Raw genomic sequence first — 57,671 nt, 5'->3', positions numbered from 1 at the left:
GTTTTGCAATCTGGCCGCAAGGGGCCTGCTTCTGGGGAAACCCGGTCCGTCGTCGTTTTCCTGCATGGCTATGGCGCCAATGGTGCGGACCTGCTGGGTCTGGCCGATCCCTTGAGCGATCACCTGCCCGATACGCTTTTTGTTGCGCCCGATGCGCCGGAATCGATCCCGGGGATGCCCAATGGATACCAATGGTTCCCGATTCCGTGGATCGATGGGTCTTCCGAAGAGGAATCCGAACGCGGCATGACCCGCGCGGCGGAAGACCTGAACGCGTTTCTCGACGCGCTTATGGTCGATGAGGATGTCCTGCCGGAACAGGTCGTTCTGTTCGGCTTTTCGCAAGGCACCATGATGTCGCTGCATGTGGCCCCGCGCCGCGAAGATGCGGTGGCAGGGATCGTCGCGTTTTCGGGTCGTTTGCTGCGCCCTGAATTGCTGGCCGATGAGGTCCAAAGCCGCCCGCCGGTCCTGCTGGTCCACGGCGACGCCGACGATGTGGTTCCACCGCAATCCTTGCCCGAGGCGGCAGAGGCGCTGCAAGAGGCCGGATGGCAGGATGTCTATGCCCATATCATGAAGGGCACCGGACACGGAATTGCCCCGGACGGTCTGAGCGTGGCGCTGGCCTTCATGCGCGACAAGCTCAGTCTGTGACATTCCGCATCGTGCCGCCCCGGCATTGCCGGATCGGAAGCTGTGGATAACCGTCATATGCCTGTCATCCGGGCAGGTTAGGGAACCTGCGACATGTTGTGGTGACGTAGAGGCTTGTCAGTCCACCGCCACGATATATAGTCAGCACATGAGCCGGGGCTTGGGGGTCCGACTGGCCTCCCCGCGACCCGGGTCCACAAAGGGCAGACAGGGCGGGAGACGAGTCACTATGCAAGCGGTGCAAAGCGGAAACACCCAAGGCAATTTCCGAACAGATTTCACGCGGAATCCCGCGTCTCTGAAGCAGAACCCGGCGCTGGTTTTGAACGCCGATTATCGCCCCTTGTCCTATTATCCGCTCTCGCTATGGCCGTGGCAGGAGGCTGTGAAGGCGGCCTGGCTGGAGAGGGTGGATATCGTCGCCGAATATGATGAGATCGTCAGAAGTCCGAGTATGTCGATCCGAATACCGTCGGTCGTCGTTCTGAAAGACTATGTAAAACCTCAAAAGCGCGTGGCCTTCACGCGCTTTAATTTATTTCTGAGGGACGAATTTCGCTGCCAGTACTGCGGGTCAAAGGGGGATCTGACCTTTGACCATGTGGTGCCGCGTGCGGCGGGCGGTGTCACCAGTTGGCAGAATGTCGTGGCGGCGTGTAGCCCCTGCAACTTGCGCAAAGGCTCCAAGCCGTTGCATCAGACCGGGCTGTCGCTGCGCAAACCCCCACGCCAGCCGGGCGCGGAGGAGTTGCGTAACATGGGCCGGAAATTCCCGCCCAATCACCTGCATGAAAGCTGGATGGACTTCCTTTACTGGGACGCCGAACTGGAAGCCTGACGCGCCTTGCCCGTCAGGGCAGGGCAAGCCGTTGGTCGCCGCCGCCTTGGCGATGCAGGATCACGGCACCTTCTTCGATGGCGATGATCACATGGCGGTTCACCCGGTCGCCCAGTCCTGCATTGATGATCCGCCCACCCGGTTTGCGCAGCAAGGCCCGCGGGGCATCGCCGCCAGTCAGGGTTCCCAGCAAGGCCAGATCATGCAGCGGCAGGGCCGCTTTGCTGGTCGCGGCGGCGTTCGTGGCTTCGGGTAAGGGCGAGTCGGTGTCGGTGGTCATTCGAGCCTCCAAGGGGTTGGAAGCGCCGATTATCAATCCTGTTGATGCGTGCAAATCCCGTCTGAAACCGCGCGCGACAAGGCGCGCAGCAGACCGTTTGAGCGCAGCAAAACCCCGCCGATCACGGCGAAATTACTCGGCCGCAGTCTTGAGTTGGAAGCCCTGCGCTATCATATCCGCCGGCTCGACCGGGTATTCACCCGAGAAACACGCATCGCAATATTGCGGGCAACCGGCGTCGCGCCCTTTAGCTTCGCCCACCGCGCGGTAGAGCCCGTCCAGAGAGATGAATTTCAAGCTGTCCACGGACAGGTGCTGGCGCATTTCCTCTTCGGACATGGTCGCGGCGAGCAGTTTTTCCCGCTGCGGTGTGTCCACACCATAGAAACACGGCCACGCGGTCGGCGGCGAGGCGATACGGAAGTGAACCTCTTTCGCGCCTGCATCCAGGATCATTTCCTTGATCTTGCGCGAGGTCGTCCCGCGCACCACGGAATCGTCTACCAAGATCACCCGCTTGTCGCGGATCAGCGCCCGGTTCACATTAAGTTTGAGCCGTACACCCATGTTTCGGATGTGTTCTGTCGGTTCGATGAAGGTCCGGCCCATATACTGGTTGCGGATGATGCCCATTGCGTAGGGGATGCCGCTTTCCAGCGAAAAACCGATGGCTGCCGGGGTGCCGCTGTCAGGCACGGGGCAGACCAGATCCGCATCCACCGGGCTTTCCTTGGCCAGCTCGCGGCCAATCGCCTCGCGGGTTTCATAGACAGAGCGACCGCCCAGGATCGAATCCGGGCGGGAGAAATAGACATGTTCGAAGATGCAGAAGCGCGACGTCGCTTGGCGGAACGGACGGCGGCTTTCAATCTTGCCGTCTTCGGTGATGACGACCATCTCGCCCGGCTCGATCTCGCGCACGAATTCCGCGCCGATGATGTCCAGCGCGCAGGTTTCCGACGACAGCGCCCAGCCATCGCCGATCCGGCCCAGCACAAGCGGGCGCACGCCCAGCGGGTCACGCACGCCGATCAGCTTGGTGCGGGTCATCGCCACGACAGAGAACGCCCCTTCGACACGGCGCAGCGCGTCTTCCATCCGCTCGGGAATGCCCTTTTGCAGGGAGCGCGCCATCAGGTGAATGATGCATTCGCTGTCCGACGAGGATTGGAAAATCGACCCGCGTTCAATCAGTTCCCGGCGCAGCGCGTCAGCGTTCGTGATATTGCCATTATGCGCAATCGCCGCGCCGCCCATGGCGAATTCGCCAAAGAACGGCTGCACGTCGCGGATCGCGGTATTGCCTTTCGACCCGGTGGTCGAATAGCGTACATGCCCGATCGACAGCGCGCCGGGCAGGGTATCCATCACGTCCTGACTGGTGAAATTGTCGCGGACATAGCCCATGCGCCGGGCGGAATTGAATCCAAACTCAGGATGGTGCGAGACGATCCCGCCGGCTTCCTGGCCGCGATGTTGCAGCGCATGCAGGCCCAGAGCCACGAAATTCGCTGCATCGACAACGCCGTTGACGCCGAAGACACCGCATTCTTCGCGGAGCTTGTCGTCATCCGCATCGCGCACGGCATCAAAGTCAAAAGGGTGAGAAGGGGGGAAGACAGCATCAGTCACGGGGAAGGCAGCTCCGAATCCGGTGTGGGCCTGAATCGGGTTTACCAATTCACGCCCGCAGTGTCACTGTCACCGAACTAACACAATCGGAAATCAAGCCGCTTTTGTCAGGGGATAGGCACCTGCCTCAATCAGAGCGAGTACCGCGCGTGATTCCGCAAAGCTGAGAGTCTGGAAAAACGCATCCGTCATGGGGCGCGCATGGATCAGCAGGCCGGTCTGCGCCCAAAGCATTTCTTCTTCGGCAAAACCCAGTGTGCGGGTGGTCATCACGATGTCCTCGTCGCGCCGGATACCGCGATACCCTTCAAGCGCGCTCAGCGGCATCGAGACGTGATCGCTTTTGGCCTCCTGGAAGTCGAGCGGCGCTTCGATGGCGATCAGCGCATCTGCGGGCAGATAGATGTCAGAACAGTTGTCGAGCGCGCCAGCAGGCACCAGCATGGCCGATCGGGCGACGCGGTCCTCGCTGATCCACGAGATCGGGGCAAAACCGCCATCCAGCGTGGCAACCGCATCGCCGCGCGTCAGTTCCGCCACGGGCATCCAACCGGTCCGGGTTTCCAGCATGGTGGCGTCGCCAAGGCTGATCACCGCACCCTTAACGGCCAGGTTTGATTTAACTTCTGCGAATTCTTTTTGGTGACGTGCGAACATGTGAGGGCTCCGATTGACTGTCTCGCCGATGCGGCGGGTTGCGTTGAACTGAAGCCAGAAAGCCGCTGAATTCCGCCCAGATTTTGACACATTTACGGTCTTATTAAGTCTTTGTTTGCACTCTCGGAAAAGTTGAGCAGGGCAGGCGGAACTGGCACGAATTGAGCAACCGGGTTAACCGCTTGTTAACCCAGACGCCCTGTATTCCAAGGGAATCCGTGATGGGTGGGGATTTCGGGCCGACCGATTCCCACGACGATGCGACCGCTGGCGCGGCGATTCGGGGCTGGTTTGGACAGGGGAATCATGGCGCGATTAGGGCGCGCCGATGATCAATTGTGGCGCTGGATCACTCGCAGCTGGACAGCAGATCGCTGTATTTCAGCTGGAACCACTCCAGCAAACCTTCGGGATTTTGCTCGGCGATGCGGCCGGTGAACTGCTGGAACACAGCGGCGGAGCGGCTCTCGTCCACGATGGTGAATTCCTGGCCGATGATCACAGTGTCATAGACAAAGAAAGCAATCGCGATCAGCAGAATGCCGCGGATCACCCCAAAGAGAAAGCCGAGCCCCTGGTCGATCGTACCCAAGGCAGAGCGTTGGATGAGCGAGGAGAACAGCGGCGTGAACAGCGACACCACGATCAGCGCGACCACCATGACCGCAAAGAAGGCGAGCACCATGCCAAGCGTACAGTTTCCGGCGATGAATTCCCCGATGACAGGGGTTTCGCTCATCAGCGGTTCAACTTGCGGGGCGAACATGTACCCAAGGATCGCGGCGATGACCCATCCGGCAATCGCCATCAATTCACGGACAAGCCCGCGGCCATAGGCAAGCAGCGCCGACAACACGATGATCAGCGCGACGACCCCGTCGATGATGGTGAAACCTTCCATGCGTCCTGCCCTTTTACTTGCGCCTGCCGCGCTTATCCCGCGCCAAAGATATCGCCCACGAAGCCGGTCAGATCGGACATTTCGGTCAGGCTAAGGCCGGATACCGATGTCGATTTGCCGCCGCGCGGCGCGATGGCTGCGGTGAAACCAAGTTTTTGCGCCTCTTTCAACCTATTTTCGGTTTGCGGCGCCGGACGCAGCGCACCGGAAAGGCTGATCTCGCCAAAAACCACCGCCGCTTCGGGCAGGGCGGTGTCCTCGCGCGCCGACAAAAGCGCGGCGGCGACGGCCAGATCGGCGGCCGGTTCGCTGACCTTCATACCGCCTGCCACGTTGAGGTATACGTCCAGCCCAGTGAAGGGGATGCCGCAGCGCGCTTCCAGCACCGCAAGGATCATGGCCAGTCGCCCACCATCCCAACCGACCACCGTACGGCGTGGATTGGCCTGCGGCGTCGGGGCGACAAGGGCTTGAAACTCAACAAGAACCGGGCGCGTGCCTTCGATCCCGGCGAAGACGGCGCTGCCCGGCTGCGGGGTGCCCCGTTCGGACAGAAACAGGGCCGACGGGTTCACCACTTCGGCCAGGCCGCGCCCGGTCATTTCGAACACGCCGATCTCATCCGCGGGACCGAAGCGATTCTTCACCGCGCGCAGGATCCGGAACTGGTGGCCACGCTCGCCCTCGAAATACAGCACGGTATCGACCATGTGCTCGACCACGCGCGGCCCGGCAATCTGGCCTTCCTTGGTGACATGTCCGACAAGGATCACGCTGACCCCGCGCCGTTTCGCGAAAGAGGTCAGCTCATGCGCGGCGGCGCGGACCTGACTGACCGAACCGGGTGCGCTGTCGACACTGTCGGACCACATGGTCTGGATCGAATCGATGATCGCAAGCTGCGGCTTTTCCGTTTCGAGCGTGGTGAGAATATCGCGCAGGTTGGTCGCGGCGGCCAGTTGCACCGGCGCATCGGTCACGCCCAACCGGTTCGCACGCAGCCGCACTTGGGCGGAGGCTTCTTCGCCCGAAACGTATATTGTTTTCAATCCACTGCGCGCGAATGCGGCGGCGGCCTGCAAGAGCAGGGTGGATTTGCCGATGCCCGGATCGCCCCCCACCAGCGTGGCAGAAGCTTCGACCAGCCCGCCACCCAGAACCCGGTCGAGTTCGCCCATTGCCGATAGCGTGCGCGGCGGCGGTGCTTCTTGTGTCGTCAGGTCCGTCAGCGGGATCGTGGTACCGCGTTTGGCCCCAAGAGAGGCCTTGCCCGCCCGGTCGCTTAGCCCCTTATCTTCGGAAATCGTGTTCCACGCGCCGCAATTGTCGCAGCGCCCCGACCATTTGGAGAAACTCGCCGCGCAGGCGGAGCAGGAATATGTGGTCTTTGCAGCCATGTCAGAGCCCCCGTGCCTTGCGCAGCCGTTCAGTCTGCCAGCCGATCAGGATGGAGGTCAGGATCAGCGCGGTGAAGGCGTAAAGCCCCCAGGCGGTTTCGATGCGGCCCACACCGATCCCCTTGAAAACGGTGACATAGACCGCGATCAGAAACACATCCGCCATGGCCAGCTTGCCCAGAAGGTGCAGCGCTGGTTCCACGCGGGGCGAGAGCATGCGGAAATGCAGCAGCGCGAGGCCGATGGTCTTGAGATAGGGGGCAAAAAGCGCGAAGGCGGTGACGATCAGGGCCAGCGCCACTTCGGATTTCCAAAGCGATTGCAGGCCGGAAATGACAGAGATCTCGCTAAGCCCATAGAGCGGCAACAATCCCGCGCGCATCAGCGGGGCGAACCAGACAACAGGGTAGAGCACCAGAAGCGACAGGTTGAGGTATTTCAACGCGCTCAGCGGCATCTAGCGCACGGCCTCGATCGGGCCGTCGGCGGACCCGGTGATGAATTGGCGCAAATAGGGGTCGCCCGAAGCGTCCATCTCGGCCACGGGGCCGGTCCATTGGATCACGCCGTCATGCAGCATCGCAACGCTATCGGCGATGGCGCGGACGGACGACATATCATGGGTGATGGTCATTGCCGTCGCGCCCATTTCGACAACGATCTCGCGAATGAGGTCATTGATGACGCCCGACATGATCGGGTCGAGCCCGGTTGTCGGTTCATCGAAGAAGATGATCTCTGGATCGGCCGCGATGGCACGGGCAAGGCCCACGCGCTTTTGCATCCCGCCGGACAATTCCGCCGGGAAACGGTCTGCCACATCGGGTTTCAGCCCGACCCGGCGCAGCTTTTCGATGGCGATCTCGCGGGCTTCGGCGCGGGGGCGTTTGAGCGTTCCGCGCAGCAGGCGGAAGGCGACGTTTTCCCAGACATGCAGTGAATCGAACAGCGCCGCGCCTTGGAACAGCATTCCGAACCGGGCGAGGAACGCGTCGCGGTCGCCCTTGTCGTTGGGTTTGCCATCCACGGTGATCTGGCCGGAATCCGGTGTCACCAGCCCCAGCACGCATTTCAGCGCCACGGATTTGCCGGTGCCCGACCCGCCGATGATCACCATCGAACTGCCGCGCGGCACATGCAGGTTGACGCCGCGCAGGACGTGGTTGGAACCGAAGGACTTATGAACATTGTCGAGCGTGATCATATCGAGAAGAACACCCCCGTGAGCAGGAAGTTGGCGGCAAGGATCAGCACTGCGGCGGCCTCGACCGAGCTTTTGGTGGCGCGGCCCACGCCCTGTGCGCCGCGGCCCGAATTCACACCGAAATAGCAGCCCATCATGGTGGCAAGGAACCCGAAGACCGCGCCCTTGATCAGCGATGAAATAATGTCAAAGGGTTCAAGGAAGTCGACGGTGTTCTTGATGTAGTTCGCCGGGTTGAAGCCAAGCGTCCCGATGCCGACCGCGTAGCCTCCGAAGATGCCGATCACGTCGCCGATGCCGACCAGCAGCGGCACGGTGATCAGCCCGGCCAGCACCCGTGGCACCGCAAGGTATTTCATCGGATGGGTGGACAGTGTGACCAGTGCGTCGATCTGTTCGGTCACCTTCATCGTCGCGATTTCGGCCGCGATGGAGGATGTGACCCTTGCTGCGATCATCAGCCCGACCAGCACCGGGCCAAGTTCGCGCACCATGCCGATGGCGACGATCTGCGGCACCACGGCTTCGGCGTTGAAACGCGCGCCGCCCGCGTAGATCTGCAAGGCGAGCGCGCCGCCGGTGAAAATCGCGGTCAGCCCGACAACGGGAAGTGAAAGCCAGCCGATATTCAGCAGCGCCGTCGCGAATTCGCGGCCATAAAAGGGCGGGCGGAACACATGGCTAAGCGCTTGCAGCGCATAGATCGCGACGCGCCCGATCCCGGCAAGTAAAGACAGTACCGAAGCACCGATGGCGGCAAGAAATGTCATTCCGTGATCCTACGGCGGTAACGCCCGCCGAGCGAGGTGAGAATCTCGTATCCGATGGTTCCGGCCATGTCTGCAACCGTGTCCACCGATTGATGCCGGCCCAGAAGTTGCAGGCTGGCCGGATCGTCGGCGAGGTCGGTCACATCTGCGGTGATCAGGTCCATCGACACGCGCCCGACCACAGGCACCTCGCGGTCATCGGCATAGAGCCGCGCGTTTTCGCCCATCGCGCGGATCAGCCCGTCGGCATAGCCGGCAGAAACGGTTGCAATGCGCGAGGGACGCGTGGCGGTCCATGTGTTGGAATAGCCGACGGTTTCGCCCACCGCGACATCGCGCACCTGAATCACGGGGATGTCCAGCGTGACGACGGGCGAGGCGTCGATAAAGGGCAGGCCGCCGTAAAGACCGATACCGGGGCGGCACAGATCGAAGTGATAGGCGGGGCCCAGCAGCAGGCCGCCCGTCGCAGAGAGCGAGCGGCGCACGCCCAGACCATCGGTCATTTCGCGGAAGGCGTGCAGCTGCTTGGGGTTCATCTCGTGGGATGGCGTGTCGGCGCAGGCCAGATGCGACATCAGCAGGCGCGGCGACAAGGACAGGGCGATATCGCGCACCGCCGCCCATTCCACCGGTTCCATCCCAAGGCGGTTCATGCCGGTATCAAGCTGGATGCCGAAGGGATGGCCCGGCAATGCCTCAACATGCCTTAAAAGCTGATCCACGCTGTTCAAAAGCGGCGTCAGCCCATGGTCACGCAGCAGCGCTGTGTCGCCCTCCATATGCCCGGAAAACACAAAGATTTCAGGGCCGGGGCCAAGCGCGCCGCGCAGGATTTTGCCTTCTTCGGCGGCAGCCACGAAGAAGGTGCGTGCGCCTTCCTGCGCCAAGCGCCGCCCGACGACAGTCGCGCCAAGCCCGTAGCCATCCGCCTTTACGACAGCGCCGGTTTCGCCCGCGCTTCGCGCGTTCAGGTCGCGCCAGTTCCGTGCCAATGCGGAAAGATCGATCGTCAGATTGCCTGTAGCCATGGAACCGGGTTTTGACAGGTTAAAGGCGCGCGTCAAGGCCGCCCGCGCCAAAAGGCGGCCCCCTTCGTGATCGCGAAGGGGCGGGGGCGGGATCAGTAGTCCTGTTCGGGCAGGTAATCGGTGCGGGCCAGGTTGCCAAAGCGGGTAAACCGCCCCTCGAAGCTAAGGTCGACCGTGCCGATGGGGCCGTGACGTTGCTTGCCGATGATCACCTCGGCGCGGCCATGCAGGCGTTCCATCCGTTCCTGCCACGCAGCCATCGCTTCGAGGTTGTCGTCGGACGGTTTTTCCCGCTCGGCGTAATATTCTTCGCGGAACACGAACATGACCACGTCCGCATCCTGTTCGATCGATCCCGATTCCCGAAGGTCGGACAGTTGCGGGCGCTTGTCGTCCCGGCTTTCCACCTGACGCGACAGCTGCGAAAGCGCGACGACCGGGATATTGAGTTCCTTGGCAATCGCCTTGAGACCCATTGAGATTTCCGCGATCTCCTGCACCCGGTTATCGGCGGTGCCGCGTACCAGCTGCAGGTAGTCGACGAAAATCGCGTCCAGACCATGGGTCCGTTTCAGGCGGCGGCAGCGCGCGGCAAGCTGGGCGATCGGGATCGCCGGGGTGTCGTCGATGTAAAGCGGGCAGGCCTCAAGCGCCTTGGCCGCATCCACGAAACGCCGGAACTCGGCCTCTGTCATGTCGCCACGGCGAATTTGCTCGGACGGGACTTCGGACACTTCCGACAAGATCCGCGCGGCAAGCTGTTCGGCGCTCATCTCCAGCGAGAAGAAGCCGACGATGCCGCCATCCACCGTGCCTTCGGTGCCGTCGGGCTTGATGCCCTTCTTATACGCCTTGGCGATGTTGAACGCGACGTTGGTGGCAAGCGAGGTTTTCCCCATCGACGGACGTCCGGCAAGGATCAGAAGGTCAGAGCGGTGCAGACCGCCCAGCTTCTTGTCCATGTCGATCAGCCCGGTCGAGACCCCGGCCAACCCACCTTCGCGCTGATAAGCGGCGTTCGCCACATTGACCGCATCGGTCACGGCGCGCAGGAAGCTTTGGAAGCCGCCCTCGGTCTGGCCCTGTTCGGCAAGCTTATACAGCGCCTGTTCGGCCATAACGATCTGTTCTTTCGGCTCGGAGGCCACGTCCATATGCGAGGCGCGGTCGCTGATTTCCTTGCCCAGTTGCATCAGGTCGCGGCGCACGGCGAGGTCATAGATCATCTGCGCATATTCGCGCGCGGCAAAGGACGACACGGCGGAGCCCGCAAGACGCACCAGATACGCAGCGCCGCCCAGTTCTTTCAGGCCCTCGTCGTCTTCCATGAAGGTCTTGAGCGTCACCGGCGAGGCAAGCTGGTTCTTGGCGATCCGCGCCGCGGCCAGTTCGTAGATCCGCGCATGGACCGGGTCATAGAAATGCTCTGCCCGGATGATGGACGCGATCCTGTCAAATACATCGTTATTCGTCAGAATCGCGCCCAAGAGCTGCTGCTCAGCCTCGGTCGAATGGGGGACAACATCCCCGGCCTGCTCGGCGGCTTGCGTCGCCTGTAAAGACGTAATCTCGTTCACTGCTCATACCCCTAGACCGTGGCATTGCACGGGTCTTGTTCTTTATCGGATCAGCGCGGCGGTGCCCCCCGTGGCGGGTGTCATGCCACGGATCGGTGCGTGGTGAAATCGGGAAAAATCTGGGGGTTACTGTGTGGGTAACCCTGTCCAGTCCGAATATCACGCGCCGATCTGGTGCCGCCTTGAAGAATGGCTACCACATGTGGATGCGATTGTCATCGAATCGTTACCTGTACACAGGCCGTCCACAGACGGGTTTTCCACAGATTCGTGCGAATTGGCGGAATCGCTACAGCTTATTTCGGCGCATTTCGTTCCTGCCACCCGCGAGGGTCGTTCAGGAAGGCTTCGACACCCTCAAGGGTTGCGGCGGAGAAGGTGCCGGCGGCCTTCGCCTCTGCCAGAACATCCCACCATGTGCACAGGTAGTGCAGATCGATTCCATGCTCGCCCAGCGTCTTTTCCGTTTCCGGGAAGATCCCGTAATAGAAGATCACCGCTGTGTGGCCGCAGGTGGCGCCGGTGTCACGGATCGCATCCACGAAAGACAGTTTCGAGCCGCCATCGGTGGTCAGATCCTCCACCAGAAGCACGCGCTGACCCTCGGACATCGCCCCTTCGATACGCGCGTTGCGGCCATAGCCTTTGGGCTTTTTGCGCACATAGGTCATCGGCAACGCCATGCGTTCCGCCACCAGTGCGGCGAAGGGGATACCGGCGGTTTCACCGCCTGCGATATTGTCGAAGGCTTCGAAGCCGGCATTGCGCATGACGGTGATCGTCAGGAAATCCATCAGCGTGGCGCGGATGCGCGGGAAGGAGATCAGTTTGCGGCAGTCGATATAGGTCGGTGAGGGCAGGCCGGAGGCGAGGGTGAAGGGGTCTTCGGCATTCAGGTGGACGGCCTCGATTTCCAGCAGCATCCGGGCGGTGAGGCGGGCGATTTCGGCTTGGTCAGGATAGGTGCTTGGGATCATGTGTCTGGTCTTTGTGGCTGGGTGCGGGCTCCCTCCGGGGGGAGTATTTCGGGAACAATGAAGTCAGGCGACGTGCCAGAGTATTGGCCGTCCGGGGTCGAACACGGTGACGGGGCCTGCGCCGGTGGCGATCTGGTCCGGAATGTCGAGCGGATCGCCCTTGGTCAGGGTCAGGGACGTGTCATTGACGGGCAGACCGTAGAAGGCAGGTCCGTGCAGGGAGGTGAAGCCTTCGAGCTTGTCCAGCGCATCTGCGTCGTCGAAGGTTTGCGCCAGGCAAGACAGGGCGATGGGGGCGGTGAAGCACCCGGCGCATCCGCAGGCGTTTTCCTTGGTATGTGTGGCATGGGGCGCGCTGTCGGTGCCGAGGAAGAACCGCGTTTCGCCGGAGGTCGCGGCGTCGAGCAGGGCGGTCTTGTGGGTGCCGCGTTTCAGGATCGGCAGGCAGTAGTAATGCGGGCGGATGCCGCCGACCAGCATGTCGTTCCGGTCCAGCATCAGGTGTTGCACGGTGATCGTGGCGGCAAGGTCGTCGCCTTGGTCGCGGGCGTAGGCCACCGCGTCGGAGGTCGTGATATGTTCCATCACCACGCGCAGGCCGGGCGTCGCGCGCCGGATCGGGTCCAGAACCTGATCGATGAAGGCGGCTTCGCGGTCGAAGATGTCGATGTCGGGCCGGGTCACTTCGCCGTGTACGCAAAGCGGGATGCCGTGCTGTGCCATTGCTTCGAGCGTGTGCCGGACCTTGTCGAAATCGGCGACGCCGGAGGCGGAATTGGTCGTTGCCCCGGCGGGGTACAGTTTGACTGCCTTGACCAGACCGGAGGCGTGCGCGGCAACCACGTCTTGAGGATCGGTGTCTTCGGTCAGGTAGAGCGTCATCAGGGGATCGAACGTCATGCCGTCGGGCAGGGCGGCCATGATCCGGTCGCGATAGGCGGCGGCGTGGGCCCCTGTCACCACGGGCGGCACGAGGTTCGGCATGATGATGGCGCGGGCGAAATGGGCGGCGCTGTGTGGCAACACGCCTTTGAGCATGTCGCCATCGCGCAGATGCAGGTGCCAGTCGTCGGGCTGGCGGATCGTCAAGCTGGTCATGTCGCTTGCGCTAGCACGGCTGAGCGGCAGAGACTAGCCCTTCGCCTCTTCCAGTTCCTTCAGGCGGCGGGCAAATTTCGGCGCGCGCATGCGCTGCGTGACATTGCGGCACAGCCGTTCCGACAGCCCGTCACGCCCATCGCGGTCAAGCCGGGTCAGCAGGTTGCGCAGATAGGGCGGATAATCCCGGCGTTTGCGCATCAGCCGTCCAAAGCTGGCACGGGTCAGGCGACCGACACCGGCCTGGGCCAAGATCGGGTACAGCAGTTGCATTTCCATCAGGTGGGTTTGCACAATCGCGCCCATGTGACGCATCCGCAGCTTGGTGACGTTGGGGCGCGAAAAGAGCGCCGCGTGCATCGCGTCCAGTTCGACCTTGGGATCGTAGAGGATGAACGCCTCTTTCGCCGCATCCAGCATGTCTGGCGCGTATCCGTAGCGCGATGTGAAGTCGCGGCGGCGGTGTTCGGTAAAGCGATCGTCCCATTCGGCGATTTCCGGGTCGAGCGTGGCTTGCGGTTGGATGGCAACCACGGTCGAGCCGGGCGCGGCCACCGAAAAGGCTGCGGCGGCATATCCGCAGGGGCCCGCGCCATAGAACACGACCCGGTCATATTCATCGAAGAACCCGTCGTCGATCAGCGAATCGAAATAGGCGAAGACTTCGGGCGCGCGGAACCAGGTGTCGCCATTGCTGACCAGCGCCAGATGCGACCAGTCGGCCCCCTTGACCATTTCCCAGCCAAGCGGCTGCGCGTCTTCGTCCAGAGCGCGAATGCCCTGAATCGTTTCGAACGTGACAAGCAGCGTCGTGCCGTCCTCGATCAGGGCGGAGAAATGCTGCGTGCCCAGACGCTGAAAAGCGCCGTGCGTTTGGGTGATCTGCTCAAGTTGATCCAGCCATTCAGCCGTGTTCAACCCGGCCAGAGGTGCGTCGAACATGTTGGTGACGTCCTGCATTATGTTGCCCTCGAACACGGGAATAGCCGCAGTGATGCGGCGCTGATACCCAAAAAGCAATAGCAGCGATTTGCGGCGAAAATTTGGAAATAGTCGCTTAATCTTGGGTTTTATTGTTCTCGGATCGTGAACGGTTGGCGAAGCCGATCATGAATTTCGCCGCTTCTTTGGGCACGGGCCGGGCGGGGGCGGCCATCAGCAACCGTCCGAAGAGTGCGCGGAAGGGTTCTTGGAGCATCAGTTCCTCGAATCTCTGCTTGCGCCAGCGCACGGCGGTGTCGTGCAAAGCGGCCAGTTCCGGGTCCTGGCGCAGGTCGGCCAGCAGCGCATCTGTCGCGGGGGCATAGCGCTGAATGCTGGGGTCGTAATCGGTGTTCCAATTCCGCTCTGTCCAGTAGTCGAGGTCCAGCAGGTGATCGGAATGGACGGCCCTGCCACGGTCCGCCTTGACCACGTAACTTTCCATCGCGCCCAGCGGATAGTGATTGAGTTGCGCCAGCGCATAGTTGGATCGGCCGTAGGGCGAAAAAATGCGCCGGGTTTTGAACTGATCGGGCAGGGCGCGGCCTTCGCCATCGAACCAGCGGGCCTGTTCCAGCCGGTCCGGGTTCGGGTCGCGTGGACGGTGCACGCCGGGTTTGCGATACGTGCCGTCGTTCCGATAAAGCGTTTTGAACATGGCAGAGCGCCACGGCCAATGCATCACCACCGGGGCGCAGCGCGCAAAGCGGCGCGTCACCGGCATATCCTTGTAGCGCACATGGTCCGAACTGCCGAAAAGGCGCCATGTCAGCGTGATCGCCGTTGCCTCGGGCAGGGCGGCGAAAAGCGCGGTCAGCGTGCCATCGCCAGTGTGAATGTTGACGAACTCATCCACATCAAGCGGCAAGATCCAGTCGGCGGTTTTCACGATATCCTGCGAGGCGGCGGTCTTGAGGGCGGTGAACTGGATGCCGCGCTTGTCATGCGGGCCGTCATTACGCAGATGCGTCAGCTGGCCCATCGCCTCCAACCGATCCAGCATCAGGTCCGTGCCGTCTTGGCAATCGTTTGAAAAAACAAGAAAATCCGTGAATCCGACCGCACGGTGATGCGCCAGCCATTCCAGCAGGAAGGCAGCCTCGTTCCGGACGGTCAGGACCGCGAGACAGCGCACTCAACTCTCCATATCAAGGGCGAGGGCATAGGCGACACGTTCGGTCTGGGTCAGCTTCACGCGCAACGCCTGTTCGTAGAGTTCGCGGAATTCGTCCTTGCCGTGCAATTCGTCGGCCTTGGCGCGGTGCCATTTCAGCCCATCCTCGTGCAACTGGCGCAGGCGATCATCCTGCAAGAGGCGGTTGCGCTCCATCTCGACCCGCGGGACGTTGCGCTTGATGGTGATGTCGCGGTGATCGGACCAATCCATCCGGATCCAGTAGTTCAGCCCGATCGACCGATCCACATGCAGGGCACGCCCGCGCTGGCGTTTGATCAGGAAACTCTCGGCCGAGCGCAGCGCGTAGTGATTGAGCTGGATCAGGTCATAGCCGATGGTCTTCTTCGAATTGCGCCAACCCGATTTCGCGGCCTCGCGGGTCATGTCCTGACCCGATCCGTTGACCCATTTCACCCGCTCTTCCATGCCGCCGATCAGCTTGTTCGGCCGGTGGCAGGAGATTTTCTCGTAAGCGCCGATATTCTTGAACATCGTCTTGAAGCCCCAGACCGTGTGCGGCTTGGGGCAGAATTTCGGGGCGCAGGTGTCGAATTGGTCGATCACCAACTCGTCGCGCAGTTCCGTCACGCCGTTATGTCCGAAAAGCCGCCAGGTCATCGCGACATTGGTGGCATCCGGCACGCGCGCAAGGAAATCATCCAAGGTGCCATTGCCGTAGCGCACATTCATGAACTCATCCACGTCGATATGGATGATCCAATCGGCGTTGCGGATCACCGGTTCTTCCAGCGCGCGGTTGAGCGCGAATTGCTGCGGAGAGTTGCCGCGCCAGTCGTCATTCAGCCGGTGTTGCAGCACGCCCAGTTCCTGCAACCGATCCAGCAGTTCAGATGTCCCGTCCTCGCAGCCATTGGTGTAGATCAGGAAGTTGTCGACGCCGATGGCACGGTGATAGGCCACCCATTCAAGGATATAGGGCGCTTCGTTCTTCATGCAGCCGACGATGACATTGCCGCTGCTTCCCGGGGCAAGCTGGCGCGGGGCCATCGGCGGGTAGGCGGCGGCGAGGTCTTCTTCGTTCACCGCACCCAGACGGTTATGCGGCGCAAAGGGCGAACCTTTCAGTTTCTCGAAATTCTGCACGGCCAGCGGCGGCATGATCTGGCGCGCGCTTTCACTCAGATCATGGGCCTGCGGCGTGGCGGGCGCGGCGGCGCCTGACTTCGCGTCGCGTTCTTCGCGTGTGGCCTTGTCGATGCGCCACATGAAGGACAGCAGGTATTGCGAGGGGCGGAAACCGTATTCCGGGTCCGCCTCTGTCCACTGGGCCTTGGCGCGGCCACGTTTGAAAAGATCCGCGGTCAGCCCGGTATGCGCGGCGGCCAGCGCTCTGTTGTCCTTGGTAAAATTCTTGGAAACTGCGGACAGGCTGGCCGGGTCGATGGGCGCGCCATCAAGACTGATCTCTTGGATGAAAGACCGCCAGAGCTGGCGCGGCAGCACCCGCTTGCGGTCTTGCAACACGCGCAGGATCAACTCGTTCAACTGGCGGCCACGGGCCAGTGTCGCCGCCGATGCGGGCTGGGTCGGTTTCCCGGCTGCGGCTTTGCCAATCTGATCTGGCAGACGAAAGGCGTGGCGGATATCCTCCGTCACGGCATCGCTGGCAAATCGCGCTTCGTCATAGGCGCAAAGGTCGACCTTGCCCGCGCCGAACACGGCTTCCCAGTGCTGCACCAACCGGCGGTAATCGAGCCAGAAGGGTGCGGCTTGATTTTCAAGGAAAATACCCGCGTTCGGAGAAATCTCCGGCGCGAATTTGAGGGCGCTGTCCCACCAGTTCTCCCGCCCGGCGATCGACAATTCCTGATCCAGAGAGGCGGCGCGCCCTTCGTGAATTTGATCGGCGTAGATGCGGGTCAGCAGGCGGGCCTGTTCATCCACATGGGCAATGATGCGAATGTCCTCAGACAGGGGGGCCAAGAGGTCGCGCAAACGGGTCAATTCGGTGTCGGTCGCCAGCCAGCACAATTGCGACGCGGACAGGATCAGTTGATCGGGCTTGTGCGTGCTCACCTCGCTCATCAGCGCCGCTTGCAGCGATGCACGCAGGTCCGCCTGCTTCTCTGCCGGAATGAAGCCGCGATTATAGCGCAGCGGGTCCACATGGCCCGGATCGGTGACCGCCATCCAAAGCCGTGTGTGGTTCTTGTTGCCCGGCGCATTGGCATAACGGATGCCTTTCGCGGTGAGGTGATCGCGTTTCGCGGCCAGAACCGATTGCAGGCGGGCCGCGCCGCAATGTTCGACACCGATATGCAGGTCGATCCGCATCAGGACAACGCCTCCTTGCGTTTGTTGGCGCGGCCCCACCACGCGATGTCACATCCCAGATGCGACGCGAGCCGCGCCCGGGCGTCCGGGGCCGCGACATCCAGTTCGAGATAGGCCGCATCGCCCGCGAAAAGCGCATCCAGATGGGCATAATGCGCCTCGATCCATGTCTCGCGTTCCTTCGAGGTCTCGCCAAAGCCGGGGGGCAGGCCGGGGATCGCACCCGCAGGCAAACGGTCCAGCCCAAGGTCGGACCATGCCAGCATGGATTGCGAAACATCCCAAGCCGCGCGCCGCGTGGCGACGAATTTGAGACCGGGATGATGCACACGCAGGGCGTCGATCACGGCGAAATCCATTTGCGGCCATAGGCTTTTACCATCTCGCAGGCAGGACATTTCGGAAATCGCGTCAAAGCCGGGCAGTCGTGCAGCAGGATCGCCGGTGGCGAAATACCCCTCATAGATCAGATCGCCGACAAAGGCATCGTGCAGGGCACTCTCGGGGGTCTGGCGGCGGCGAATCCGGTGATCCGCCACCCGAAAGCCCGAGATTTTGAGCGCGCGCGACAATGTCGTCGTGCCCGTCTTTGGCAAGCCAAGGTTCACCACCCGCAGCTGGCCCGCCTCGGTCATTGCGCAGGCTCCATCAGGCCAAGCGCGATCATCATGTCTTCTTCCTGTGGCGGCAGCTTGGAGGCCCGGCGCAACTGCATCTGCATGCGCTGATACTCAGGCTGCGCCAAAAGCGCGTCGCGGCGCGCAATATGCAAATCCACCGCCTCCTGATGCAGCGCGGCGATCTCCGGATCGGATTTCAACGCGGCCAGTGCTTTTTCCAACGCCGGAAGATAGCGCAGGATCGACGGGTCGTGCCAGGCAGGGTCATTGCGTTCGCGCCAATAGGTGTCGTCGAAGGCCCGGTTTTCCCGGTTCACGTCGCCGCGGTCATTCTTCACCAGATAACTGTCCAGCGAACGCAGCGCATAGTGGTTCAGCGTGGCAAAGGCGCGCGCGCCCTGGGCGGGGAATTTGCGGATACGGCGCGGATTGGCCGCCACCAAGAACCTGTGCTGCACGTCGCGGCCCGACCCATCGGTCCAGCGCGGGCGTTTGCCGGGCGGCAGGTTGCCTTTGAAGAACGGCCGGTGCGCGCCAAAATACTGCAGGGGGAAGTCATGGCGGGTCAGGGTCTTGACCTCAATCGCGCTCTCCCCGCACCACAGGTCCGGATTATGGGAATGTTGGAACTGCGCGATGACCGGGCGGTCTTCGAACGCATCCACATCATTGTTGGCGAAGAACTGGAATGTGACCGAAATCGCCTGCGGATCGCCGCAGGCCGCGATCAGGGCAGGGAGCGTATGGTCGCCAGTGTGAATGTTTAGGAATTCGTCCACATCCGCGACCCAGACCCAATCGGCATGGGCCACGATATCACGCTGCCGCGCATCTTTCAGCGCCTCCATCTGGTAATTGCGGCCCTCTGCCGGGTTGGGCAGATGCGTAACCAGCCCGCGTTCGGCCAGCGCGTCCAGCAGCCGGTCCGTCCCATCGGTGCAATCATTGGAGTAGAACAGGAAATCGGTGACGCCGATCAGGCGATTGAAGGCAATCCACTCCAACAGGAACGGCCCTTCGTTCTTCACGCATGTGACAGCGGTGATTTTCATCCCGCCGCCGCCCGGACCCTTCTGGACCTCATCCGATGTCGCCTTTTGCTCGCCGCCGTCTTGCACGCAGGTCTTGTGCCACGCGCGTCTTTATTTTGCGTTTATCGTGCCATTGGGGGTGGGGCGGGTCAATTGCGTTGCCACTTTGGTCGCAAGCCGCGCGTCTTTTGGGCAACGCGCGCTTGACGGGGCGGGCGCAGGGTGCAGGTTGGCAAGGCAGGAGGAGCATACATGACCGGATTTGACAGTATCGACGCGGTGCAAAGCCAGCTTGAGGGCGAAGGCTATGTTTGCGGACGCGATCTTGCGACAGTGGTGTTTCTCTCTCTCAAACTGGGACGCCCCCTGTTTCTGGAGGGCGAAGCCGGCGTCGGCAAAACCGAGATCGCGAAAGCCATCTCCGCCGCGCTTGGCCGCCGCCTGATCCGCCTGCAATGCTACGAAGGGCTCGACGCATCCTCTGCTGTCTACGAATGGAACTTCCCCGCACAAATGGTGGCCATCCGCACCGCAGAAGCCGCCGGTGACGCCTCCCGCTCGGCGCTGCAAACCGAACTATTCTCTGATGAGTACCTGATCGAACGCCCCCTCCTGCAAGCCATGCGGCCCGACCCGGCAGGCGCACCGGTCCTGCTGATCGATGAACTCGACCGCACGGATGAACCCTTTGAGGCCTTCCTGCTCGAAGCGTTGTCCGACTTTCAGGTCACCATCCCGGAACTCGGCACGATCAAGGCGCCTGAGCCGCCCATCGTCATCCTGACCTCCAACCGCACCCGCGAAGTCCATGACGCGCTCAAACGCCGCTGCCTCTACCACTGGGTCGACTACCCGGGCTTCGAACGCGAACTGGAAATCCTGCACGCCCGCGCCCCGGAGGCCGCCGAAACCCTCTCCCGCGAGGTCGTCGCCTTCGTCCAGCGCCTGCGCACCGAGGACCTGTTCAAAAATCCCGGCGTGGCCGAAACCATCGACTGGGCCAAATGCCTTCTCGCCCTCGATGTGATCAACCTCTCGCCCGAGGTTATCGCCGATACGGTGGGCGCCATCCTCAAATACCAGGACGATATCCAAAAGCTGCAAGGCTCAGAAGCCAAACGCCTGCTGGAAGAAGCTCAGGCAGCGCTCGAACCGGCATGATCCTTCATTGTTCCCGAAATACTCCGGGGGTCCGGGGGCAGCGCCCCCGGAAATTCCGTGCCTGAATATCTTCCGCTGGAAATACCTGACGCGCCGAAACTGGCGGGAAACATCACCCATTTTGCACGGGCGTTGCGGCGCGCAGGACTGCCCATCGGGCCGGGGCGCGTGATCGACGCCGTGCGCGCGGTAGAGGCGGCGGGCTTCACCGACAAGATGGATTTCTTCTTCGCGCTGCAATCCTGCTTTGTCGCCAAACCCGAACAGCGCCGCGTCTTCGCGCAGGTCTTCCGGCTCTACTGGCGCGATCCGCGCTATCTCGAACATATGATGTCGATGATGCTGCCCGCCGTGCGCGGGGTCGCCGAAGAGCGCGCGGCCCAGGCGGCGGAGAAACGCGCGGCAGAGGCGCTGCTTGACGGGCTGGGCGACGCACCGGACACGTTCGAGGAACCAGAAACAGAAGGGACCGAGATCGAGCTCGATGCCTCGCTCACCATCAGTCAGGAAGAAAAGCTCAAGACGCTGGATTTCGAACAGATGTCTGTGGCAGAGATGGCCGCCGCCAAACGCATGCTCTCGCGCCTCACGCTGCCGGTGGACCCGATCAAATCGCGCCGCAGCAAGGCCAGCCACCTAGGGCGGCGGATCGATACGGGGCGGACGCTGCGCCAAGCGATGCGGCGCGGCGGCGAGCTGCACAGCATCGCCCTCAAACAGCCGCGCATCCGCTGGCCCAACCTTGTCTGCATCTGCGATATCTCCGGCTCCATGAGCCAATATTCCCGCGTGGTGCTGCATTTTCTGCACGCGGTGTCGAATGCCAAGGGGCAGGGCTGGGCCAAGGTCCACGCCTTCACCTTCGGCACGCGGCTGACCAATATCACCCGCCACCTGCAAACGCGGGATGTTGACGCCGCCTTGCAGGCCGCAGGGGCGGAGGCGCAGGATTGGGAAGGCGGCACCCGGATTGGGGACTGCCTTGAGGACTTCAACCGCGATTGGTCGCGCCGCGTGCTGGGGCAGGGGGCGGTGGTGCTTCTGATTACCGACGGGCTGGACCGGGGCGCACCGGATGCGCTCTCCAAGCAGATGCAGCGGCTGCACCTGTCGTCGAAACGCCTGATCTGGCTGAACCCGCTGCTGCGCTGGGAAGGGTTCGCCCCCAAGGCCACCGGCATCGCGGCGATGCTGCCCCATGTGGACAGCTTCCGGGCCGGGCACTCCGTCGCCTCACTGGAGGCTCTGGCAGAGGTGATTTCCAAGAAGGACGATCAGGGAGAGAAGGCGCGCCTGATGGCGATGCTGTAAGAGGCGTCAACGCCCCGCTTGAGGAGGCGCCGCCCCGGTGCCGCTGTTTCGCGCTGTTCCATTCAGTTTGCTTCTTAATGCTTTTTCGGCGTCTCGACCAATTTTGACATTTTCCAGAAGCCACTCAATGCGTTCGCGAGCATCGTCCGTTACATGTCCGTTGGATATTTTCTCCCACAAGAGGTTCAGGTGGGAATTGCCGAAGCCAGGGATAGTACTTGCGACTTTTGGAGGCGTCGGGCGTTCCAAGTCACCATCGCTTCGCCGGAAAGAATAGTTCCAGGAAAATACCACATCCTCCAATTCAGAGCCAATCACGCTGAAAGACCCTGTTGGCGTTTTCATCTTTCGAATTTCGCGTTCTGGAAAATCGGAGATGACGCTGCGGTAAGGCTGACCATAAAGTTCTTTTAAACCTTCATTTGGAAAATCTTCGCCGACGATCCAGTCCAATCCAATCGTCCGACGCCGAAGCTCAAAGGCAAGACGATCAAATACAAAAAGGTCAAACTTAAGGTTGGAATAACCTAACAGGCCGTAACGGCTGTCTGGCTGCCCCATGCGATAAAGACGAGCAAGAAACTCATCCACAGAGGCGTTAGGCCAACAATTTTCAGGAAGGTTGTCCGGTTTCGTCAGCTTCGTTACAGCTAAGTCTCCGAAGTGCTCCTTGTGTTTTATCCAAAGACTCTCAACGTCGTGACCGTTAGCGGATTTTACCGAAACTCCATTGAGGATAAGCCCAGCTTTTAATAGCTTTTCAATGGTTTGGAGCGCTTGCCACCAGAACTCTTCGTTCATGCCGTAGGTCTTCGCGAATCTTGCTAGGAAATAATTCCGGTCCGACGGTACGACAAATAGGTGGTGCGCGAAAACTGACTTGAAATGATTCAAAGGGGTGTCGAACATAAGACTTCCTTTGTTGGGCTCCCGAAATTGGATACCTGATAATGTGATGCTATTCCCTCAAGACATCTATGTCTTTTCGTCAGTGCTGGGGCAGCGAACTTAATAAAGCAGTCGCGGCCTCAAATCCTAAGTCAAGTCGAGCAGGTGGACGGGGTCGGGCTATTGCCGGTTGCACAACGCGTGGGCCTCGCCCCCGGATCAGTGCGGCCGGGTGACTGAAGGCATCGTTCCGGCCTGGTCCAAAGTTGGCGCAGCGTGGGCCGGGATGCTCATGCGCCCCGGTCCAGCACAGGGGGCGCTTAGGCCACAGCCGCGGCGAAGCTGTTGCGGTAGATTGCGCTCAGCTCGTCCAGTTCGGCCTCGGACGCGCCCATGCGCATTGTGGTGCCTGTGAACTTGCCGACGGTGACGATGGGAATCCCGGCACTGCCTGCGGCGACCATCAACGCCTCGGCCTTGTCGAAGTTGCACGCCACGAGGTAGCGCGCCTGATCCTCGCCGAACAGGAACGGCGTGCTGTCGTCGTCCAGTTGCACCCCGACGCCCGCGGCCTCCGCCATTTCGAACGCGGCGAGGGCGAGGCCACCGTCGGAGAGGTCGGTGCAGGCGGTGATGAGGTCACGGTTAGCGCGGATGAATTCGCCATGGGCCTTCTCTGCTTCCAGATCCACGGCAGGGGCGTCGCCTTCGACGCGGTTGAACACCTCTGCCAGAAGCGCCGATTGGCCCAGATGCCCTTCGGTTTCGCCGATGACGATGGCCACATGGCCTTCGCGCACCTCGTTGCCGATCACGTGGTCGGGGTGGTCGATCAAGCCGACCGCGCCAATCGTAGGTGTGGGCAGGATCGCCTGACCGTCGGTTTCGTTGTACAGAGACACGTTGCCCGAAACGATGGGCATGTCGAGCACCAGACAGGCCTGCCCGATCCCGTCGAGCGCACCAACGAACTGGCCCATGATCGCGGGTTTTTCGGGGTTGCCGAAATTCAGGTTGTCGGTCGTCGCCAGCGGCTTGGCCCCGGTCGCGCACAGGTTGCGATAGGCTTCGGCCACCGCCTGCTTGCCGCCTTCGACCGGGTTCGCCTTCACATAGCGCGGCGTCACGTCAGAGGTGAAGGACAGCAACTTGTCGGTGCCATGCACACGCACGATCCCGGCACCAAGGCCCGGCGTGCGGGCGCTGTCGGCCATGACCATCGTGTCGTACTGTTCATACACCCACTGCTTGCCCGCATAGTTGGGCGAGGAGATCAGCGCTTTGAGCCCGTCGATCGGATCGATTTGCGGTACGTCCTCCAGCGGGGTCGCCTCGGGGGTCGGTTCCCAGGGGCGGTCATATTCCGGTGCTTCGGAGGACAGCTTGGACAGGGGCAGATCGGCTTTCACATCGCCATTGTGCAGGATCAGGAAACGATCTTCGGGGATTGTTTCACCCACGATGGCGAAATCCAGATCCCATTTCACAAAGACCGCGCGGGCTTCGGCTTCAAGCTCGGGCTTGAGCACCATCAGCATCCGCTCCTGGCTTTCGGAAAGCATCATTTCATAGGCGGTCATGTTCTCTTCGCGCTGCGGCACGTTTTCGAGATGCAGCTTCACCCCAAGACCGCCCTTGTCGCCCATTTCCACGGCCGAACAGGTCAGGCCCGCCGCGCCCATATCCTGGATCGAGATCACCGCGCCGGTCTGCATCAGTTCCAGCGTCGCTTCCATCAGGCGCTTTTCGGTGAACGGGTCGCCCACCTGCACCGTGGGGCGCTTTTCTTCAATCGTGTCATCGAATTCGGCGCTGGCCATGGTTGCACCGCCAACGCCGTCGCGCCCGGTTTTTGCACCCAGATAAACGACCGGCATTCCGACGCCGGACGCGGCTGAATAGAAAATCTTGTCCGCATCCGCGAGGCCCGCGGCAAAGGCATTCACTAGGCAGTTGCCATTATAAGCGGGGTCGAACCGGACTTCGCCGCCGACACAAGGCACGCCAAAGCAGTTGCCATAGCCACCGATGCCTTCGACGACGCCATTGACCAACTGGCGCGTCTTGTGATGCGCAGGCTCGCCAAAGCTCAGCGCGTTCATAGAGGCAATCGGCCGCGCGCCCATGGTGAACACGTCGCGCAGGATGCCGCCCACGCCGGTCGCCGCGCCCTGATAGGGTTCGATATAGGACGGGTGGTTGTGGCTTTCCATCTTGAAGACCACGGCCTGCCCATCACCAATATCTACGACGCCCGCGTTTTCCCCCGGCCCGCAGATGACTTGCGGGCCCTTGGTCGGCAGCTTGCGCAGATGCAGCTTGGACGATTTGTAGGAACAATGCTCGTTCCACATGGCCGAGAAAATGCCCAGCTCGGTAAATGTTGGCTCGCGCCCGATGATCTCAAGGATGCGGTCATACTCGTCCGGTTTGATGCCGTGAGCTTCGATAAGATCCTTGGTGATGGCTGGCTCGGTCATGTGCCTCGATTTCCCCCGAATGGCAGATTTTCACGCCCTCATACAGCCGGGCGGCGCGGTAATAAAGAGGGCACCGGCCAAGGGCGCGGGCAGGTGGCTGCTTGGGAATTTGACACCTGCACAATTGCAAGGGGAAAAACTTGCGAAACGGGTCAAATTTCCGTTGATAATTCAAGCATTAACCAGTCTATTGCACTGGGGGTTCCCACTAATAAATTACTGAAAGATAGGGATAAACGTGAAAATCACGCATAATAATACTTTGGCAGCGTGTATTGTTGCCACATTTGCAACGGTTGGCGCGGCTCAAGCCGCTACAGTTACCTTGGCCGAAACCACCGTCGACACGCCTTTTGGCGGTGAGGTAACGGTCACAGACCTTAATTTTGGCGCGGATTCCGAAGTCCTTGGATTTGAAGCTACCGCGTTCCAAGGGGTCGATGGCTCCTCCTCGGTTAGCACGTCGGTAGAAACCCCGTTCGCGGGTGGTCGTTCAGTCGTGTCCGCGACCGCTGTGCTGGAACAATCCGCGACGAACACAGCCGGTGCGTTGCAGGGCTATAGCTTTACCTTCAGCCTGTTCGATCTGTCGCTGCAAGTGCAGGAAAACTATGGCTACAGCGCGTACCGGGACTATTCGAACCCGTTCGACGGGATTGATGATGCAGACAGCGATGCCGCGGGGAACAAGATTTCTTACGAGGTACTGCTGAACGGCACGTCGATCTACAGCGCGAATATCGAACTCTTCGGCGGCGTCGATGATGGCTTCACCGTCGCGAATGTCGAGAACTTCACCTATTCGGTCGAAGACGTCGTCGACCCGTTTGACCCCGGCGTTGTGACGGGTCAGTTGGTCACGATCGACGATCTGACAGAGACGCTGTTCCTTGGCAATTTCGCGGATGGCGAAACGATCGAATTGGAAACGATCCTTTACTCCGAAAGCCAAGCAACGAACTTCGAAGGCGAACAAACTGTCGGTGCGTTCTTTGGCGATCCCAGCGGTCTGGCTGCAAACGGTCTGATCGTTCAGGGTCCGGCCGTTGTTACGCCGCCGGTATCCGCCGTGCCGCTTCCGGCTGCAAGCTGGATGCTGCTGGCAGGTCTGGGCGGTCTGGGCGTCATGCGCCGCCGCAAAGCCGCGTAAGCGACACTATATATATGCAGTGAGAAGGGCGCTCCTGACGGGGCGCCTTTTTTCGTTGGCCAGAACGAAAAATCGAGCCGCGCGACGAGGGAAACGCACGACCCGATTTATAGGCAGTAGGGCGCCCCGGCGTCGTGCGCCGGGGGCCGAACGTCAGATCGATCAGTTGATGTCGATCTCGATGCGTTCTTTCTTCTCGCCGATGGTGTTGGCTTCAGCCTTCAGCTTCAGCTCGGCCAGCGTGGTGTCCAGCATCACGACATTATCGCTTTTCATCACGGCTTCCGGTGCGATGGACAGCACCAGCGTGTCGGCGGGGATGCCTGCTTCTTCGTTCAGGGCGACAGTCATTTCGCTGCCTGCGCCATCACGCTCCCAGCTTTCGATGGAACCGATCACGGTGCCTTCGGTGGTGTAGATGCCCGAACCGTAAGAGATGTCCGACATGGTGTCCTTGTTGTAGCGAACGCCTTTGGCTGCATGGTTGGCAGCTTGTTCAGTTTCCAGCGTGGGGTAGGCTTTGTTGTCCGAACCTTTGAACGGTGCGTCCGCGAAAGCGGTCGTTGCAACAAGAGCAGCAGCAGCGGTTGTCAGTGTCAGAATGCGTTTCATAGCGTTTAGTCCTTTCCATTGTGGCGCTGTTGGCAATCAGAGGATCACCGCGCCGTTGGTGATGACAAAAAAGCTATTCGAGACGCCCAAATCGTCAACGTGAGTGGGGTGCAAGATTCGTGTAAGGTGCTGATCTTATGTGACAATAAATGTCTTCACAAAGATTTTGAAATTTCTGTGGAACGAAAGCAAATCTGGTGACTCGCGCGCGGATAAATAGTGTGGTTTCGGCCCATCTCGGCGCTGTGCAGCCTGCGCCGTGTATTTGGGCCGGAAATGCGAAAAGGGGCACCGAAACGGCGCCCCTCATCCAAATCGGTTTGACAAAAGGTGTCAGCCTTTGCGTCGCCGCAGCACCGCACCGCCCAGAATGACACCACCCGCCAGAAGTGGCAGTGAGCCTGGCAGCGGAACGGCTGACATCGACACCGTCCCGAAATAGGACACGTGGCTCACGGCCTTGTCGTCCAGCAGCGTCGTCCGCATGTCATCGAACATGTTGGCGTAGTAGATGATGTGCTTTGTGCCCGCTTTGATCAGCACGGCGGTCAGTTCGTATCCGGCCACAGCATCAAGCGCCATGTCAAAGCCCTTCAACTCTCCGCCGTCATAGAACAGATCGGTGAGTGTCGCGTCGAGGCCAAGGCCATAGTCTTCGGTCTCGATATTGAGGCCAGAAACGATGTCGCCTTCTTCGAGTTTGCCCAACGCGACCCACCCGGAGGTATCCGCGCCCGCATCCGAAAGCTGTGTCAGCGCTGCCGCGATTTCCGCCGCTTCGCCGTTCTCCTTGTCAAACGGCCCAATCACCGAGGCCGAGGCAGTCGCCGCAAATCCGCATGTCAAAAGCGCAGGCAGCAGGTAATTTACAATCTTCAATGTCGCTCTCCCATCGTAGAAGCAGCTAAAAATTGCTGCCGTCGAACTGGTTAACGTCTTAAAAATGGAGCCTTCTGCGTTAACCTTATCAGAAGTTAACGTCGCGTAATAGCAACTGGTGGTTGTTTCCGCCCATCGCGCACACCGATTGCTGGCGAAAACGCAAAAAAAAAAGGCCGAGCACAAGGCTCGGCCAGTCCAACAGGGAGGTATGAAGATGACGCGGTTGCCCGATCATCATCGTCAATCGATCAACTATTCAGCAGTCCTTGCGCAATCAAGGTCAAAAAGGTCGCACTTGGTGAATGTCCGCTATGCAATTTTTGCATAGCTTAATTTTTGTGCACTTCCCGGGATTGCTGGCGATAGGCTTTGATCTCTTCCTGAACGAAGTCGCGGAAGGCCGAAACGCGCTTTGATTGGCGCAGTTCTTCAGGGTAGGCGAGGAACACGGGCACCTCGGCAGAATGCGTATCGCTCAGCACGGCGACCAGGCCGGGGTTCTCGATCGCGACATAGTCGGGCAGAACGCCGATCCCCAGATCGTGCAGCACGGCCTGCAACACGCCAAAGTAATTGTTGACCGACAAAAGCGACCGCGGCTGATGTGTCAGAAGGTTCTGAACAAGGGTCAATCCCGCGCTGACCTGCGTGCTGTCAGGGCTTTGGCAGATCAGGCGATGGTCGCGCAGATCATCAATGGTCGCGGGCATCCCGTTTTCGTCGATATATTTCCGCGTGGCGAACATCGACATCCGAACGCTCATCAACCGTTTGCGGATCAGATCGGCCTGGCTGGGCTCTTTCATGCGGATCGCAACGTCGGCCTCGCGCATGGGCAGGTCCAGCACGCGCTCTTCCAGCATCAGGTCGACCTTCAGATCGGGGAATTTCGCATAAAGCTTGCTGAGGCGCGGCGCCAGCCAGATGGACCCGAAGCCCGTGGTCGTGGTGACGCGCAATTCGCCAAACACTTCTTCTTCGCTGTCGCGAATGCGCGCGGCGGCCGTATCCAGCCTGCGGGACATCGCAGAGGTCGCGTCAAACAGAAATTCGCCCTGTTCGGTCAGAATAAGGCCACGCGCATGACGGTGAAACAGGGTCGCGTTCAGCGATTCTTCAAGCGCGCGCACCTGCCGACTGACGGCGGACTGGCTCAAATTCAGGCGATCCCCGGCATGGGTCAGGCTGCCAGCATCGGCCACAGCGTGAAATATTCTAAGCTTGTCCCAGTCCATACACACAACTTCCCTACAGGCGCGCCCTAGTTAGCCGATATTATATGAACCTGAACCGTTCTTTTCACAAAAGGGGGAAAAAAAACGCTCGTCAGGTCAGAATTGATGACCTATATTTGAGCGAAATCATGCAAAACTGGGTTGCGCGGGGAGGCGCTTCAGGATGAGCACGCAGAAAATCTCACTCAATGACCGCTTCGATCTTGAGAAATCGCCGGTTCTGATGAACGGCACGCAGGCCCTTGTGCGGCTTATGCTGATGCAAAAGGCGATCGATACGGCGGCGGGTTTGAACACGGGCGGGCTTGTCACCGGGTATCGCGGCTCGCCGCTGGGTGCGGTCGACATGCAGATGATGCGGGCTGAATCCTTTCTCAAGAAATCCGATGTGCTGTTTCAGGCCGGGCTGAACGAAGACCTTGCAGCGACCGCGCTGTGGGGCAGCCAGCAGGCGGAACTGCGCGGCGAGGGCAAGTATGACGGTGTTTTCGGGCTGTGGTACGGCAAGGGGCCGGGTGTGGACCGCACCGGCGATGTCTTCCGCCACGCCAATATGGCGGGGTCGTCGAAATATGGTGGCGTGCTGGTCGCGATGGGCGATGACCACACGGGCGAAAGCTCCACCGTTCTGCACCAGTCCGAATGGGCGCTGATGGATGCCTATCTGCCGATCGTGTCGCCGGCGGGGGTGCAGGAAATTCTGGATTACGGGCTTTACGGCTTCCAGCTCAGCCGGTTTTCCGGGCTTTGGGTCGGCCTCAAGACGATGAAGGACACGATTGAGGCGACCGCCGTGGTCGAAGCGGGTCTGGATCGCTACAGCTTTGCCGCGCCGAAATTCGATATGCCGGAAGGCGGGCTGAACATCCGCCTTGTCGATGACCGGCACCAGCAAGAAGAACGCCTGATCAAGCATAAGCGGTACGCGGCAGAGGCGTTTTCGCATGCCAACGGCATGGACAAGCGTGTCTGGGGCAAACCGGGCGCGAAAATCGGGATCGTGTCGGCGGGCAAGAACTGGCTCGACGTGCTGCACGCAATGGCGCTTTTGAACATCGACGAGAACGAGGCCGAGCGTCTGGGCATCACGCTGTACAAGGTGGGGCAGACTTTCCCGCTGGATATGAGGGGATTCCATGACTGGGCCGAGGGGCTCGATCTGATTGTCGTCGTTGAAGAAAAGCGCAAGCTGATCGAAGTGCAGATCAAGGAAGCCATCTTTGACGACCGGCGCGGTCGGCGCGTTTATGGCTGGTACAAGGGCGGGGCAGGTAGTCTGCACCGCGAGGAGTTGTTCCCGACCCATGGCGATTTGAACCCGCATTGGATTGCGCAAAAGCTCGGCGATATCTTTGTCGAGGAAGGGCGCGACACAGATGGTATTCAGGCCGGACTGGCCGCGCTGGACGATGCGCGGCGGGCCGATAACGCCCAAGAAATCGCGGCGCGCTTGCCCTATTTCTGTTCCGGGTGCCCGCATAACTCCTCCACCAAGGTACCCGACGGCAGCCGCGCCTATGCGGGGATTGGCTGTCACTTCATGGTGCAATGGATGGACCGCGAGACGCTTGGCTTCACCCATATGGGCGGAGAGGGCGCGAACTGGATTGGCGAGGCGCCGTTCAGCACACGCGAGCATGTTTTCCAGAACCTTGGCGACGGCACGTATAACCATTCGGGCGTTCAGGCGATCCGCGCGGCGCTCGCGGCGGGGACGACGATCACCTACAAGATCCTCTACAATGACGCCGTGGCGATGACGGGCGGGCAGCATAACGAGGGCGATCTGTCCCCGTATCAGATCGTCAATGAGGTCCGGGCGATGGGCTGCGAGAATATCGCGGTCGTCTATGACGAAAAGGAAGATGTGGACCTGTCGCGCTTTCCATCGGGCATCAAGACCTATGAGCGCGCGGACATGGAGAAAGTGCAGGAGGAATTCGCCAAGACGGAAGGCGTGTCGATCCTTGTCTATATCCAGACCTGCGCGGCGGAAAAGCGGCGGCGACGCAAGCGGGGCAAGTTCCCCGATCCCGATCGCCGTGTCTTTATCAATACCGATGTGTGCGAAGGCTGCGGCGATTGCGGGGTGCAGTCGAACTGTGTTTCCATCGTACCGGCAGAGACTGAGCTGGGCCGCAAGCGCGCCATTGACCAGTCGTCCTGCAACAAGGATTTCTCGTGTCTCAAGGGGTTCTGCCCCAGCTTCGTGACGGTCGAGGGCGCGCAGGTGAAGCGTCAGGCCACGGCGGAACTGGATTTGCCCGACCTGCCAGAGCCAGTGTTGCCCGCCATCGATGGCACGTGGAACGTGGTGATCACCGGGGTCGGTGGCACTGGCGTGGTGACCATTGGCGCGGTGCTGGCGCAGGCGGCGCAGATCGACGGCAAAGGCGCGGCGATGATGGAAATGGCGGGGCTGGCCCAGAAGGGCGGCGCGGTGCATATCCATTGCCGTATCGCGGAAAAGCCCTCTGACATCAACGCGGTGCGTGTCTCTACGGGCGAGGCGGACGCGCTGATCGGCGGCGATCTGGTGGTTAGCGCCGGGGCCAAGACGCTGGGCCTGACGGCCACGGGGCGCACTGGTGCGGTGGTCAACAGCCACGAGATCATCACCGGCGATTTCACCCGCAATACGGAATTCGCGCTGCCCTCCGACCGGCTTGAGGTCGCCTTGCAGGCCCGCCTGCGCGAGCGGCTGTCGCTTTTTGATGCGTCGGAACTGGCGAAGGCCAGCCTTGGCGATTCCATTTTCTCCAACATGATGATTTTCGGGGCCGCGTGGCAGCTTGGGCTTCTGCCGATTTCGGGCGAGGCGATCCGCATGGCGGTCGAACTCAACGGCGCGGCGGTCGAACGCAACCTGCGCGCTTTTGATATCGGGCGTTGGGCCGTTCTTCACCCACAAGAGGCGGAGAAGATCATCGCTCCGAGCAACGTCGTCACCCTGCCGCAATCGCTGGAAGACCGGATTGCGTTCCGCGCCGATCATCTGACGGCTTACCAGTCCAAGCGTCTGGCAAAACGCTATCGCAAGCTGGTGGACAATGTGGCGGATGCGGATGTGAAAGAGGCCGTCGCCAAGGGCTATCACAAGGTGTTGGCCTACAAGGACGAATACGAGGTCGCGCGCCTGCTGATGGAAACGCGCAAGAAGGCCGCTGCCGAATTCGACGGTGATTTCACCCTCAAATACCACCTGTCGCCGCCGATCATGGCCAAGGAAGGTCCGGGCGGGCGTCCGGCAAAGCGCGAGCTCGGCCCGTGGATCGAACGCTTCTTCCCGCTGCTTGCGCGGATGAAACGTCTGCGGGGCACGCCGTTTGACCTGTTCGGGCGCACGGCGGAACGCCGGATGGAACGGGCGCTGATTTCCCAGTACGAAAAGGACATGCGCGCGGTGCTGCCGCAGCTTGATACCGCGCGGCGGGATGCGATCATCGCGCTGGCCGAATTGCCCCTGCAAATCCGTGGCTTCGGTCCGGTCAAGCAGGCCAATGAAGCCAAGGCCGCAAAGCGCCGAGAGGAGCTTCTGGCCGTCATCAAAGCGGGGGGACCGTCCTTGGGTCAGGCGGCAGAGTAATCGTCATTGCGCTGTCATAAAGGCTAGGCATATAAACGCTCCGCACGTAAAATAGAGACGATATCCGCCGGAGCTGTAAACATGGCCGCCAATCGCCAGATCGCACGTGACATCAGTTATGCCCATTCCGCCCAGACGCGGAGCGGCAAGGCGATGATCCGCTTCATGGAAAACACCACGGGGCGGATCGGGCTGATCAAACGGGCCAAGGGGTACGAGACCGAAGTCGCCTCCGGGCGCGATTTCTGGGAGGTGATGGTCGACCGCTATGGACTGACGCTGAAGGTCGAAGGCGGATCGCTGGACAACATCCCGAAAGACGGGCCGCTGATCCTGATCGCCAATCATCCCTACGGCATCCTCGACGGGCTGATGATGGGGCATATCCTGTCCGAAACCCGCGGTGATTTCCGCATTCTGGCGCATCGCGTGTTCCGCAAGGCCGAAGACCTGAACCGCATCATTCTGCCGATCTCCTTCGACGAGACGAAGGAAGCGATGAAGCTCAATATCGAAACGCGCAAGACCTCGCTGGATTATCTGGCACAGGGCGGGGCCATCGGCGTGTTTCCGGGTGGCACGGTATCGACGGCGGCCAAGCCGTTCTCCAAGCCGCTGGACCCGCGCTGGCGCGGCTTCACGGCCCGCATGGTGGCCAAATCACAGGCAACGGTGGTGCCGATCTTCTTCAAGGGGACCACGTCGCGCCTGTTCCAGATCGCCAGCCACATGCACACGACCCTGCGCATGGGACTATTGATCAAAGAGTTCAAAAAGCGCGTGGATACGCCGGTCGAAGTCATCATCGGCGACCCGATTGGGCGCGACCAACTGGACCCGCTGTCCAAGGACAGCAAGGCGATGATGGATTTCCTGCGCCAAAGCACGTATGGGCTGGCACCAAACGTGGCCAACCCCCTCGCTTTGGGGTACGAATTCGAAACACATCATCGCAGCTGACAGATTATGGCAATTGGTATCTTCGACAGCGGCCTTGGCGGGCTGACCGTTCTTGACGCGGTGGCGAAACAGCTGCCGGATGTGCCGCTGTATTACTATGCGGACAGTGCCCATGCGCCCTATGGCGTGCGCACCATGGACGATATTCACAACCTGACCCGCGATGCCGTTCACGCGATGTGGGATGCGGGTTGCGATCTGGTCATCCTTGCCTGCAACACCGCGTCGGCGGCGGCGCTGCGCCGGATGCAAGAAGCCGGGGTGCCCAAAGGCAAGCGCGTGCTGGGTGTCTTTGTGCCCATGATCGAAGCGCTGACCGAGCGCCAGTGGGGCGATAACTCACCGCCGCGCGAAGTCCAGGTCAAGCATGTGGCGCTGTTCGCGACCCCGGCCACGGTGGCCTCGCGCGCATTTCAGCGCGAGCTGGCGTTCCGCGCCATCGGCGTCGATGTGGAGGCGCAGGCCTGCGGCGGCGTCGTGGACGCGATCGAGGAGGGGGACATGATCCTTGCCGAGGCGCTGGTGCGTTCGCATGTCGAAGCGCTGAAGCGCAAGATGCCGATGCCACAGGCCGCCATCCTTGGCTGCACGCATTACCCATTGGTGGCGCAGGTGTTTCAGGACGCTTTGGGCGCGGATGTGCGGGTGTTCTCGCAAGGCGATCTGGTCGCGGCAAGCCTTGCCGATTATCTCAGCCGCCATCCCGGCATGATTGGCAGTTCCAAGGCAGCTTTCGTCACAACGGGCGATCCCAAACGGGTCAGCGACCGGGCAACCCAATTCCTGCGGCGCAAGATCGAATTCGTGCAGGCTTGATCACCTCTGCCGTTCCGCTGCCCGTTCAGGCGCGACCGGCAACCCGCATTTTAGCTATTTCTGAAGACCTATCTCCTAGAACGGCCCCTGCATGATGCGAGGTCCAGTCGATGGCGGTCTATACATTTTCGGGGTATGCGACGGACACGCTTGTATATGACAGCGCGGCCGGGACATGGACCCTCCGTTCGGATTACGATCCCGATCTGCACACAGTGACCTTCACGATTGCCGACGATGACGAATACCTGTCCGGCGACAATTTCGACGACGAGGTCGGCAACGACAGCGACCAGAATGCCAGCGTGACAGACACCTCCGGGGCGACCATCGCGCGCGGGCAGGTTTATGACGAAGAATTCTATGTCCTGTCCGATTCCGCAGGGACCAATATCTGGGTCGAACGCATCGAAATCGCGGGCCAGCATGTCGGCTATCTTGTGAGCGAGCCATTGGTCCCCGGCACGGTCTATACGCAGACCACCTTCGAGGATGCGGCCAATGACGATCCGGACGGGGCGACCCCCGATGGCAATACCGCGTCTTACGCGTGGTTCTCGAATGTCGCCTGTTTTGTCCATGGAACGCAAATCTTGACGCCAAGCGGCGCGCGGGCGGTGGAAAGCCTGCGTGTGGGGGATCTGGTCACGACCCAAGGCAGCGGCGCGCAACCCATCCGGTGGGTCGGATCGCGCCATGTGGGGGCCGCGCAGCTTGCCGCGTATCCCGAACTGCGCCCCGTCGCGCTTGAGCCGGGCTGGACGGGCTGCCAGGGGCGGCTGCTGTTGTCGCGCCAGCACGGGGTGCTTGTGCGCACGCCGGACATGTCGGAGGCCAAGCTGGCCCGCGCGTCCCAGCTGTTGCGCCTTGAAGGCGGGGCGGTCCGTGTCGCAAGCGGTGTCCGATCCGTGACCTATGTGCATTTCATGTTGCCCCATCACGAAATCGTCTTTGCCAATGGGGTGGCTACGGAATCCTTCTATCCCGGCCCGCAATCGGTGGCATCCCTGGCCCCGTTGGCGCGCCTGTCACTGCTGGCGCGGTTTCCATCTGCCAAGCCGCAGGATTTGGCGGTGGCCTATGGCGCGCCGGTGGTCCCATACGCGCGGCGACGCGACTTGCCGGCCCATGTGGACGCGGTGGCCGCTATCGGGCTGGATGACGCGCAACGCTGCGCGGAGCCAAGCTGAACCTGCAAACGGGCGTGCCGCGCACCGGACCCGCAGCGCTGCTTGCCAAGGCGATGCCCTTCCAATATGACCATTTGGCTACCAGAACAGGGCAGTGTCGGGCACGTGTTCCGAACACTTCGATCGCGAGAGACAAGACATGACCGCAAAGATCGCAATCCTCGGCGCGTCGGGTTACACCGGGGCGGAATTGATCCGGCTGATCTCTACCCATGGCGGGATGGAGATTGCCGCGCTTGGCGCCAATTCAAAGGCGGGCCTGGCGATGGCCGATGTGTTCCCGTTCTTGCGACATCTGGACCTGCCGCAGCTTGTCACCATCGACGAGATCGATTGGACCGGGATCGACCTGTGCTTTTGCGCGCTGCCGCATAAAACCTCGCAAGAGGTGATCTCTGCGCTGCCCAAAACGCTTAAGATCGTCGACCTGTCCGCTGATTTCCGTCTGCGCGATCCAGAGGCTTATGCCAAATGGTATGGCAACGCCCATGGCGCTGTCGAAATGCAGGGCCAAGCCGTCTATGGCCTGACGGAATTCTACCGCGACCAGATCGCGGCGGCGCGGCTTGTGGCGGGCACAGGCTGCAATGCGGCGACCGGCCAGTTCGCACTGCGTCCGCTGATCGAAGCGGGGGTGATCGACCTTGATCACATCATTCTGGATCTCAAATGCGCCGTGTCCGGGGCAGGGCGGTCGCTGAAGGAAAACCTGCTGCATGCGGAGCTTTCCGAGGGCACCAATGCCTATGCCGTCGGTGGCACGCACCGGCATCTGGGCGAGTTTGATCAGGAGTTTTCGGCGCTTGCCGGGCGGCCCGTGCATATTCAATTCACGCCGCATCTGATCCCGGCAAACCGGGGCATCCTGGCAACGGCCTATGTCCATGGCGATCCGGCGGCAGTACATCAGGCATTGCAGCAGGCCTATGCGACCGAGACCTTTATCGAGGTGCTGCCATTTGGCGCGACGCCGTCCACCCACGATGTGCGCGGATCGAATTTCTGCCATCTCGGCGTGACCGGGGATCGCATCGACGGGCGCGCCATCGTGGTGGCGGCGCTGGATAACCTGACAAAAGGTAGCAGTGGTCAAGCGTTGCAGAATGCCAATCTGATGCTAGGTTTGCCAGAGACACAGGGGCTGATGATGGCTCCGCTTTTCCCGTGACCGCATGAAATCGCTCAAGAAGCAACGTCGTATTCAGGTTATCGCGCTTACCGTCGTGGCGCTGATCGTTTCGACGGGTTTGATCGGCTATGCCATGCGGGACGGTATCAATTTCTTCCGCTCGCCCAGTCAGGTCATGGAAGAACCTCCCCAACCGACAGAGGTTTTCCGCATTGGCGGGCTGGTCGAAGAAGGCTCGCTTGAGCGCGGTCAGGGAGAGACGATCCGATTCAGCGTCACCGATGGGGGAGCGTCCGTTGCGGTAACCTTCACAGGTGTCCTTCCGGATCTGTTTGAGGAGAACCAAGGCATGGTCGGCACGGGCCGATATGTGAATGGTGTCTTCGAAGCCACTGAAATCCTTGCGAAACATGACGAAACCTACATGCCCAAAGAGGTCGTCGATGCGCTCAAGGAACAAGGTGTCTATCAAGAGCCTGAAAGCTAAGAACGCTCCTCCGGGCGGGTTTTAACCCCGCCTCGGCATAGTGATCCCCGGTTCGCAAGAGAAAGGCGGAGGGGAGCTGCTCATGCCGACAGTACGTGACATAGCGGAAGAGATCGTTGCCCGTGAGGGCGGCTACGTCAATGACCCGGACGATCCGGGTGGGGCGACAAATTGGGGTGTGACCATTCACACCATGCGCCGTCTTGGCCTTGACCTGAACAAGGATGGCCAGATTACGCCCGCGGATGTGAAGCGCCTGACGCGCGAACAGGCCGTGGATATCTTTATCGACCATTATTTCGAACGTCCGCGCATCGCGAAATTGCCGGACGTTCTGCAAGCCTCGGTGTTCGACATGTATGTCAACGCGGGCGGCAATGCGGTGAAAATCCTGCAACGGCTGCTGCGCGAGATGGGGTGGAACGTCACCGTGGACGGGGCGATCGGGCCGCAAACCTACACCGCCGCGCACGAAGCCTATGCCGCGGCGCCGGACCATATCGCGGATGCCTATGCCATCGCGCGGCGCAACTATTACTTCCGGCTTGCCGATCGGCGCGCGGCGTCACGCAAATATGCTCGCACGCGGGCCGGCGGCAAGGGCGGCTGGATCAAGCGCGCCGAGGAGTTCATGCGTCCGAAGTTTCACATGACCGGAGAGCAATTCGCACAGAGGGTAGCAGCATGGGGATGATCGAAGGAGTGTTGGGGTTCCTGTTCGGAAACGGGCGCAACGTGGTGAAGGAAACGGTGGAGGTGTTCCGCGAGAACGCCAACGAGGCCGATCAGCGCGGCACGCAGGTGCAGATACAGGCGATGGAGCAGCACGGCGCGGAGTTCGCCGTCGCCCGGCAGGGCGGGTTCGACCAGTTCATGGATGGGGTGAACCGGGTGCCGCGCCCGCTGTTGGCACTTGGCACGATCGGGCTGTTCGTCTGCGCGATGGTGGACCCGATCTGGTTCGCCGAACGGATGCAGGGCATCGCCTTGGTGCCAGAGCCGCTCTGGTGGCTACTGGGCGTGATCGTCAGCTTCTATTTCGGCGCGCGTCATCAGGTCAAAACGCAGCAATTCCAACGGGAAATCGCAGCCACGGTCACACGGGCGCCGCAGGTGATGGAGAATATCCGCCAACTGCGCGAGATGCGCCACGACGATCCGGGCACGGCGGATACCGGTGCCGATAGCGGTCTGCAATTCGCCGCACTGATCCCCGATCCGAACCCGGCGCTTGAGGCGTGGCGCAAGAAACGCGCCTGACCATGGGCCAGCCGCTTTCGCAGGTCGGGGGCGGCTAGCACCTTGTTGCGGCAGGGGCCACGCAGCCGTGATGCGGCATATGGACCAGACCCATTGGCGGTGACGCGCGCGCGGTTTATAACCGGCGCATGGTTACAGAATTCGGACATTTCGCATTGGTTTTGGCGTTCTGCGTGGCGATCATCCAGATGGTCGTTCCCATGTGGGGCGCGTATCGCCGGGACGCCCGGCTGATGGCGGTGGCAGAGCCTGCGGCGACGCTGCAATTCGTGCTTACCGCGCTGGCCTTTGGGGCGCTGACCTATGCCTTTGTGACCAGCGACTTTTCCCTGCGGCTTGTGGTGCTGAACTCGCACTCGGCCAAGCCGATGCTGTATAAAATCTCGGGCACGTGGGGCAACCACGAAGGGTCGATGCTGCTTTGGGTGCTGATCGTCACGCTTTTCGGGGCAATGGCGGCGTGGTTCGGGGGCAATCTGCCGCCCACATTGCGGGCGCGGGTACTGTCGGTGCAGTCGGCGATTGGCGTCGCCTTCTTCGCCTTTATCCTGTTTACCTCCAACCCGTTCCTGCGCCTCGCGGTGCCTCCGTTCGATGGCCAAGACCTCAACCCGCTTTTGCAGGATCCCGGTCTCGCCTTCCATCCGCCGTTTCTTTACCTTGGCTATGTGGGGCTTTCGATGGCCTTCTCCTTTGCCGTCGCCGCGCTGATCGAAGGGCGTGTGGACGCCGCATGGGGGCGCTGGGTCCGGCCTTGGACCCTTGCCGCATGGGTCTTTCTGACCATCGGAATCGCGCTGGGATCATGGTGGGCCTATTACGAATTGGGCTGGGGCGGGTTCTGGTTCTGGGATCCGGTCGAGAACGCCTCTTTCATGCCGTGGCTGCTCGCTGCCGCGCTGCTGCATTCCGCCATCGTCGTGGAAAAGCGCGAAGTTCTGAAAAGCTGGACGATCTTGCTGGCGATCCTGGCCTTTGGCTTTTCGCTGACCGGCACATTCATCGTGCGGTCCGGCCTGCTGACTTCTGTCCATGCCTTTGCCAATGACCCTGAACGCGGCGTGTTCATCCTAGCGATCCTTGCCTTCTTTACCGGCGGGGCGTTGACCCTGTTTTCCATCCGCGCCAGCGCGATGGAGGCGAAAGGCGTCTTTTCCGTCGTCAGCCGCGAAAGCGCGCTTGTCGCCAATAATATCCTGTTGGCGGTCAGCTGCTTCGTGGTCTTTGTCGGCACCATGTGGCCGCTGGTGGCAGAGATGCTGTTCGACCGTAAACTCAGCGTCGGCGCGCCGTTCTTCGACGCGGCTTTCCCGCCCTTCATGCTGATCCTCGGGATCATCCTGCCAGTGGGCGCGATGCTGCCCTGGAAGCGGGCGCGGCTGGGACGCGCAGTACATAGCCTGCGCTTTGCCTTCGTTCTGGCGTTGGCGATTGCGGGGCTGGTCTGGGCGATGCAATCCGGGCGGAGCCTGCTGGGGCCGGTGGGCGTTTTCCTTGCCGCGTGGATCGTCGCCGGGGCCGCTGTCGATCTGTGGTCGCGGACCGGGCGTGGCGGCTCTGTCGCGCGGCTATTCCGGCTGCCGCGTGCGGATTGGGGCAGGGCGGTCGCGCATGGCGGGCTTGGCCTGACGATGCTGGGTATTTGCGGGCTGACCGCGTGGCAGACCGAGGATATCCGCGTGGCGCAGATCGGTGTGCCGTTCGAGGTGGGCGGATACGAGTTCACGCTGTCCGATGTGCGCCGGGCGCAGGGGCCGAACTATCTTGCCACGCAAGGTGTCGTCGATGTGCGCAAGAACGGACGGCAGGTGTCGGTCCTGACACCGGAAAAGCGCGTCTACCCGGTGGCGCAGATGCCCACGACCGAGGCCGCGATCGACTACAACCTCGCGCGCGATGTCTATGTCGTGATCGGCGATCCGCAGCAGGATGGCGGCTGGGCGGTGCGGGTCTATATCAAGCCGCTGACCAACTGGATCTGGATCGGCTGCGGGCTGATGTCACTGGGCGGGCTGCTTTCGTTGAGCGACCGTCGGTTCCGTGTGGCCGCCGGGGCGCGTAAACCGCGCGCGGGCGCGGTGCCCGCGGAATGAGGCGGCTCGCTTTCCTCCTGTGGCTGGTGCTGGCCGCGCCTGCCTTGGCGCTTGATCCGTCGGAAATGCTGGCCGATCCGGAGCTTGAGGCGCGCGCGCGTGCGCTGGACCACGATATCCGCTGCGTCAAATGCCAGTCAGAGGTCGTCGCGTCCTCCAACGCGGACTGGGCCAAGGATGCGCGGCGTCAAATCCGCGAACTGATTTCCGACGGGGCCAGCGATGCCGAGGTGAAGCAATGGTTCCTTGATCGCTACGGCGAATTCGTCCTGATGAACCCGCCGAAATCGGGATCGACCCTGGCGCTATGGCTGGCGGGGCCGGCGATGTTGCTGACCGCGCTGTTGCTGGGCGGGGCCTATATTCGCCGCCGGGCGCATGCGGAGGACCCGGCGGGCGATACGGCCCTGTCCGAAGCCGAAGAGGCGCGGCTGCGCGAGATTCTCAAGGACTGACGTGGCGCTCCCCTTTCCAAGGGGCGGTGTTCTGGTAACACTTCCCCCAAAGACCGGGAGGACCACGCGATGGATTACGAGACGATCACTCTGGAAGAACGCGACGGCGTTGCAACGCTGACGCTGAACCGTCCCGACAAGATGAACGCGATGAACGCGCAGATGCGGGCGGAAGTGCAGCACGCGCTGAAGGATGCGGGCACGCGGGCGCGGGTGATCGTGTTGACCGGGGCCGGGCGCGCCTTTTGCACGGGGCAGGATCTGGGCGGGGCGAGCGCCTCTGATCTGGATCTGGAGCGGATTTTGCGCGACGAGTATGAGCCGATGCTGGAGGCGCTGGCCCATTGCCCGGTCCCCACGATTGCGGCGGTCAACGGTCCGGCGGCGGGTGCGGGGGCCAACCTTGCCCTTGCGGCGGATGTGGTGATCGCGGCTGAGAACGCTTATTTCCTGCAGGCCTTTTCACGCATTGGTCTGATCCCGGACGCGGGCGGCACCTATGTGATGCCCCGCGCGATGGGCATGGCCAAGGCGATGGGCGCGGCGCTGTTCGCAGACAAGATTTCCGCGCGGCAGGCCGACCAATGGGGCCTGATCTGGGAGGCGGTCCCCGATGATGGCTTTGCCGAACACGTGGCTGGCCGGGCGAAGCATTTGGCCGAGGGACCGACCGCCGCCTACAACACGATCAAGCGGGTGATCCGGGCAAGCTGGGACAATACAGAAGAAGAGCAGCTTGCCATGGAAGCGCGCGAGCAGGGGGCCTGCGGCAAGACGCGTGATTTTCAGGAAGGTGTGATGGCCTTCATCGAAAAACGCCCCGCGAAATTCGAAGGTCGCTGATCGGGTCCAAACCGATCTTCGGTTGACCCGGCCCACATGGCCGAACCGCCCGGAAATGGCTGAAACGAAAAGGGCCGCAACACATCTGCGTTGCGGCCCTGTTTTGTGGTGACTGAAGACCGTTTACCGGTCTTCGATGTCTGTATAGTCGCGCTCTGTCTCGCCGAGGTACAGCTGGCGCGGGCGGCCAATCTTCATCTGCGGATCGCCCAGCTGCTCTTTCCACTGCGAAATCCAACCGACTGTCCGGCTCAGCGCGAAGATCGGCGTGAACATGGAGGTCGGGAAGCCCATCGCTTCGAGGATGATGCCGGAATAGAAGTCGACATTCGGGAACAGCTTCTTCTCAGAGAAGTAGGGGTCCGCAAGCGCTTGTTTCTCAAGTTCTTTCGCCGTGGCGAGGATCGGGTTGTTCTCTACGCCCAGAAGTTCCAGCACCTCGTCGGCGGACTGCTTCATCACGGTCGCACGCGGGTCGAAGTTTTTATAGACGCGGTGACCAAAGCCCATCAGGCGGAACGGGTCGTTCTTGTCCTTGGCGCGGGCGATATATTCCGGGATCTTGTCCGGCGTGCCGATTTCGCGCAGCATCTCAAGGCAGGCCTGGTTCGCGCCGCCATGGGCAGGGCCCCAAAGGCAGGCGATGCCGGCAGCGATACAGGCGAACGGGTTCGCACCGGACGAAGACGCCAGCCGCACCGTGGAGGTGGAGGCGTTCTGTTCGTGATCGGCATGCAGCGTGAAGATACGGTCCATCGCGCGGCTCAGCACCGGGTTCACTTCATATTCTTCGGCCGGAACGCTGAAGCACATGCGCAGGAAGTTGGACGCATAGTCCAGATCGTTGCGCGGATACACGAAGGGTTGCCCGATATGGTACTTGAACGCCCAGGCGGCGATGGTCGGCATCTTCGCGATCAGACGGATCGACGCCACTTCGCGCTGCCAGGGATCGTTGATATCGGTCGAGTCGTGATAGAAGGCGGACATCGCGCCAACCACGCCGACCATGATGGCCATCGGGTGCGCATCGCGGCGGAACCCGCGGAAGAAGTTCACCATCTGCTCGTGCAGCATCGTGTGATGCGTTACGCGATGTTCGAAATCCTCAAGCTGGGCGGCTGTCGGCAGTTCACCATAAAGCAGCAGATAGCAGACTTCGAGATAATGGGATTTGCCCGCCAGTTGATCGATCGGATAGCCGCGGTGCAGCAGTTCGCCCTTGTTGCCATCGATGAAGGTGATGGTGGAATCGCAGGCCGCTGTCGACGTGAAGCCGGGATCATACGTGAACACACCGGCATTGGCGTACAGCTTGCGGATGTCGATCACATCCGGACCGGCTGTCGGGCTGTGAATGGGCAATTCATAGCTCGTGCCGTCAATCGTCAGCGTCGCGTTTTTTTGAGTGTCTTTCATGTCGATCCTTCCTCTCCGAGGGCCAGCCTGCGCGCTGATGCAGGCACGGGTAGCAGGGGCGTGTTACACAAGTCTTAAGCCAGACCTAGTTAACCATGCTTCCCCTATGACGGGAAATCACTTGTCTTGTACCACGTCCAGAATTCGGGCCAAAGACTCGTCGCGTCCCAGCACCAGCATCATGTCGTAAACCGATGGCGTTGCGGCCCGTCCGGCAAGTGCTGCCCTCAGCGGAGCGGCGAGCTTTCCGAACTTCGTGCCCTGGCTTTCAGCAAAGGCATTCATAACCGCTTCGAGATCGGTGCGGTTCCAATTAGCGGTTTGCAGATGCGGCGTCAATTCCTTCAGTATACCAAGGGATACCGTATCAAGCGCCTTGGCCGACTTCTCGTCCGGCTGAATGGGGCGGTCTGACAGGATAAACGCCGCCTTATCAAGAAGTTCGGGGAAGGTCTTTGCGCGCTCTTTCAGGAAGGGCATGGCCTGTTCCATCGCGTCATGTTGACCTTGGGTCAAGGCGGCTTGCCCAGTCGCGTCCAGAAATGCGTCCAATTCCCGCTGCAATGCGGCATCGTCACTGGCCGCAATGTGCTGGCCGCTCAGATGCTCCAATTTCTTGAGGTCAAAGCGGGCCGGCGCCTTGCCGATTCCGTCCAGATCGAACCATTCGCGCGCCTGCGCATCGGTGAAGAATTCGTCGTCGCCATGGCTCCAGCCAAGGCGGGCCAGATAGTTGCGCATCCCGGCGGCGGGGAAGCCCATTTTCTGGTATTCATCCGCGCCCAAGGCTCCGTGCCGCTTTGACAGCTTCTTGCCATCCGCCCCATGGATCAGGGGGATATGCGCCCAAACCGGCACGTCCCAGCCCATCGCGTCATAGACCATTTGCTGGCGCGCGGCGTTGTTCAGGTGATCGTCGCCGCGGATCGCATGCGTGACGCCCATATCGTGATCGTCCACCACCACAGCCAGCATATAAACCGGCGTGCCGTCCGACCGCAGCAGGACCATATCGTCAAGCTGCGCGTTGTTGATGGTCACATCGCCCTGCACTTGGTCGCGGATCACCGTCTCGCCGGTTTGCGGGGCCTTGATCCGCACGACATAGGGCGTATCGGGATGCTCCGCTTCGGTTTTGTCACGCCAAGGGGATTGGAACGGGGTTTTATGTGCTTCGCGGTGCGCGGCAATTTCTTCTTGCGTTGAAAAGCACTTATATGCCTTTCCTGATGCAAGAAGCGCCTGTGCGACTTCGGCGTGACGGTCTGCACGTTCAAACTGGCTGACCGGCTCCCCATCCCAGTCGAGACCGAGCCATGTCAGCCCCTTCAGAATCGCTTCGGTCGCCTCTGGTGTGGACCGGGCGCGATCCGTGTCTTCGATCCGCAGCAGGAATTTGCCGCCGCGGCCGCGCGCGTAAAGCCAGTTGAACAGCGCCGTCCGCGCGCCGCCAATATGGAGGTATCCGGTGGGTGAGGGAGCGAATCGTGTGACGACGGTCATGCGCGGGTTCAACCTTTGTTAACCAAGGCGGAGGTAGCCTGTTCGCCGCCTTCCTACAGAGGGCGCAACAGGGGAGCAAGCCGATGGGGCTGCTGGCATGGCTGGCCGGGCACTTGCAGGCGCAGCGCGGGATGCTGCTGCCTTGGGTGCCGGTATGCTATGGGATTGGCATTGCGATTTACTTCGCGCAACCGGTGGAGCCGTCGCGGGAATTCCTGTGGGCGCTGGCCGGGGCAGGGCTGATCTGTGCGGCGATTGCGCAGATCTTGCGCGGCAGCGCGACCGCCATTCTGCTGACCGGGGCCACGTTCATCTGTGCGGGCGTGCCGATGGCGGGTTGGCGGGCGCATGACGTGGCCGCCCCGGTGCTGGGCTGGCGCTATTACGGGCCTGTAGAGGGGCGCGTGGTCGCCATTGACCGGTCGGCATCCGATGCGGTGCGCCTGACGCTGGACAGGCTGCGCATGGGTAAAATCCCAACCGCGCGCACGCCCGAACGGGTGCGGATTTCCCTGCATGGCGATGCGGCGGGATCGATCACACCCATGCCGGGGCAACGGATCATGACCACCGCGCATGTCTCGCCACCCGGCGGTCCGGTGGAGCCGGGCGGCTTTGATTTCCAGCGTCATTCCTGGTTCCTCAAGCTTGGCGGTGTTGGCTATACCCGCGTGCCTATCGTGCAAGCCGGGCCGCCCGACATTTCCGGTTGGCGTATGCGCGTGTTCACCATGCGCATGGCGGTGTCGCATTTCGTGCGGGATATCCTGCCCGGCGATATCGGGGGCTTCGCCGCCGCCGTCACATCCGGGGATCGCAGCGGAATGGGGCAGGCGGCGCTGGAGGATTTGCGGGCCTCCAACCTTGCACATCTTCTGGCGATTTCCGGGCTGCATATGGGCCTGCTGACCGGGTTTGTCTTTGCCGTGCTGCGCTTTGGCCTCGTCCTCGTGCCGGGGGTCGCGCTGCATTGGCCCGTGCGTGCCATCGCGGCGGCGGGGGCGCTTGTGGCCGGTGCGGGGTATCTGGCGCTGTCGGGCGGCAATGTCTCGACCGAGCGGGCCTTCATCATGGCAGCGGTGGCCTTGGGCGCGGTCATGCTGAACCGCCGGGCCATTTCGCTTCGCTCTGTCGCGATTGCCGCGATGATCGTGCTGAGCCTGCGCCCCGAAGCGATGCTGGGGCCGGGCTTCCAGATGTCCTTTGCGGCCACAGCGGGTCTGGTCGCCGTATTCAACGCGCTGCGCGACGCGCCATGGCGCTTGCCCCGCTGGGTGCAGCCGGTGTCCGCCGTGGTGATTTCCTCGGCCGTGGCGGGACTGGCAACTGCCCCGTTCTCAGCCGCTCATTTCAACGCGGTCTCGCATTACGGCCTGTTCGCCAATGTGCTGAGCGTGCCGGTCATGGGCGCTCTTGTGGTGCCAGCCGCTGTTCTGGCTGCATGTCTTGCGCCGATCGGGCTGGCAGCCCCGGCGCTGTGGGTCATGGGGTGGGGGCTGGAATGGATTCTCTTTGTCGCGCAGACCACTGCCAATTTCCCAGGTGCGCGCAGCTTTGTGGTCGGCCCGTCGGCTTGGGTGCTGCCGTGCCTGACCCTGGGGTTGGTCGTCATCATCCTTTGGCAGGGGCGGCTGCGCTGGATCGGCGTTGGGCCGGTGGCTGCGGCGCTGATGCTGTGGTCGGTGCAGGAACGACCGGCGGTCCTGATTTCGGACACTGGCGGCTTGGTCGGGGTGATGACCGCAGAGGGCCGGGCGCTGAGCCGCGCACGCGGGTCGGGCTTCGTGGCGACCAACTGGCTGGAGAATGACGGCGATGGCGGCGATCAGGCGGCGGCCCATGCACGCTGGGCGGCAGAATGGCCCGCGGAGGAAGGCAGCCGCGCCGCACGCGCCGCCTTGGCAGGCGTGCCACTTTGGCATGTGACGGGGAAGAAAGCGGCGGCGGCTGCGCCCGATTGCACGGCGGGTATTCTGGTTAGCAACCAGCCCGTGCCGCGCCAGTCGCCAGACTGTGCCTTATTCGACCCCGATCGGCTGAAATCCACCGGGGCAGTTGCGCTCTATCTGGTGCCGGGTGGTCAGCTTGTGGTCCGAACCGCCCGCGATGTGGCGGGCGAGCGGCTTTGGTCCCAATGGCCCGATGCCGCGCCACGCCATGCAGCGGTACGGGCGCTTCAATACGTGCGGATCAGCCCGACCAAGCGGCCCTGAACCTTGACCCGTCCGACCGGGAACACCCGCGTTTCATAAGCAGGGTTGGCCGCTTCGAGCGCGATCGTATCGCCTTGGCGGCGATAGCGCTTCAAGGTGGCTTCATGATCCTCGACCAAGGCCACAACGATATCCCCGTTATCGGCGCTGGAGGTTTCGCGGATCACGACCACGTCGCCATCGTTGATCCCGGCTTCGATCATGGAATCGCCACGCACTTCCAGCGCGTAATGATCGCCGCGACCGGACAGCATTTGACCGGGCACCGCAACAGAATGGCTGGCTTCGCTGATCGCTTCGATTGGAACACCGGCGGCGATGCGGCCCATGACGGGCAGTTCCTGAACATGCAGGCCGGATACATCCATCGCAGCGGATGGCGGCGGGGCAGAAGGACGGTCGCCTTCGATCACGCGCGGGGTGAAACCCGGCTGCTGGCCTGCCATCGCATCGGGCAGCTTGACGATTTCGATGGCGCGGGCGCGATGTGCCAGGCGTCGGATGAACCCACGCTCTTCCAGCGCGGTGATCAGCCGGTGAATCCCGGATTTGGAGCGCAGATCAAGCGCCACCTTCATTTCGTCGAAACTGGGTGGAACACCGTCGCGCTGCATCCGTCCGTGAATGAATTGCAGCAGATCCAATTGTTTTTTCGTCAGCATTTGCTGCCCCTCTGTCGCCTGTAATTGACTTTTGTTCTAGAAGTGTTCTCGTTTTGTGTCAACAAATCCTGAACATCGCCGGAACATTAGGGGCTTTATGGTTAAAGAGGGATGAAATCCAAAAGCTCTCCGGCGGCGCGTGCCGGATCATGTACAGGCCGCACGGCAAGCGCGTTTGCGCGCGACAAAACAGACAGCAGGGCACTGTCCTGACGGTCGAAAATGCGCGCTTGGCCATCGCTGACTTCGGCGCGCATATAATGCTCGCGCGGGCCGTTTGGCCCGATATCGTGGCTAAGCCTTGCGGTGATGCGTGGGGCCGCGGTGGGGGCGTCGCCCTGCATGGCGCGGATGACGGGAAGCATGAAGATCGACCCGCAAACCATTGCTGAAACGGGATTTCCGGGCAGTCCGATCAGGGGTTTTCCGTCGATACGCCCCGCCATCAGGGGCTTGCCAGGGCGCATCGCGATTTTGTAGAAGGCGCGCTCCATCCCCATGTCTTCAGTCACGCCCGCGACCAGATCATGATCGCCGACGGACGCGCCGCCAATGGTCACGACCAGATCGGCGTCGCCTGCAAGGGCAAGGCAGGTTTTCAGGCTGGCGGCCGTATCGCGCGCGGCGGGCAAAAGCCGGGCTCGGGCGCCGTTGGCCTCAAGCAAAGCGGCCAGCCCATAGCTGTTGGAGGCGATGATCTGATCGGGGCCGGGCGTCTCGCCGGGTTGCACAAGCTCGTCCCCGGTGGGCAAGATCGCAACGACCGGGGCCGGGCGCACCGTCACTTCGGCATGGTTCATGGCGGCCAGCAGCGCCACGTCTTGCGGCGTCAGCGGGGTCGGCTTGTCGAACCGTTCTCCGACGCTGAAATCGGCACCGGCAGGGCGGATGTTGTCCGAAGAGAACTCTCGGGCGGTCACCGTCATCAGATCGCCGCGCAGGCTGGTATCTTCTTGAATGACGACGAAATCCGCGCCTTCCGGCACTGGCGCGCCGGTAAAGATACGCACCGCCTGACCGGGTCCGACACTGCCCGCGAAACCATGGCCGGCTGCGGCTTCTCCAACGACCTTGAACAGGGCGTCCTGTTCGACCTCGGCCGCCTTGACCGCGAAACCGTCCATGGCAGAGGCAGCAAAGGGCGGCTGTGTGCGTTGCGCGGTGACGGGGTGGGCCAGAACGCGTCCGGCGGCCTGCCGCAGCGGAACCGTTTCCGGCGGCAGGGGCGACGCCAGCGCGAACAGATGCGCCAGAGCCTCGTCGACGGAAATCATTTCGCTTCGTAACGGCCTGATTTGCCGCCATCTTTCAGGGCGACATGGATGCCGCCGATCTCCATGCTGCGGTCCACCGCCTTGACCATGTCATAAACGGTCAGCGCCGTGACCGAGACAGCAGACAGCGCTTCCATCTCTACCCCGGTCTGGCCGGTGGTCTTGACCGTCGCGGCCAAACGCAGGCCAGGCAGGTCATGGTCAGTCTCGATCTCGATCGCGACCTTGGCGATGGGCAGGGGATGGCAAAGGGGAATAAGGTCCGACGTTTTCTTCGCCGCCATGATCCCGGCAAGGCGGGCAACCCCGGCGACATCGCCTTTCTTGGCCTCGCCTTTTTCAATCAGGTCAAGGGTTTCCGGCGCCATCTTAATCCATCCGCGTGCGACAGCGACACGGTCGGTGACGGCCTTGTCCGACACGTCGACCATGTGGGCCCGGCCATCGGCATCAAAATGGGTCAGCGCCATGTTACATGGCCCCGGAGGTCAGGGGATTGGACAGCAATGCACGGGTGGCGGCGGTCACGTCCTCCTGCCGCATCAGGCTTTCGCCGATAAGGAATTTCCGCACGCCATACATCGCGAGATCCTTCAGATCGTCCGGCGTTTCCAACCCGCTTTCCGACACGATCACCCGGTCCTCGGGCGCACGGCGCGACAGGTTGCGCGTGGTGTCGAGCGTTGTCTCGAAGGTCCGCAGATCGCGGTTGTTGATCCCGATCAGGGGGCTTTGCAGATGGGTTGCGCGCTCCAACTCGGCCTCGTCATGGACCTCGATCAGGCTATCCATGCCCCATTCGGTCGCGCAGGCTTCAAGCTCTGCCGCCTGCTGGTCGGACACGGAGGCGAGGATGATCAGGATGCAATCCGCCCCAAGTGCGCGGGCTTCGGCGACCTGATAGGTGTCATACATGAAATCCTTGCGCAGCACCGGCAAGTCGCAGGCGGCGCGCGCTTCGGTCAAAAAGGACTTTGCGCCCTGAAAGCTGGGTGTGTCGGTCAGAACGGAAAGGCATGTCGCGCCGCCCGCTTCGTAGGCCTTCGCCAATTCGGCGGGGTCGAAATCATCGCGGATCAAGCCCTTGGACGGGCTGGCTTTTTTGATCTCGGCGATGAGGCCGTAACCGGTCCGGCTTGCTGTCACCAGCGCGTCGGTGAAAGGGCGGACCGCGTCGGCCTGCTGCGCCTCGGCCTCGATTTCGGAAAGCGGTTTTTCCGCTTTATCTGCTTCGATCTCTTCCAGTTTGTAGGCTTTGATCTTGTCCAGAATTGTCTCGGTCATGGCGCCTGTGTCCAGTTGATCTCCGTGTCACCATGATCCTTAAGCCATTGGTTGACGGTTGAAAATGGGCGCGAGCCGAAAAAGCCGCGATAGGCGGATAGAGGGGACGGGTGCGCGGTTTCGATCTTGAGGTTTCGGGTGGGGTCCACCTTTGCGGCGACCTTCTGTGCGTGGCTGCCCCACAGGACATAGGCGCGGGGCCGATCCGCGAGGCGCTCCAGCACATCCCGCACCAGCGCGGCCCATCCAAGTGCCTTATGCCCGCCGGCTTTGCCCTGCGGCACCGTCAAGCTGGTGTTGAGCAGCAGCACGCCTTGGTCGGCCCAATCCTGGAGGGCGGTCTGCGTGCGCGTCACTTTAAGATCGTCTTGCAATTCCTTAATAATGTTACCAAGGCTATCAAGCCGTCCGGGAAATCCGTTGGGGATTGAAAACGCCAGCCCGTCCGCCTTGCCTGGCGTATGATAGGGGTCTTGGCCCAGGATCACGACGCGGGTTGCGTCCGGCTGGCACCGTTCCAGCGCGGCGAAAACCTGCGGCGCGGGCGGAAAGACAGGCCCGTCTTCCTGTGCCAGACGCGTTTCGATCTGGGGCAACTGGGCCGTGAAGAAGGGCAGCGTGGACCAGTCGCCAAGGCGGCTCAGGTCCAGTTTCATGCGGCCGATGTGATCTGCGCGACCTTGGCGATTTTTTCTTTCGCCGCGCCGCTGTCGATGCTTTGCGCGGCGCGGGCCACGCCCTGTTTCAGATCATCCTCGACGCCCGCGACCTTCAGCGCGGCGGCGGCGTTCAGCAGCACCGCATCGCGGTAAGCCGACGGCGCGCCATCCAGCAGGGCGGCGAAGGCCGTGGCATTTTCCGCCGGAGTGCCGCCGACGATATCTTCGAACGGGTGTACGGGCAGACCGGCATCGTCCGGGTGCAGTTCGAAATCGGAGACAGAGCCATCGGGGGCCAGCGCGCTAACCCAACTGATGCCGGTGATCGTAAGTTCATCCGTGCCGTCCGACCCATGCACCAGCCACGCCGCTTCAGAGCCAAGCAGGCCGAGCGTTTCGGCCATCGGGCGGATCAGGTCGCGGGAAAACGCGCCCGTAAGCTGCCGTTTGACGCCTGCGGGATTGGTGAGCGGGCCCAGAATGTTGAAAATCGTGCGTGTGCCCAGTTCTGACCGGGTCGGCATGACATGGGCTGTGGCCGGGTGGTGCATCGGGGCCATCATGAAGCCAATCCCCGCTTCTTGCAGGGCTTTTTCGACCACCTCGGGGCCAACCATCACCTTGATGCCAAGCTGCGTCAGGGCATCGGCCGCACCGGATTTGGAACTGAGATTGCGGTTGCCGTGTTTGGCGACCGGCACCCCGGCACCTGCCACGACGAAAGCCGTCGCGGTGGAAATGTTCAGCGTGCCCTTGCCGTCACCGCCGGTACCGACGATGTCCATCGCACCTTCGGGGGCGCGGACCTTGTTGCACTTGGCCCGCATCACGCCCGCGGCGGCGGCGTATTCATCAACGGTCTCTCCGCGCGTGCGCAGCGCCATCAGCAACCCGCCCATCTGGGACGGGGTCGCCTCACCATCAAAGAGGATCGAGAACGCCTGTTCGGCCTGTGCGCGGGTCAGCGGGCCATTGGCGGATGCGTCGATCAGCGGTTTGAGCGCTTCACTCATGCGGGCACCTTCATCATGTCGAGGAAATTCTGAAGCATCTTGTGCCCATGCTCCGACCGGATCGATTCCGGATGGAATTGCACGCCCTGGATCGGCAATTCGCGGTGTTGCAGGCCCATGATCGTGCCGTCTTCAAGCTCTGCCGTGATTTCCAGCACGTCTGGCAGGCTGCCCCGGTCGACCACAAGCGAGTGATAGCGCGTCGCCGCAAACGGCGAGGGCAGGCCTTTGAAGACGCCTTTGCCCTCATGCGAAATCTGCGCCAGCTTGCCATGCACGATTTCCGAATGGCGTACCACTTTGCCGCCGAAGGCTTGACCGATGGTCTGGTGACCAAGGCACACGCCCATCAGCGGGGTGCGCGTTTCGGCGGCGGCTTCGGTCAGGGCAAGGCAGATACCGGCCTGATCGGGATCGCAAGGGCCGGGCGACAGCAGAATCCCCGCCGGGTTCAGCGCCATCGCCTGCTGCACATCCAGCGCATCATTGCGATGCACCTGAACATCGGCGCCAAGCTCGCCCAGATAATGGACGAGGTTGTAGGTAAAACTGTCGTAGTTATCGATCAAAAGCAGCATGAGCCGGGACCTTGGATGGACACTCACTCTGGTCATGAGTGGCATGTGCAGGTTATAACGTCCGCATACTTGTTCAGGCTTGGCGGGGAGCGTCAAGGGGCCTCCGGGTTGGCGATCCCTCCCGCTTTGTGGCTTAGAGACAAGACAGAGGTTGTTCGATGGTTCTGCGGCCCTGCTTGGCAGGGTGGGCCGCACCGGAAGAGAGAGCGGGGCATGGCACGAGGATTCCTTGGGGGAATGTTGATCGGCGGGCTAGTATCCGTTGGCGCAGCCGTCATTCTTGCGATCTTGGTGGAGCCGCCGCGCCCGCCGGAATTTGCCGCATCACTCAGCGATGACGTGGACACGCCGGAAGTGCCTGTGGCCACAGTCGGGACTGTGCCCGGGCGCGATGGCGATGAGCCGCTGCGCCCCGCGACACCGCAAGTCACCGAACCGGACCCCGGCGCAGATTCGGCGCTGGATGGCGATGCGACACAGCCCGGTCCCGCACCGCAGGCTGTCGAATTGGCGAGTGATGCGCTGAAACCTGCCGAGTTGCCCGCTGCCGTGGCCGCGCCCGCTGCGGTCGCAACGGATACGCCCGTAACATCGTCGCGCAACGTGGTGCAGCAGATCGCACCGCAGCCGGATGCCGTGGCACAGGTGGAAATCACACCGCCCGCCGCGCGACCATTGCCGGCGCAAATAGCCACCCTTGGCGCGGGGGCGCAATTGACGGCTGAACCTGAACAGGCGCCAGCCCCGACCGTGCCCGGCAGGTATACCGGCAGCCCAGCGGCGCAAAGTTCTGCCCCGGTATCGCTTGCGCAGCCCAGCGAGCCGGACGCAATGGATGTGAGCGCACCGGACCGGATCGCCAGCGCGCCCGCGCAGGTGCAACTGGCCCCGCCGGTCATCGCCAATCCGGCACCGCAAGACACGGGCGATGCTGGTGTGTCCTCGGCCGCGCCCGATGTGCAGCGGACCGCCGCGGCGCAGGCACCGGCGCAACCGGGTGTCATCGCGCCGCAAGACAATCAGGTTACAAGCGCTGTGCAGGATCCGGGGGCCGCAGGCCCGTCCGCGCAAGCGCCCGGACTGCGCGGAACCGCGAATAACGCGCCGCGAATTGCCGCGCTGGGACAGTCCGAAACGGCCATTGCACGCCCGATGATCGGCACCCCGGCGAAATCGCTGTTGGCGCGGTCCGGCGATGCCTTGGCCACGCCAGAGCAGGGCGTCCTGCCCACGATCACGGCGCCGCAACCGGAAAACTCCGCGCTGGTCGCCCATGCCGAAACTTTTGAAAACGCAGAGGATAAACCCCTGCTGTCCATCGTCCTGATGGATAGCGGATTCGCGATCGACGATGACACGGTCGGCCTGCCAGCGCTGCGCAGCTTCCCGCACAAGCTGTCCATCGCTGTGGATTGGAGCCTGCCGGACGCCGCTGATCGGGCCGCGCTGTATCGGTCGCGCGGGTTCGAGGTTCTGGCGATGATCGACCTGCCGGAAAACCTGACTGCCTCGGATACCGAGGTCGTGCTGACCGCCGCGCTGGATACCGTGCCCGAAGCGGTCGGCGTGCTGGAAGGGCCGGTGACTGGGTTGCAAGGCACGCCGGAAATGGCGGCGCAGGTGGGCGAAATCCTCAGCGAGACGGGCCATGGCATCATCTGGCGGTCGAAAGGGCTGGATACGGCGCGCAAACTGGCGGCCAAGAATGGCGTGGCCTCGCACACGATGTTCCGCGATTTCGACAGCAGCGGGCAAACACCGATCGTGATCCGCCGCTTTCTGGATCAAGCGGCCTTCAAGGCAGGTCAGCAGGGCGGGCTGATCATGGTCGGGCGTCTGCGCACCGATACGATTTCGGCGCTGTTGGTCTGGGGGCTGCAGGACCGGGCCAGCCGGGTCGCCATCGCGCCGGTCTCTGCCGTGCTGCAAGTCCCGCAAGAGCCGTCCTGACCCATCCCCAGAAAGGGGCGCGCGCAGGCGCGGTCAGATGATTTCGTCTTCGTCAAAGAGCGGGTCGGATTCCAGCTGCGCGGTCAGGTCTTCGACAACGTCTTCGCTGACCCGCTGACGCAGCGTCGCCAGATGGAACAGGGCGTCGCCCTCGTTGACGAGGGGATGTATCGCCCGCCCGATCAGCAGGCCGGGGCCGGGGGCGGTCAGTTCCGCCTCGGTATCGCCGAACGGGTCAGAGACAACGGCCAGCACATCGCCTTCCGCGACCAATTCGCCCTCTGCCCGGAACATCCGCAGCAGACCGCCGGCAGGGGCGCGCAGCCACTTGCTCGATTGGCACAGGTAAGGTTCGCTGCGCGGCTTCTTGATGCCTTTTGCGGGCAGCATATTCGCCCCGCGCAGCACCCGCAGGATACCCGCCACACCGGCGCGCACACTGATTTCGTCAAAGCGCAGCGCCTCGCCAGCCTCGAACAACAGCACGGGCACACCGCAGGCCGCAGCCTCCCCCCGCAGGGAGCCGTCACGCAGCGGCGAGGTCAGGATTACCGGCGCGCCGAAATCGCGGGCCATGGCGGCGGTGGTCTTGTCGCCCTGCGAAATCCGGATTTGCGGCAGGTTGGTGCGGTGGATCGCGGCGGAGTGCAGATCGATGCCGAAATCGCAGCGCTTCACCACATCGTTTAGGAATTGATGCGCCAACCGCGCCCCCAGTGAGCCGCCGGTGGAGCCGGGAAAACAGCGGTTCAGGTCACGGCGGTCCGGCAGATAGCGCGAGCGTGTGAGAAAGCCGAAGCTGTTGACGATCGGGATGATCAGCAACGTGCCCCGGATATGGTCAAGCTGCGGCGTGCGCAGCAGGCGGCGCAGAATTTCAACGCCGATCACCTCGTCCCCATGCACGGCGGCAGAGATAAACACGGTTGGCCCATCGCGCTTGCCATGCAGGACTTCGACTTCCATCCCCACGGGGGTGTGGTCCGGCAGGGTCGATACAGGAAGCGTCGTACGTGCGCGGCTGCCCGGCGATATGGTGTGACCACCGAACTCGAACGCTGCGCGCATTAGCTGTTTCCGCTCCCGTCGAAACGCGACGCATCGGCTGCGGCGCGCCGGATGGCGTTGGATTTATGGACGGTTTCCATGAACTCGGCCTCCGGGTCGCTGTCATAGACCACGCCGCCACCGGCTTGGATATACAGCGTTTCATCCTTGATGACGGCCGTGCGCAGGGCGATACACATATCCATATCGCCACCCGCGCTGAAATAGCCGACGCCGCCGCCATAGATGCCGCGCTTTTCCGGCTCCAACTCGTCGATGATCTCCATCGCGCGCACTTTGGGTGCGCCAGAGACGGTCCCGGCGGGCATCCCGGCAAAGAACGCATCCAGCGCGTCTTTGTCCTCGTGCAGCTCGCCCACGACATTCGACACGATATGCATCACGTGGCTGTACCGCTCGACGATGAATTCCTCGGTCGGGCGCACGGTCCCGATCTTGGCCACGCGGCCCACATCGTTGCGGCCCAGATCCAGCAGCATCAGATGTTCGGCCAGTTCCTTCTGGTCGGCCAGAAGATCGGCTTCGAGCGCGCGGTCTTCCTCGGGCGTGGCGCCGCGCGGGCGGGTGCCTGCAATCGGGCGGATCGTCACTTCGCGGCCAAAGACCCGCACCAGAATTTCGGGCGAGGCTCCGACCACATGGAAGCCGCCGAAATTGAAATAGAACATGAAGGGCGACGGGTTCGTGCGCCGCAAAGACCGGTAAAGCGCGAAGGGAGGTTGCTTGAACTCTTGCGCCCAGCGTTGTGCGGGCACCACCTGAAAGATATCGCCCGCCCGGATGTAGTCCTTGGCCTTTTCCACGGCGGCCTTGTAGCCATCGCGCGTGAAATTGCTGACCGGTGCGGCGGGGTCTTGCGCCTCGCCCAGATCGCGGCCCACGGCGGGCACGGCGCGTTCCAGATCGCGCACGGCATCCATCACCCGTTCCGCCGCCTGCGCATATGCGGCCCGGGCAGATTGCCCTTCGCCAGCCCAAGCCGGCGAGACGACAGTCACCTCGCCCTTGACGCCATCCAGTACCGCGATGACCGACGGGCGCAGCATCACAGCATCGGGCAGGCCAAGCGGATCGGGGTTGATATTGGGCAGATGTTCGACCAGCCGCACCATGTCATACCCCAGATAGCCGAACAGCCCCGCCGCCGCTTGCGGCAGGTCGCCGGGCAGATCGATCCGGCTTTCGGCGATCAGGGCGCGCAGCGCGTCAAGGGGGGGCTGCTCCAGCGGGGTGAAGGCCTCCTCGTCATAGCGGGCCTGCCTGTTCACCTCGGACCGGGTGCCCCGGCAGCGCCAGATCAGGTCCGGCTTCATCCCGATGATCGAATAGCGGCCGCGCACTTCGCCGCCGGTTACGGATTCCAGCATGAAGGCGTTCTTGGCCCCGCCCGACAGCTTCAGCATCAGAGAAACCGGCGTGTCCAGATCGGCGGCAAGCCGTGCATAGACGACTTGGTTCTGGCCTGCCTCGAAGCCTTTGGCGAATGTGTCGAAATCGGGTGTGAGGGCCATGGGGGTTACTGGAAATTCGCGTTGACGGCTTCCACCGCTGCCTGATCGATCCGCGGCTCGGCGCGCAGGCCCACATCGTTGGTGTAGATGTCGAACAGATCCTGCGCCAGCGCCTGGTCCAGCGTCCGTTGCAGGCTGGCGCGCAGGGCGGTCGCCTGATCGCTATCGGCGGCAGGGTCCACCGCATCCAGCCGGACAATCACCACGAAGCCCCCACCTGTCACGGTGCGCACATCGCCCGGTTCCATCGCGAAGACCTCGTCAAGGAAGGCGGGCGGCGTGTTGGGCACGAAGGCCCCGCGCGTGCGGTCCTCTTCCACCGTGGCGGTCAGGTTCAGTTCCGCGAAATCTGCGCCCTGCGCGATTTGCGCGACCAGACCTTCGGCCATCTCGCTCAGGGCCGCCTGGGTCCGTTCCACGATCATGGCGTCGCGGACCTTGTCCTTGGCGTCGTCGAAAGGTTCGGGGCGGGCGGGCTGTTCGCGGTTCAATCGCATGGCGAACACGCCACCATCATCAAGAAGTTCGATTTCAGGAAAATCATCCAGCGTCAGCTGCGCGGCGGCGTCCCGGAAGGCCAGATAGGCCGCAATGTCATCGGCGCTTTCCTCGGTCCAGTCGATCTGTCCCAGCACCATGTCGCTTTCGGCGGCGACCTCTTCCAGTGTTGCGCCACCGGCAAGCAGGTCTTCGTAGTTTTCCGCCTGATTTTCGATGATCCGGCCCGCGCGCTCCAGCGCCAGAGTTTCACGCAGGGTGGGCAGGGCTTCTTCGTATTCGACCTTCTGCGCAGGCAAAATGCCGTTCACCCGGAACAGCGCCGGGCCAAGATCGGTGGGCAGCGGCCCGACCACATCGCCGGTTTCAGCGGCAAAC

At 62.0% G+C, this 57,671-nt stretch carries 52 protein-coding genes (2 of these 52 running past the window's edge); 18 read left to right on the top strand and 34 right to left on the bottom strand.

Annotated features, from left to right (window positions below):
• Both E4Z66_RS04865 and E4Z66_RS04860 read left to right on the top strand, forming a co-directional pair.
• Window positions 1-657 carry the 3' portion of an alpha/beta hydrolase gene (locus E4Z66_RS04865; RefSeq protein WP_136461812.1) on the top strand. 9 nt of this gene lie to the left of the window's left edge, so the window shows 657 of its 666 coding nt (coding positions 10-666); its start codon lies beyond the left edge, outside the window; its stop codon occupies window positions 655-657.
• Between the two features lie 229 nt (window positions 658-886).
• Window positions 887-1,495, top strand: coding sequence for an HNH endonuclease (locus tag E4Z66_RS04860; RefSeq protein ID WP_136461811.1), 609 nt, complete (start codon window positions 887-889; stop codon window positions 1,493-1,495).
• A gap of 13 nt (window positions 1,496-1,508) precedes the next feature.
• Here the strand turns inward: E4Z66_RS04860 and E4Z66_RS04855 are convergent, their stop codons facing one another.
• The 17 genes from E4Z66_RS04855 to E4Z66_RS04775 all read right to left on the bottom strand — a co-directional run bounded on the left by E4Z66_RS04855 (window position 1,509) and on the right by E4Z66_RS04775 (window position 19,144).
• A complete protein-coding gene (locus tag E4Z66_RS04855) occupies window positions 1,509-1,775 on the bottom strand; it encodes an amidophosphoribosyltransferase (protein WP_246035880.1) in 267 nt (88 codons plus the stop codon).
• A 132-nt stretch (window positions 1,776-1,907) separates the two neighbouring features.
• Window positions 1,908-3,407: an amidophosphoribosyltransferase gene (purF, locus tag E4Z66_RS04850; protein ID WP_136461810.1), complete on the bottom strand. Its 1,500-nt coding sequence runs from the start codon at window positions 3,405-3,407 to the stop codon at window positions 1,908-1,910.
• 93 nt (window positions 3,408-3,500) lie between these two features.
• Complete coding sequence (locus E4Z66_RS04845; protein WP_136461809.1) at window positions 3,501-4,064, bottom strand: Hint domain-containing protein; 564 nt, start codon at window positions 4,062-4,064, stop codon at window positions 3,501-3,503.
• 349 nt (window positions 4,065-4,413) lie between these two features.
• Window positions 4,414-4,965 carry a CvpA family protein gene (locus E4Z66_RS04840; RefSeq protein ID WP_136461808.1) on the bottom strand — a complete coding sequence of 184 codons (552 nt, stop codon included), beginning with the start codon at window positions 4,963-4,965 and terminating at the stop codon, window positions 4,414-4,416.
• Between the two features lie 32 nt (window positions 4,966-4,997).
• Window positions 4,998-6,362, bottom strand: coding sequence for a DNA repair protein RadA (radA, locus tag E4Z66_RS04835; protein ID WP_136461807.1), 1,365 nt, complete (start codon window positions 6,360-6,362; stop codon window positions 4,998-5,000).
• 1 nt (window position 6,363) lies between these two features.
• Complete coding sequence (locus tag E4Z66_RS04830; protein ID WP_136461806.1) at window positions 6,364-6,819, bottom strand: paraquat-inducible protein A; 456 nt, start codon at window positions 6,817-6,819, stop codon at window positions 6,364-6,366.
• Window positions 6,820-7,566, bottom strand: a complete 747-nt coding sequence (locus tag E4Z66_RS04825; protein ID WP_136461805.1) for an ABC transporter ATP-binding protein — start codon at window positions 7,564-7,566, stop codon at window positions 6,820-6,822.
• Window positions 7,563-8,336 carry an MlaE family ABC transporter permease gene (locus tag E4Z66_RS04820; protein WP_136461804.1) on the bottom strand — a complete coding sequence of 258 codons (774 nt, stop codon included), beginning with the start codon at window positions 8,334-8,336 and terminating at the stop codon, window positions 7,563-7,565. The genes E4Z66_RS04825 and E4Z66_RS04820 overlap by 4 nt, the downstream gene beginning before the upstream one ends.
• Window positions 8,333-9,367: an alanine racemase gene (gene alr / locus E4Z66_RS04815; RefSeq protein ID WP_136461803.1), complete on the bottom strand. Its 1,035-nt coding sequence runs from the start codon at window positions 9,365-9,367 to the stop codon at window positions 8,333-8,335. Before alr ends, E4Z66_RS04820 begins: the two co-directional genes overlap by 4 nt.
• A gap of 92 nt (window positions 9,368-9,459) precedes the next feature.
• Window positions 9,460-10,944, bottom strand: a complete 1,485-nt coding sequence (locus E4Z66_RS04810; RefSeq protein WP_136461802.1) for a replicative DNA helicase — start codon at window positions 10,942-10,944, stop codon at window positions 9,460-9,462.
• 296 nt (window positions 10,945-11,240) lie between these two features.
• Window positions 11,241-11,921, bottom strand: coding sequence for an orotate phosphoribosyltransferase (locus E4Z66_RS04805; RefSeq protein ID WP_136461801.1), 681 nt, complete (start codon window positions 11,919-11,921; stop codon window positions 11,241-11,243).
• A 63-nt stretch (window positions 11,922-11,984) separates the two neighbouring features.
• Complete coding sequence (gene pyrC / locus E4Z66_RS04800; protein ID WP_136461800.1) at window positions 11,985-13,019, bottom strand: dihydroorotase; 1,035 nt, start codon at window positions 13,017-13,019, stop codon at window positions 11,985-11,987.
• A gap of 33 nt (window positions 13,020-13,052) precedes the next feature.
• The gene (locus E4Z66_RS04795; protein ID WP_136461799.1) at window positions 13,053-13,979 is read right to left on the bottom strand and encodes a phosphoadenosine phosphosulfate reductase; all 927 of its coding nucleotides are present in this window, start codon (window positions 13,977-13,979) and stop codon (window positions 13,053-13,055) included.
• A 97-nt stretch (window positions 13,980-14,076) separates the two neighbouring features.
• Entirely contained in the window at window positions 14,077-15,135 is a 1,059-nt protein-coding gene (locus tag E4Z66_RS04790) for a glycosyltransferase family 2 protein (RefSeq protein WP_136461798.1), read from the bottom strand.
• A complete protein-coding gene (locus E4Z66_RS04785) occupies window positions 15,136-17,472 on the bottom strand; it encodes a glycosyltransferase family 2 protein (protein ID WP_136461797.1) in 2,337 nt (778 codons plus the stop codon).
• Entirely contained in the window at window positions 17,472-18,107 is a 636-nt protein-coding gene (locus E4Z66_RS04780) for a sulfotransferase family protein (protein ID WP_136461796.1), read from the bottom strand. The genes E4Z66_RS04785 and E4Z66_RS04780 overlap by 1 nt, the downstream gene beginning before the upstream one ends.
• Window positions 18,104-19,144, bottom strand: a complete 1,041-nt coding sequence (locus tag E4Z66_RS04775) for a glycosyltransferase family 2 protein (protein WP_136462134.1) — start codon at window positions 19,142-19,144, stop codon at window positions 18,104-18,106. Before E4Z66_RS04775 ends, E4Z66_RS04780 begins: the two co-directional genes overlap by 4 nt.
• A 231-nt stretch (window positions 19,145-19,375) precedes the next feature.
• Between E4Z66_RS04775 and E4Z66_RS04770 the strand changes: the two genes are divergently transcribed.
• Window positions 19,376-20,284 carry an AAA family ATPase gene (locus tag E4Z66_RS04770; RefSeq protein WP_136461795.1) on the top strand — a complete coding sequence of 303 codons (909 nt, stop codon included), beginning with the start codon at window positions 19,376-19,378 and terminating at the stop codon, window positions 20,282-20,284.
• A 57-nt stretch (window positions 20,285-20,341) separates the two neighbouring features.
• Window positions 20,342-21,595 (top strand): vWA domain-containing protein, encoded by a 1,254-nt coding sequence (locus tag E4Z66_RS04765; protein ID WP_136461794.1) that lies wholly within the window; start codon window positions 20,342-20,344, stop codon window positions 21,593-21,595.
• Window positions 21,596-21,601: 6 nt separating this feature from the next.
• On the opposite strand, the gene E4Z66_RS04760 is transcribed toward E4Z66_RS04765, so the two are convergent.
• The gene (locus E4Z66_RS04760; protein WP_211097108.1) at window positions 21,602-22,504 is read right to left on the bottom strand and encodes a hypothetical protein; all 903 of its coding nucleotides are present in this window, start codon (window positions 22,502-22,504) and stop codon (window positions 21,602-21,604) included.
• Window positions 22,505-22,803: 299 nt separating this feature from the next.
• Complete coding sequence (purL, locus tag E4Z66_RS04755; RefSeq protein WP_136461793.1) at window positions 22,804-24,963, bottom strand: phosphoribosylformylglycinamidine synthase subunit PurL; 2,160 nt, start codon at window positions 24,961-24,963, stop codon at window positions 22,804-22,806.
• Between the two features lie 325 nt (window positions 24,964-25,288).
• Between purL and E4Z66_RS04750 the strand changes: the two genes are divergently transcribed.
• Window positions 25,289-26,113 carry a VPLPA-CTERM sorting domain-containing protein gene (locus E4Z66_RS04750; RefSeq protein WP_246035879.1) on the top strand — a complete coding sequence of 275 codons (825 nt, stop codon included), beginning with the start codon at window positions 25,289-25,291 and terminating at the stop codon, window positions 26,111-26,113.
• A 162-nt stretch (window positions 26,114-26,275) separates the two neighbouring features.
• Here E4Z66_RS04750 and E4Z66_RS04745 read toward each other — a convergent pair whose 3' ends face one another.
• The 3 genes from E4Z66_RS04745 to E4Z66_RS04735 all read right to left on the bottom strand — a co-directional run bounded on the left by E4Z66_RS04745 (window position 26,276) and on the right by E4Z66_RS04735 (window position 28,842).
• Complete coding sequence (locus E4Z66_RS04745; protein ID WP_136461792.1) at window positions 26,276-26,725, bottom strand: hypothetical protein; 450 nt, start codon at window positions 26,723-26,725, stop codon at window positions 26,276-26,278.
• 333 nt (window positions 26,726-27,058) lie between these two features.
• A complete protein-coding gene (locus E4Z66_RS04740; RefSeq protein WP_136461791.1) occupies window positions 27,059-27,604 on the bottom strand; it encodes a hypothetical protein in 546 nt (181 codons plus the stop codon).
• Window positions 27,605-27,936: 332 nt separating this feature from the next.
• On the bottom strand, window positions 27,937-28,842 hold the full coding sequence (locus E4Z66_RS04735) for a LysR family transcriptional regulator (protein WP_136461790.1): 906 nt from the start codon (window positions 28,840-28,842) through the stop codon (window positions 27,937-27,939).
• 163 nt (window positions 28,843-29,005) lie between these two features.
• Between E4Z66_RS04735 and E4Z66_RS04730 the strand changes: the two genes are divergently transcribed.
• The 11 genes from E4Z66_RS04730 (at window position 29,006) to E4Z66_RS04680 (ending at window position 41,661) form a co-directional block, all read left to right on the top strand.
• Entirely contained in the window at window positions 29,006-32,428 is a 3,423-nt protein-coding gene (locus E4Z66_RS04730) for an indolepyruvate ferredoxin oxidoreductase family protein (protein ID WP_136461789.1), read from the top strand.
• An 81-nt stretch (window positions 32,429-32,509) separates the two neighbouring features.
• Entirely contained in the window at window positions 32,510-33,388 is an 879-nt protein-coding gene (locus E4Z66_RS04725) for a lysophospholipid acyltransferase family protein (RefSeq protein WP_136461788.1), read from the top strand.
• A gap of 6 nt (window positions 33,389-33,394) precedes the next feature.
• Window positions 33,395-34,204: a glutamate racemase gene (locus E4Z66_RS04720; RefSeq protein ID WP_136461787.1), complete on the top strand. Its 810-nt coding sequence runs from the start codon at window positions 33,395-33,397 to the stop codon at window positions 34,202-34,204.
• Between the two features lie 110 nt (window positions 34,205-34,314).
• Complete coding sequence (locus E4Z66_RS04715; protein WP_136461786.1) at window positions 34,315-35,394, top strand: Hint domain-containing protein; 1,080 nt, start codon at window positions 34,315-34,317, stop codon at window positions 35,392-35,394.
• A 139-nt stretch (window positions 35,395-35,533) separates the two neighbouring features.
• Window positions 35,534-36,562 (top strand): N-acetyl-gamma-glutamyl-phosphate reductase, encoded by a 1,029-nt coding sequence (gene argC, locus E4Z66_RS04710; RefSeq protein WP_136461785.1) that lies wholly within the window; start codon window positions 35,534-35,536, stop codon window positions 36,560-36,562.
• Between the two features lie 4 nt (window positions 36,563-36,566).
• The gene (ccmE, locus tag E4Z66_RS04705) at window positions 36,567-37,010 is read left to right on the top strand and encodes a cytochrome c maturation protein CcmE (RefSeq protein ID WP_136461784.1); all 444 of its coding nucleotides are present in this window, start codon (window positions 36,567-36,569) and stop codon (window positions 37,008-37,010) included.
• 82 nt (window positions 37,011-37,092) lie between these two features.
• Entirely contained in the window at window positions 37,093-37,704 is a 612-nt protein-coding gene (locus E4Z66_RS04700; RefSeq protein ID WP_136461783.1) for a holin-associated N-acetylmuramidase, read from the top strand.
• Window positions 37,695-38,270, top strand: a complete 576-nt coding sequence (locus E4Z66_RS04695; protein WP_136461782.1) for a holin family protein — start codon at window positions 37,695-37,697, stop codon at window positions 38,268-38,270. The genes E4Z66_RS04700 and E4Z66_RS04695 overlap by 10 nt, the downstream gene beginning before the upstream one ends.
• 128 nt (window positions 38,271-38,398) lie before the next feature.
• Entirely contained in the window at window positions 38,399-40,363 is a 1,965-nt protein-coding gene (locus E4Z66_RS04690) for a heme lyase CcmF/NrfE family subunit (protein WP_136461781.1), read from the top strand.
• Complete coding sequence (locus E4Z66_RS04685) at window positions 40,360-40,818, top strand: cytochrome c-type biogenesis protein (protein WP_136461780.1); 459 nt, start codon at window positions 40,360-40,362, stop codon at window positions 40,816-40,818. The genes E4Z66_RS04690 and E4Z66_RS04685 overlap by 4 nt, the downstream gene beginning before the upstream one ends.
• Window positions 40,819-40,887: 69 nt before the next feature.
• A complete protein-coding gene (locus E4Z66_RS04680; protein ID WP_136461779.1) occupies window positions 40,888-41,661 on the top strand; it encodes an enoyl-CoA hydratase-related protein in 774 nt (257 codons plus the stop codon).
• Between the two features lie 123 nt (window positions 41,662-41,784).
• On the opposite strand, the gene gltA is transcribed toward E4Z66_RS04680, so the two are convergent.
• A complete protein-coding gene (gene gltA / locus E4Z66_RS04675; protein ID WP_136461778.1) occupies window positions 41,785-43,080 on the bottom strand; it encodes a citrate synthase in 1,296 nt (431 codons plus the stop codon).
• A gap of 117 nt (window positions 43,081-43,197) precedes the next feature.
• Window positions 43,198-44,583 (bottom strand): glutamate--tRNA ligase, encoded by a 1,386-nt coding sequence (gene gltX / locus E4Z66_RS04670; RefSeq protein WP_136461777.1) that lies wholly within the window; start codon window positions 44,581-44,583, stop codon window positions 43,198-43,200.
• A gap of 83 nt (window positions 44,584-44,666) precedes the next feature.
• On the opposite strand from gltX, the gene E4Z66_RS04665 reads away from it, so the two are divergent.
• On the top strand, window positions 44,667-46,796 hold the full coding sequence (locus tag E4Z66_RS04665) for a ComEC/Rec2 family competence protein (protein WP_136461776.1): 2,130 nt from the start codon (window positions 44,667-44,669) through the stop codon (window positions 46,794-46,796).
• Here the strand turns inward: E4Z66_RS04665 and lexA are convergent.
• The 7 genes from lexA to E4Z66_RS04630 all read right to left on the bottom strand — a co-directional run bounded on the left by lexA (window position 46,760) and on the right by E4Z66_RS04630 (window position 52,266).
• Window positions 46,760-47,458 (bottom strand): transcriptional repressor LexA, encoded by a 699-nt coding sequence (gene lexA / locus E4Z66_RS04660; RefSeq protein ID WP_136461775.1) that lies wholly within the window; start codon window positions 47,456-47,458, stop codon window positions 46,760-46,762. The two genes, E4Z66_RS04665 and lexA, sit on opposite strands and share 37 nt — an antisense overlap.
• Before the next feature lie 101 nt (window positions 47,459-47,559).
• Entirely contained in the window at window positions 47,560-48,732 is a 1,173-nt protein-coding gene (locus E4Z66_RS04655; protein ID WP_136461774.1) for a molybdopterin molybdotransferase MoeA, read from the bottom strand.
• A complete protein-coding gene (gene moaC / locus E4Z66_RS04650) occupies window positions 48,729-49,202 on the bottom strand; it encodes a cyclic pyranopterin monophosphate synthase MoaC (RefSeq protein ID WP_136461773.1) in 474 nt (157 codons plus the stop codon). The genes E4Z66_RS04655 and moaC overlap by 4 nt, the downstream gene beginning before the upstream one ends.
• 1 nt (window position 49,203) lies before the next feature.
• Window positions 49,204-50,016, bottom strand: a complete 813-nt coding sequence (gene trpC, locus E4Z66_RS04645; protein WP_136461772.1) for an indole-3-glycerol phosphate synthase TrpC — start codon at window positions 50,014-50,016, stop codon at window positions 49,204-49,206.
• Window positions 50,013-50,672, bottom strand: coding sequence for a uracil-DNA glycosylase (locus tag E4Z66_RS04640; protein WP_136461771.1), 660 nt, complete (start codon window positions 50,670-50,672; stop codon window positions 50,013-50,015). Before E4Z66_RS04640 ends, trpC begins: the two co-directional genes overlap by 4 nt.
• A complete protein-coding gene (trpD, locus tag E4Z66_RS04635; RefSeq protein WP_136461770.1) occupies window positions 50,669-51,688 on the bottom strand; it encodes an anthranilate phosphoribosyltransferase in 1,020 nt (339 codons plus the stop codon). The genes E4Z66_RS04640 and trpD overlap by 4 nt, the downstream gene beginning before the upstream one ends.
• A complete protein-coding gene (locus E4Z66_RS04630) occupies window positions 51,685-52,266 on the bottom strand; it encodes an anthranilate synthase component II (RefSeq protein ID WP_136461769.1) in 582 nt (193 codons plus the stop codon). Before E4Z66_RS04630 ends, trpD begins: the two co-directional genes overlap by 4 nt.
• A gap of 213 nt (window positions 52,267-52,479) precedes the next feature.
• On the opposite strand from E4Z66_RS04630, the gene E4Z66_RS04625 reads away from it, so the two are divergent.
• Window positions 52,480-54,216 (top strand): divergent polysaccharide deacetylase family protein, encoded by a 1,737-nt coding sequence (locus E4Z66_RS04625; RefSeq protein ID WP_168797722.1) that lies wholly within the window; start codon window positions 52,480-52,482, stop codon window positions 54,214-54,216.
• Between the two features lie 33 nt (window positions 54,217-54,249).
• On the opposite strand, the gene E4Z66_RS04620 is transcribed toward E4Z66_RS04625, so the two are convergent.
• The 3 genes in view from E4Z66_RS04620 to E4Z66_RS04610 are tightly spaced (at most 5 nt apart) and all read right to left on the bottom strand, a layout consistent with a single transcriptional unit that may run on beyond the window.
• Window positions 54,250-55,284, bottom strand: coding sequence for a succinylglutamate desuccinylase/aspartoacylase family protein (locus tag E4Z66_RS04620; RefSeq protein ID WP_136461767.1), 1,035 nt, complete (start codon window positions 55,282-55,284; stop codon window positions 54,250-54,252).
• The gene (trpE, locus tag E4Z66_RS04615) at window positions 55,284-56,795 is read right to left on the bottom strand and encodes an anthranilate synthase component I (protein ID WP_136461766.1); all 1,512 of its coding nucleotides are present in this window, start codon (window positions 56,793-56,795) and stop codon (window positions 55,284-55,286) included. The genes E4Z66_RS04620 and trpE overlap by 1 nt, the downstream gene beginning before the upstream one ends.
• A 5-nt stretch (window positions 56,796-56,800) precedes the next feature.
• A protein-coding gene (locus tag E4Z66_RS04610) for a peptidyl-prolyl cis-trans isomerase (protein ID WP_136461765.1) crosses the window boundary here: on the bottom strand, window positions 56,801-57,671 show its 3' end. The gene runs 971 nt beyond the window's last position; the window shows 871 of its 1,842 coding nt (coding positions 972-1,842); its start codon lies off the right edge, out of view — the gene reads right to left on this strand; the stop codon is at window positions 56,801-56,803.

Origin of the sequence: Aliishimia ponticola, from assembly GCF_004803475.1 — a bacterium.
GTDB classification, from domain to species: Bacteria; Pseudomonadota; Alphaproteobacteria; order Rhodobacterales; family Rhodobacteraceae; genus Aliishimia; species Aliishimia ponticola.
This window is presented reverse-complemented; position numbering and strand designations above follow the sequence as displayed.

Bases quoted from the DNA above. Each gene is read 5' to 3' on its own strand.
- E4Z66_RS04860 (WP_136461811.1), top strand. From the start codon at position 887: ATGCAAGCGGTGCAAAGCGGAAACACCCAAGGCAATTTCCGAACAGAT.
- E4Z66_RS04855 (WP_246035880.1), bottom strand. From the start codon at position 1,775: ATGACCACCGACACCGACTCGCCCTTACCCGAAGCCACGAACGCCGCC.
- E4Z66_RS04845 (WP_136461809.1), bottom strand. From the start codon at position 4,064: ATGTTCGCACGTCACCAAAAAGAATTCGCAGAAGTTAAATCAAACCTG.
- E4Z66_RS04840 (WP_136461808.1), bottom strand. From the start codon at position 4,965: ATGGAAGGTTTCACCATCATCGACGGGGTCGTCGCGCTGATCATCGTG.
- radA (WP_136461807.1), bottom strand. From the start codon at position 6,362: ATGGCTGCAAAGACCACATATTCCTGCTCCGCCTGCGCGGCGAGTTTC.
- E4Z66_RS04830 (WP_136461806.1), bottom strand. From the start codon at position 6,819: ATGCCGCTGAGCGCGTTGAAATACCTCAACCTGTCGCTTCTGGTGCTC.
- E4Z66_RS04825 (WP_136461805.1), bottom strand. From the start codon at position 7,566: ATGATCACGCTCGACAATGTTCATAAGTCCTTCGGTTCCAACCACGTC.
- E4Z66_RS04820 (WP_136461804.1), bottom strand. From the start codon at position 8,336: ATGACATTTCTTGCCGCCATCGGTGCTTCGGTACTGTCTTTACTTGCC.
- alr (WP_136461803.1), bottom strand. From the start codon at position 9,367: ATGGCTACAGGCAATCTGACGATCGATCTTTCCGCATTGGCACGGAAC.
- E4Z66_RS04805 (WP_136461801.1), bottom strand. From the start codon at position 11,921: ATGATCCCAAGCACCTATCCTGACCAAGCCGAAATCGCCCGCCTCACC.
- pyrC (WP_136461800.1), bottom strand. From the start codon at position 13,019: ATGACCAGCTTGACGATCCGCCAGCCCGACGACTGGCACCTGCATCTG.
- E4Z66_RS04795 (WP_136461799.1), bottom strand. From the start codon at position 13,979: ATGCAGGACGTCACCAACATGTTCGACGCACCTCTGGCCGGGTTGAAC.
- E4Z66_RS04785 (WP_136461797.1), bottom strand. From the start codon at position 17,472: ATGCGGATCGACCTGCATATCGGTGTCGAACATTGCGGCGCGGCCCGC.
- E4Z66_RS04780 (WP_136461796.1), bottom strand. From the start codon at position 18,107: ATGACCGAGGCGGGCCAGCTGCGGGTGGTGAACCTTGGCTTGCCAAAG.
- E4Z66_RS04775 (WP_136462134.1), bottom strand. From the start codon at position 19,144: ATGAAAATCACCGCTGTCACATGCGTGAAGAACGAAGGGCCGTTCCTG.
- E4Z66_RS04770 (WP_136461795.1), top strand. From the start codon at position 19,376: ATGACCGGATTTGACAGTATCGACGCGGTGCAAAGCCAGCTTGAGGGC.
- E4Z66_RS04760 (WP_211097108.1), bottom strand. From the start codon at position 22,504: ATGTTCGACACCCCTTTGAATCATTTCAAGTCAGTTTTCGCGCACCAC.
- purL (WP_136461793.1), bottom strand. From the start codon at position 24,963: ATGACCGAGCCAGCCATCACCAAGGATCTTATCGAAGCTCACGGCATC.
- E4Z66_RS04745 (WP_136461792.1), bottom strand. From the start codon at position 26,725: ATGAAACGCATTCTGACACTGACAACCGCTGCTGCTGCTCTTGTTGCA.
- E4Z66_RS04735 (WP_136461790.1), bottom strand. From the start codon at position 28,842: ATGGACTGGGACAAGCTTAGAATATTTCACGCTGTGGCCGATGCTGGC.
- E4Z66_RS04730 (WP_136461789.1), top strand. From the start codon at position 29,006: ATGAGCACGCAGAAAATCTCACTCAATGACCGCTTCGATCTTGAGAAA.
- E4Z66_RS04725 (WP_136461788.1), top strand. From the start codon at position 32,510: ATGGCCGCCAATCGCCAGATCGCACGTGACATCAGTTATGCCCATTCC.
- E4Z66_RS04720 (WP_136461787.1), top strand. From the start codon at position 33,395: ATGGCAATTGGTATCTTCGACAGCGGCCTTGGCGGGCTGACCGTTCTT.
- E4Z66_RS04715 (WP_136461786.1), top strand. From the start codon at position 34,315: ATGGCGGTCTATACATTTTCGGGGTATGCGACGGACACGCTTGTATAT.
- argC (WP_136461785.1), top strand. From the start codon at position 35,534: ATGACCGCAAAGATCGCAATCCTCGGCGCGTCGGGTTACACCGGGGCG.
- ccmE (WP_136461784.1), top strand. From the start codon at position 36,567: ATGAAATCGCTCAAGAAGCAACGTCGTATTCAGGTTATCGCGCTTACC.
- E4Z66_RS04700 (WP_136461783.1), top strand. From the start codon at position 37,093: ATGCCGACAGTACGTGACATAGCGGAAGAGATCGTTGCCCGTGAGGGC.
- E4Z66_RS04695 (WP_136461782.1), top strand. From the start codon at position 37,695: ATGGGGATGATCGAAGGAGTGTTGGGGTTCCTGTTCGGAAACGGGCGC.
- E4Z66_RS04690 (WP_136461781.1), top strand. From the start codon at position 38,399: ATGGTTACAGAATTCGGACATTTCGCATTGGTTTTGGCGTTCTGCGTG.
- E4Z66_RS04685 (WP_136461780.1), top strand. From the start codon at position 40,360: ATGAGGCGGCTCGCTTTCCTCCTGTGGCTGGTGCTGGCCGCGCCTGCC.
- E4Z66_RS04680 (WP_136461779.1), top strand. From the start codon at position 40,888: ATGGATTACGAGACGATCACTCTGGAAGAACGCGACGGCGTTGCAACG.
- gltA (WP_136461778.1), bottom strand. From the start codon at position 43,080: ATGAAAGACACTCAAAAAAACGCGACGCTGACGATTGACGGCACGAGC.
- gltX (WP_136461777.1), bottom strand. From the start codon at position 44,583: ATGACCGTCGTCACACGATTCGCTCCCTCACCCACCGGATACCTCCAT.
- E4Z66_RS04665 (WP_136461776.1), top strand. From the start codon at position 44,667: ATGGGGCTGCTGGCATGGCTGGCCGGGCACTTGCAGGCGCAGCGCGGG.
- lexA (WP_136461775.1), bottom strand. From the start codon at position 47,458: ATGCTGACGAAAAAACAATTGGATCTGCTGCAATTCATTCACGGACGG.
- E4Z66_RS04655 (WP_136461774.1), bottom strand. From the start codon at position 48,732: ATGATTTCCGTCGACGAGGCTCTGGCGCATCTGTTCGCGCTGGCGTCG.
- moaC (WP_136461773.1), bottom strand. From the start codon at position 49,202: ATGGCGCTGACCCATTTTGATGCCGATGGCCGGGCCCACATGGTCGAC.
- trpC (WP_136461772.1), bottom strand. From the start codon at position 50,016: ATGACCGAGACAATTCTGGACAAGATCAAAGCCTACAAACTGGAAGAG.
- E4Z66_RS04640 (WP_136461771.1), bottom strand. From the start codon at position 50,672: ATGAAACTGGACCTGAGCCGCCTTGGCGACTGGTCCACGCTGCCCTTC.
- trpD (WP_136461770.1), bottom strand. From the start codon at position 51,688: ATGAGTGAAGCGCTCAAACCGCTGATCGACGCATCCGCCAATGGCCCG.
- E4Z66_RS04630 (WP_136461769.1), bottom strand. From the start codon at position 52,266: ATGCTGCTTTTGATCGATAACTACGACAGTTTTACCTACAACCTCGTC.
- E4Z66_RS04625 (WP_168797722.1), top strand. From the start codon at position 52,480: ATGGCACGAGGATTCCTTGGGGGAATGTTGATCGGCGGGCTAGTATCC.
- E4Z66_RS04620 (WP_136461767.1), bottom strand. From the start codon at position 55,284: ATGCGCGCAGCGTTCGAGTTCGGTGGTCACACCATATCGCCGGGCAGC.
- trpE (WP_136461766.1), bottom strand. From the start codon at position 56,795: ATGGCCCTCACACCCGATTTCGACACATTCGCCAAAGGCTTCGAGGCA.